Annotated in this window: 55 protein-coding genes (1 of these 55 cut by a window edge); 24 read left to right on the top strand and 31 right to left on the bottom strand. The window is 69.0% G+C overall.

Going from position 1 to position 56155, the window contains the following annotated elements; translation table 11 throughout:
* Together rlmB and WU80_RS05295 are read left to right on the top strand one after the other, a co-directional pair.
* Positions 1-846: the 3' portion of a 23S rRNA (guanosine(2251)-2'-O)-methyltransferase RlmB gene (gene rlmB, locus WU80_RS05300; RefSeq protein WP_055399773.1), read on the top strand. The gene continues 87 nt to the left of window position 1, outside the view; 846 of the gene's 933 nt are visible here — the last part of the coding sequence; the start codon falls outside the window, past its left edge; it ends in the stop codon at positions 844-846.
* A complete protein-coding gene (locus tag WU80_RS05295) occupies positions 847-1812 on the top strand; it encodes a glycerophosphodiester phosphodiesterase (RefSeq protein WP_055399771.1) in 966 nt (321 codons plus the stop codon).
* A gap of 1 nt (position 1813) precedes the next feature.
* On the opposite strand, the gene WU80_RS05290 is transcribed toward WU80_RS05295, so the two are convergent.
* Positions 1814-3211 (bottom strand): NAD(P)/FAD-dependent oxidoreductase, encoded by a 1398-nt coding sequence (locus WU80_RS05290; RefSeq protein WP_055399770.1) that lies wholly within the window; start codon positions 3209-3211, stop codon positions 1814-1816.
* A gap of 167 nt (positions 3212-3378) precedes the next feature.
* On the opposite strand from WU80_RS05290, the gene WU80_RS05285 reads away from it, so the two are divergent.
* The gene (locus WU80_RS05285; RefSeq protein WP_055399768.1) at positions 3379-6012 is read left to right on the top strand and encodes a LuxR family transcriptional regulator; all 2634 of its coding nucleotides are present in this window, start codon (positions 3379-3381) and stop codon (positions 6010-6012) included.
* A gap of 83 nt (positions 6013-6095) precedes the next feature.
* Positions 6096-6407, top strand: a complete 312-nt coding sequence (locus WU80_RS05280; RefSeq protein ID WP_055399766.1) for a DUF3303 domain-containing protein — start codon at positions 6096-6098, stop codon at positions 6405-6407.
* On the opposite strand, the gene WU80_RS05275 is transcribed toward WU80_RS05280, so the two are convergent.
* From WU80_RS05275 to WU80_RS05245, 7 genes are read right to left on the bottom strand one after another with little or no spacing between them, the layout of a single operon-like run.
* A complete protein-coding gene (locus tag WU80_RS05275; protein WP_055399764.1) occupies positions 6404-7645 on the bottom strand; it encodes an SLC13 family permease in 1242 nt (413 codons plus the stop codon). The genes WU80_RS05280 and WU80_RS05275 overlap by 4 nt on opposite strands.
* Positions 7646-7655: 10 nt before the next feature.
* A complete protein-coding gene (locus tag WU80_RS05270) occupies positions 7656-8573 on the bottom strand; it encodes an MBL fold metallo-hydrolase (protein ID WP_055399762.1) in 918 nt (305 codons plus the stop codon).
* Positions 8573-9331, bottom strand: coding sequence for a LamB/YcsF family protein (locus tag WU80_RS05265; protein WP_055399760.1), 759 nt, complete (start codon positions 9329-9331; stop codon positions 8573-8575). The genes WU80_RS05270 and WU80_RS05265 overlap by 1 nt, the downstream gene beginning before the upstream one ends.
* A 26-nt stretch (positions 9332-9357) precedes the next feature.
* On the bottom strand, positions 9358-10071 hold the full coding sequence (locus WU80_RS05260; RefSeq protein WP_055399758.1) for a sensor domain-containing protein: 714 nt from the start codon (positions 10069-10071) through the stop codon (positions 9358-9360).
* Positions 10072-10107: 36 nt separating this feature from the next.
* A complete protein-coding gene (locus WU80_RS05255) occupies positions 10108-10968 on the bottom strand; it encodes a metal ABC transporter permease (protein WP_055399756.1) in 861 nt (286 codons plus the stop codon).
* Positions 10965-11789: a metal ABC transporter ATP-binding protein gene (locus WU80_RS05250; RefSeq protein WP_055399753.1), complete on the bottom strand. Its 825-nt coding sequence runs from the start codon at positions 11787-11789 to the stop codon at positions 10965-10967. The genes WU80_RS05255 and WU80_RS05250 overlap by 4 nt, the downstream gene beginning before the upstream one ends.
* The gene (locus WU80_RS05245) at positions 11786-12685 is read right to left on the bottom strand and encodes a metal ABC transporter solute-binding protein, Zn/Mn family (protein ID WP_055399834.1); all 900 of its coding nucleotides are present in this window, start codon (positions 12683-12685) and stop codon (positions 11786-11788) included. The genes WU80_RS05250 and WU80_RS05245 overlap by 4 nt, the downstream gene beginning before the upstream one ends.
* Before the next feature lie 156 nt (positions 12686-12841).
* Here WU80_RS05245 and WU80_RS05240 point away from each other — a divergent pair, with 156 nt between their 5' ends.
* The gene (locus WU80_RS05240; RefSeq protein WP_055399751.1) at positions 12842-13921 is read left to right on the top strand and encodes a LacI family DNA-binding transcriptional regulator; all 1080 of its coding nucleotides are present in this window, start codon (positions 12842-12844) and stop codon (positions 13919-13921) included.
* Between the two features lie 10 nt (positions 13922-13931).
* On the opposite strand, the gene kstR is transcribed toward WU80_RS05240, so the two are convergent.
* On the bottom strand, positions 13932-14531 hold the full coding sequence (gene kstR, locus WU80_RS05235; protein WP_197281082.1) for a cholesterol catabolism transcriptional regulator KstR: 600 nt from the start codon (positions 14529-14531) through the stop codon (positions 13932-13934).
* Between the two features lie 323 nt (positions 14532-14854).
* Between kstR and WU80_RS05230 the strand changes: the two genes are divergently transcribed.
* Positions 14855-16978 carry an acyl-CoA dehydrogenase gene (locus WU80_RS05230; RefSeq protein WP_055399749.1) on the top strand — a complete coding sequence of 708 codons (2124 nt, stop codon included), beginning with the start codon at positions 14855-14857 and terminating at the stop codon, positions 16976-16978.
* Positions 16979-17062: 84 nt separating this feature from the next.
* Here the strand turns inward: WU80_RS05230 and WU80_RS05225 are convergent, their stop codons facing one another.
* Both WU80_RS05225 and WU80_RS05220 read right to left on the bottom strand, forming a co-directional pair.
* Entirely contained in the window at positions 17063-17596 is a 534-nt protein-coding gene (locus WU80_RS05225; RefSeq protein ID WP_055399747.1) for a hypothetical protein, read from the bottom strand.
* A gap of 50 nt (positions 17597-17646) precedes the next feature.
* Complete coding sequence (locus WU80_RS05220) at positions 17647-18729, bottom strand: ferredoxin--NADP reductase (protein ID WP_055399745.1); 1083 nt, start codon at positions 18727-18729, stop codon at positions 17647-17649.
* A gap of 156 nt (positions 18730-18885) precedes the next feature.
* On the opposite strand from WU80_RS05220, the gene hsaA reads away from it, so the two are divergent.
* The 4 genes from hsaA to hsaB are packed head-to-tail and all read left to right on the top strand — an operon-like array spanning position 18886 to position 22414.
* The gene (gene hsaA, locus WU80_RS05215) at positions 18886-20070 is read left to right on the top strand and encodes a 3-hydroxy-9,10-secoandrosta-1,3,5(10)-triene-9,17-dione monooxygenase oxygenase subunit (protein WP_055399743.1); all 1185 of its coding nucleotides are present in this window, start codon (positions 18886-18888) and stop codon (positions 20068-20070) included.
* A 3-nt stretch (positions 20071-20073) separates the two neighbouring features.
* Positions 20074-20946 (top strand): 4,5:9,10-diseco-3-hydroxy-5,9,17-trioxoandrosta-1(10),2-diene-4-oate hydrolase, encoded by an 873-nt coding sequence (gene hsaD / locus WU80_RS05210; RefSeq protein ID WP_055399741.1) that lies wholly within the window; start codon positions 20074-20076, stop codon positions 20944-20946.
* Positions 20946-21848 carry an iron-dependent extradiol dioxygenase HsaC gene (gene hsaC / locus WU80_RS05205; RefSeq protein ID WP_055399739.1) on the top strand — a complete coding sequence of 301 codons (903 nt, stop codon included), beginning with the start codon at positions 20946-20948 and terminating at the stop codon, positions 21846-21848. Before hsaD ends, hsaC begins: the two co-directional genes overlap by 1 nt.
* Complete coding sequence (hsaB, locus tag WU80_RS05200) at positions 21848-22414, top strand: 3-hydroxy-9,10-secoandrosta-1,3,5(10)-triene-9,17-dione monooxygenase reductase subunit (RefSeq protein WP_055399736.1); 567 nt, start codon at positions 21848-21850, stop codon at positions 22412-22414. Before hsaC ends, hsaB begins: the two co-directional genes overlap by 1 nt.
* Here hsaB and WU80_RS05195 read toward each other — a convergent pair.
* From WU80_RS05195 to WU80_RS05185, 3 genes are all read right to left on the bottom strand, one after another.
* Positions 22383-22871 carry a hypothetical protein gene (locus tag WU80_RS05195; RefSeq protein WP_231633746.1) on the bottom strand — a complete coding sequence of 163 codons (489 nt, stop codon included), beginning with the start codon at positions 22869-22871 and terminating at the stop codon, positions 22383-22385. The two genes, hsaB and WU80_RS05195, sit on opposite strands and share 32 nt — an antisense overlap.
* A 113-nt stretch (positions 22872-22984) precedes the next feature.
* Positions 22985-26140: a serine/threonine-protein kinase gene (locus WU80_RS05190; RefSeq protein ID WP_055399734.1), complete on the bottom strand. Its 3156-nt coding sequence runs from the start codon at positions 26138-26140 to the stop codon at positions 22985-22987.
* A gap of 126 nt (positions 26141-26266) precedes the next feature.
* Positions 26267-26869: a DsbA family protein gene (locus tag WU80_RS05185; protein WP_055399830.1), complete on the bottom strand. Its 603-nt coding sequence runs from the start codon at positions 26867-26869 to the stop codon at positions 26267-26269.
* Between the two features lie 96 nt (positions 26870-26965).
* On the opposite strand from WU80_RS05185, the gene WU80_RS05180 reads away from it, so the two are divergent.
* Positions 26966-27799, top strand: a complete 834-nt coding sequence (locus WU80_RS05180) for an arylamine N-acetyltransferase (RefSeq protein WP_055399732.1) — start codon at positions 26966-26968, stop codon at positions 27797-27799.
* Here WU80_RS05180 and WU80_RS05175 read toward each other — a convergent pair.
* Genes WU80_RS05175 through fadD3 form a run of 5 tightly spaced genes read right to left on the bottom strand, consistent with a single transcriptional unit; the run spans position 27796 to position 33530 of the window.
* A complete protein-coding gene (locus WU80_RS05175; RefSeq protein ID WP_055399730.1) occupies positions 27796-28950 on the bottom strand; it encodes a pyridoxal phosphate-dependent aminotransferase in 1155 nt (384 codons plus the stop codon). The genes WU80_RS05180 and WU80_RS05175 overlap by 4 nt on opposite strands.
* Positions 28947-29897 carry an acyl-CoA dehydrogenase family protein gene (locus WU80_RS05170; RefSeq protein WP_055399728.1) on the bottom strand — a complete coding sequence of 317 codons (951 nt, stop codon included), beginning with the start codon at positions 29895-29897 and terminating at the stop codon, positions 28947-28949. The genes WU80_RS05175 and WU80_RS05170 overlap by 4 nt, the downstream gene beginning before the upstream one ends.
* Positions 29894-30853, bottom strand: a complete 960-nt coding sequence (locus WU80_RS05165; RefSeq protein ID WP_055399725.1) for an acyl-CoA dehydrogenase family protein — start codon at positions 30851-30853, stop codon at positions 29894-29896. Before WU80_RS05165 ends, WU80_RS05170 begins: the two co-directional genes overlap by 4 nt.
* On the bottom strand, positions 30853-31986 hold the full coding sequence (locus tag WU80_RS05160; RefSeq protein ID WP_055399723.1) for an acyl-CoA dehydrogenase family protein: 1134 nt from the start codon (positions 31984-31986) through the stop codon (positions 30853-30855). The genes WU80_RS05165 and WU80_RS05160 overlap by 1 nt, the downstream gene beginning before the upstream one ends.
* Complete coding sequence (gene fadD3, locus WU80_RS05155) at positions 31986-33530, bottom strand: 3-((3aS,4S,7aS)-7a-methyl-1,5-dioxo-octahydro-1H-inden-4-yl)propanoate--CoA ligase FadD3 (RefSeq protein WP_055399721.1); 1545 nt, start codon at positions 33528-33530, stop codon at positions 31986-31988. The genes WU80_RS05160 and fadD3 overlap by 1 nt, the downstream gene beginning before the upstream one ends.
* Before the next feature lie 48 nt (positions 33531-33578).
* Between fadD3 and ipdE1 the strand changes: the two genes are divergently transcribed.
* Genes ipdE1 through fadA6 form a run of 4 tightly spaced genes read left to right on the top strand, consistent with a single transcriptional unit; the run spans position 33579 to position 37335 of the window.
* A complete protein-coding gene (gene ipdE1, locus WU80_RS05150) occupies positions 33579-34739 on the top strand; it encodes an acyl-CoA dehydrogenase IpdE1 (protein WP_055399719.1) in 1161 nt (386 codons plus the stop codon).
* On the top strand, positions 34736-35524 hold the full coding sequence (gene ipdF, locus WU80_RS05145; protein WP_055399717.1) for a (5R,7aS)-5-hydroxy-7a-methyl-1-oxo-2,3,5,6,7,7a-hexahydro-1H-indene-carboxyl-CoA reductase: 789 nt from the start codon (positions 34736-34738) through the stop codon (positions 35522-35524). Before ipdE1 ends, ipdF begins: the two co-directional genes overlap by 4 nt.
* 44 nt (positions 35525-35568) lie before the next feature.
* Entirely contained in the window at positions 35569-36171 is a 603-nt protein-coding gene (gene kstR2 / locus WU80_RS05140) for a TetR family transcriptional regulator KstR2 (RefSeq protein ID WP_156349418.1), read from the top strand.
* 3 nt (positions 36172-36174) lie between these two features.
* Positions 36175-37335, top strand: coding sequence for a steroid 3-ketoacyl-CoA thiolase FadA6 (gene fadA6, locus WU80_RS05135; protein WP_055399712.1), 1161 nt, complete (start codon positions 36175-36177; stop codon positions 37333-37335).
* A gap of 127 nt (positions 37336-37462) precedes the next feature.
* On the opposite strand, the gene WU80_RS05130 is transcribed toward fadA6, so the two are convergent.
* Genes WU80_RS05130 through echA20 form a run of 5 tightly spaced genes read right to left on the bottom strand, consistent with a single transcriptional unit; the run spans position 37463 to position 41386 of the window.
* On the bottom strand, positions 37463-37888 hold the full coding sequence (locus WU80_RS05130) for a nitroreductase/quinone reductase family protein (protein ID WP_055399710.1): 426 nt from the start codon (positions 37886-37888) through the stop codon (positions 37463-37465).
* Positions 37889-37930: 42 nt separating this feature from the next.
* Positions 37931-39007 (bottom strand): (3aS,4S,5R,7aS)-5-hydroxy-7a-methyl-1-oxo-octahydro-1H-indene-4-carboxyl-CoA dehydrogenase, encoded by a 1077-nt coding sequence (gene ipdC, locus WU80_RS05125; protein ID WP_055399708.1) that lies wholly within the window; start codon positions 39005-39007, stop codon positions 37931-37933.
* Positions 39007-39750: a cholesterol ring-cleaving hydrolase subunit IpdB gene (gene ipdB, locus WU80_RS05120; RefSeq protein ID WP_055399706.1), complete on the bottom strand. Its 744-nt coding sequence runs from the start codon at positions 39748-39750 to the stop codon at positions 39007-39009. The genes ipdC and ipdB overlap by 1 nt, the downstream gene beginning before the upstream one ends.
* On the bottom strand, positions 39747-40631 hold the full coding sequence (ipdA, locus tag WU80_RS05115; protein ID WP_055399704.1) for a cholesterol ring-cleaving hydrolase subunit IpdA: 885 nt from the start codon (positions 40629-40631) through the stop codon (positions 39747-39749). The genes ipdB and ipdA overlap by 4 nt, the downstream gene beginning before the upstream one ends.
* Positions 40628-41386 carry a (7aS)-7a-methyl-1,5-dioxo-2,3,5,6,7,7a-hexahydro-1H-indene-carboxyl-CoA hydrolase gene (echA20, locus tag WU80_RS05110; protein ID WP_055399702.1) on the bottom strand — a complete coding sequence of 253 codons (759 nt, stop codon included), beginning with the start codon at positions 41384-41386 and terminating at the stop codon, positions 40628-40630. The genes ipdA and echA20 overlap by 4 nt, the downstream gene beginning before the upstream one ends.
* 59 nt (positions 41387-41445) lie before the next feature.
* On the opposite strand from echA20, the gene WU80_RS05105 reads away from it, so the two are divergent.
* Positions 41446-42231: an SDR family oxidoreductase gene (locus WU80_RS05105; RefSeq protein WP_197281067.1), complete on the top strand. Its 786-nt coding sequence runs from the start codon at positions 41446-41448 to the stop codon at positions 42229-42231.
* A 14-nt stretch (positions 42232-42245) separates the two neighbouring features.
* The gene (locus tag WU80_RS05100; protein WP_055399700.1) at positions 42246-43151 is read left to right on the top strand and encodes an SDR family oxidoreductase; all 906 of its coding nucleotides are present in this window, start codon (positions 42246-42248) and stop codon (positions 43149-43151) included.
* A gap of 5 nt (positions 43152-43156) precedes the next feature.
* Here WU80_RS05100 and WU80_RS05095 read toward each other — a convergent pair whose 3' ends face one another.
* From WU80_RS05095 to WU80_RS05075, 5 genes are all read right to left on the bottom strand, one after another.
* Positions 43157-43720, bottom strand: coding sequence for a pyridoxamine 5'-phosphate oxidase family protein (locus WU80_RS05095; protein ID WP_082459710.1), 564 nt, complete (start codon positions 43718-43720; stop codon positions 43157-43159).
* A complete protein-coding gene (locus WU80_RS05090; RefSeq protein WP_055399698.1) occupies positions 43717-44907 on the bottom strand; it encodes a cytochrome P450 in 1191 nt (396 codons plus the stop codon). Before WU80_RS05090 ends, WU80_RS05095 begins: the two co-directional genes overlap by 4 nt.
* A 274-nt stretch (positions 44908-45181) precedes the next feature.
* Positions 45182-45634, bottom strand: coding sequence for a nitroreductase family deazaflavin-dependent oxidoreductase (locus WU80_RS05085; protein WP_055399696.1), 453 nt, complete (start codon positions 45632-45634; stop codon positions 45182-45184).
* A gap of 33 nt (positions 45635-45667) precedes the next feature.
* Complete coding sequence (locus WU80_RS05080) at positions 45668-46060, bottom strand: hypothetical protein (protein ID WP_055399694.1); 393 nt, start codon at positions 46058-46060, stop codon at positions 45668-45670.
* 8 nt (positions 46061-46068) lie between these two features.
* Entirely contained in the window at positions 46069-47232 is a 1164-nt protein-coding gene (locus WU80_RS05075; protein ID WP_055399692.1) for a steroid 3-ketoacyl-CoA thiolase, read from the bottom strand.
* A 122-nt stretch (positions 47233-47354) separates the two neighbouring features.
* Here WU80_RS05075 and WU80_RS05070 point away from each other — a divergent pair, with 122 nt between their 5' ends.
* The 7 genes from WU80_RS05070 (at position 47355) to WU80_RS05040 (ending at position 54259) form a co-directional block, all read left to right on the top strand.
* Positions 47355-48596, top strand: a complete 1242-nt coding sequence (locus WU80_RS05070) for a cytochrome P450 (RefSeq protein ID WP_055399690.1) — start codon at positions 47355-47357, stop codon at positions 48594-48596.
* A 1-nt stretch (position 48597) separates the two neighbouring features.
* Positions 48598-49611 carry an acyl-CoA dehydrogenase family protein gene (locus tag WU80_RS05065; protein ID WP_055399689.1) on the top strand — a complete coding sequence of 338 codons (1014 nt, stop codon included), beginning with the start codon at positions 48598-48600 and terminating at the stop codon, positions 49609-49611.
* On the top strand, positions 49602-50765 hold the full coding sequence (gene fadE29, locus WU80_RS05060) for an acyl-CoA dehydrogenase FadE29 (protein ID WP_055399687.1): 1164 nt from the start codon (positions 49602-49604) through the stop codon (positions 50763-50765). Before WU80_RS05065 ends, fadE29 begins: the two co-directional genes overlap by 10 nt.
* Entirely contained in the window at positions 50762-51718 is a 957-nt protein-coding gene (locus tag WU80_RS05055; protein ID WP_055399684.1) for a bifunctional MaoC family dehydratase N-terminal/OB-fold nucleic acid binding domain-containing protein, read from the top strand. Before fadE29 ends, WU80_RS05055 begins: the two co-directional genes overlap by 4 nt.
* Positions 51715-52116, top strand: a complete 402-nt coding sequence (locus WU80_RS05050; protein WP_055399682.1) for a MaoC family dehydratase — start codon at positions 51715-51717, stop codon at positions 52114-52116. The genes WU80_RS05055 and WU80_RS05050 overlap by 4 nt, the downstream gene beginning before the upstream one ends.
* Positions 52116-53285, top strand: coding sequence for a lipid-transfer protein (locus tag WU80_RS05045; RefSeq protein WP_055399680.1), 1170 nt, complete (start codon positions 52116-52118; stop codon positions 53283-53285). The genes WU80_RS05050 and WU80_RS05045 overlap by 1 nt, the downstream gene beginning before the upstream one ends.
* A 128-nt stretch (positions 53286-53413) precedes the next feature.
* The gene (locus WU80_RS05040) at positions 53414-54259 is read left to right on the top strand and encodes a hypothetical protein (RefSeq protein ID WP_055399678.1); all 846 of its coding nucleotides are present in this window, start codon (positions 53414-53416) and stop codon (positions 54257-54259) included.
* 80 nt (positions 54260-54339) lie between these two features.
* Here the strand turns inward: WU80_RS05040 and WU80_RS05035 are convergent, their stop codons facing one another.
* Positions 54340-55287, bottom strand: coding sequence for an adenylate/guanylate cyclase domain-containing protein (locus WU80_RS05035; RefSeq protein WP_055399677.1), 948 nt, complete (start codon positions 55285-55287; stop codon positions 54340-54342).
* A 149-nt stretch (positions 55288-55436) separates the two neighbouring features.
* The coding region (locus tag WU80_RS05030) for a patatin-like phospholipase family protein (RefSeq protein WP_197285983.1) at positions 55437-56155 on the bottom strand (719 nt) is incomplete at its 5' end.

Genomic DNA, 56155 nt, shown 5'->3' with positions numbered 1-56155 from the left:
CGGGGCCTGGAGGGCCGCGGACCCACCCCGCCGGCGCACCTGCGCCCCAACCACCCCGCCGCCAAGCGCGCCCAGTCCCAGTCGCGCCGGCCCGCCAAGCGGCCGACCGACGAGACGGAAACCGTGCTCGGCCGCAACCCGGTGCTGGAATGCCTGCGTGCCGGTGTCCCGGCGACCGCCCTGTACGTGGCCGTGGGCATCGACGCCGACGAACGGGTCACCGAAAGCGTTGCCCGCGCGGCGGATTCGGGCATCTCGATCCTCGAGGTGCCGCGCGCCGACCTGGACCGGATGACCAGCAACCACCTGCATCAGGGCATCGCCCTGCAGGTGCCTCCGTACAACTACGCCCACCCCGACGATCTGTTGACGGCCGCGCTCAACGCCCCGCCCGCGCTGTTGGTCGCGTTGGACAACATCTCCGATCCCCGCAACCTGGGCGCGATCGTGCGGTCGGTCGCGGCGTTCGGCGGTCACGGCGTGCTGATCCCGCAGCGGCGTTCGGCGTCGGTGACCGCGGTGGCCTGGCGCACCAGCGCCGGCGCCGCGGCCCGCGTCCCGGTGGCCCGGGCCACCAACCTCACCAGGACGCTTAAGGATTGGGCCGACCGCGGCATCCGGGTGATCGGCCTGGACGCCGACGGCGACACCATGGTCGACGACGTGGACGGCGCCGACCCGCTGGTGGTGGTCGTCGGGTCGGAAGGCAAAGGGCTGTCGCGACTGGTGCGGCAGAACTGCGACGAGGTGGTGTCCATCCCGATGGCCGGGCAGGCCGAATCGCTGAACGCCTCGGTGGCCGCCGGGGTGGTGCTCGCCGAAATCGCCCGTCAGCGCAGGCATTAATTGTTAGCACGCCTCGTCGCCGCGCTGCTGGGGCTGGGCCTGCTCTGTGCGTCGACCGCCTCGGCGCAACCCGCAGGCTTCGACCTGCAGGCCCACCGCGGCGGGCGCGGGGAGACCACCGAGGAATCGTTGCGCGCGTTTGCGAAGGCGCTCGAATTGGGCGTCGACACACTCGAACTCGACGTCAACATCACCAGGGATGGGCAACCGCTGGTGTGGCACGACCCGACGATCGACGCCGAGAAATGCGCCGACACCGGACCCGCGTTCACCGGCGACCCGCAGTACCCCTACGTCGGCAAGCTGGTCCACGAGCTGACCGTGGCCCAGATCCGCACGCTCGACTGCGGGCGGAGGCTGGCCGAGTTCCCCGGCGCCGAAGTGGTGCGGGGCAACAAGATAGCCGTCCTGCCGGAGGTGTTCGCGCTCGCCGACTCCTACCACGCCGCCGTGCGCTACGACATCGAGACCAAGGTGGCGGCCGACCGGCCCGGCACGTCGGCCGACCCCCAGCAGTTCGTCGACGTGATCCTGGCGGCGGTCAGATCGGCGGGCAAGCTCGACCGGGTGGAGATCGAAAGCTTCGACTGGCGGACGCTGCCGCTGGTTCACCGTGCCGAGCCGTCGATTCCGTTGGTCGCCTTGTACAACGAGCAGACGTGGTCCCCGGGCTCACCGTGGCTGGCCGGCGTCGACGCCGGCGCCGTCGGCGATCCGATGCTCGGCGCGCTGCTGGTGGGCGCCAACGTCGTCTCGCCCCGTTATGCGCTGGTCGCCGGGGCGGCCTATGTCGACCACGCGCACGCGTTGGGGCTCAAGGTCATTGCATGGACCGTCAACGACGCCGGCGCCATGCGCGAGCAGATCGGTTACGGCGTCGACGGCATCATCACCGACTTCCCGACCCTGCTGCGCGGCGTGCTGGGCGAACTCGGGATGCCGCTGCCGCCGGCCTACCACCGGTAGGTCAGGGCACCGCCTTCACCAGAACGTCGGCGGGCGCGTCAGGTTGCTCGACACCGTGCCGGCGCCCGCGGGCGGCGCGCCAGATCATGTTCGGGCGCAACAGTTTCGTCGCGGGGTCGACGAGCGAGGTCACCCTGATGAACTGATTGAACGCGACGGTGTCGCTTTCGGCCGCCACGAGCACGCGATCGACGTACTTGTTGAACAATCGCGCGACCAGCGGTGCGGTGCCCTCGATTTCGGGCAGGGCAAGGTCGGGGTTGGTCGACAGCTGCCACGCCTGGCGAATCGGCGCCGCCGCGGCGCGGAAGAAGCGCCGCGCCAGGTCGTCGCCGCCGGCGGAGAGGCAGTCGCGCAGCGCCAACGCCTCGAGCGCGGCCACCGTCATGCCCTGGCCATAGATCGGGTTGAAGCTGCAGATCGCGTCGCCGGTGACCAGCAGGCCCTCGGGGAAGCGCCGCATCCTGTCGTAGCGCCGCCACCGGCTGCACGGCACCCGGTGCCGCACCGGCTCCCCGATGGGTTCGGCCGCGCGCACCGCGGCCAGCAGATGGGCCGGCGCGCAGTCCGCCACGAAATCACACAACGTCGCAAGATCGAGCGTCTTCGGCTCCTCGCCGGCCACCCCCATCACCGTGAGCAGCCAGGTGTCGTTCTCGCAGTGCAACAGGCCGCAACCCCTCGGCCGGCCCGGCACGATCCCGACGAGGAACCCGAGCTCCCGCGGCGCGTCCGACGTGATCCGCAGCGCCTGGCTGGCGTACGTCAGCTGGACGACGACGCGATCCTCGCGCGGGCGCTCGTATCCCAGGCTTTCCAGCCACGTGGGGGTGCGGGCGGCGCGCCCGGTGGCGTCGACGACCAGGTCCGCGTGCAGCGTGACGGGTTCGCCGCTGTGTTGACCGACGACCCGCACCCCGGTGACGCGGTGATGGTCCGCCGTTGAGATCAGGCCCAAGATGCTGTGGTCGTCGAGCACCGTGACGTTGGGGATCTCACGCAGCCGGATGCGGACGTGGTCCTCGAGGAAGGGCCGGGTCGCGCTGTAGGCGGTCAACCCGGTGGCGCTGCCGCGCCGCGCCATCAGGTGGCCGCCCACGTTGTAGTACAGCCCGGACAGGTCCTGGCCGTCGAAGTACTGTGCGCCGTCGAGGATCATCTCGTCGAGGACGCCGGGGAACATCCCCTCGATCACCTGGGCGCCCCGGGCCAACAGCGCGTGCAGGTGCCGGCCCTGCGGCACGCCCCGGCGGGCGGTGTCGGCGTCGGGGAGCGGGTCGCGCTCCACGACGGTGACCGTGTCGAAGAAGTCGGCGAGCGACCGCGCGGCCAGCAAACCGGCCATGCTCGCTCCCAACACCACCGCGTGATTACCGATCCTGGCCTTAATGTCGGACATGACCCGCCGCCTTTCTGACCCGCAAGCTGACGAAAGCCATGCTCACAGCGCGCGCTGGGGGCCGATAGCGTAGTCCGCTACGCGACTTGGGTGAGCGGACCGGGCACGGCGCGCCGAAACGCCGACAATCGGCCACGCCGCTGCCGCCGCGCGGTTATAGTCGCCGCGTGATCAGCGGTGATCTGCTGATTGGGCGCGACAACGAGTTAGCAACCATTCGACGCGCCCTGAGCGGGGCTGACCAGCACTCCGGGGTGCTGATCGCGGGCGCCGCCGGGGTGGGCAAAACCCGGCTGGCCCGCGAAGCGCTGCGGCGCGCCGGGGCGTCGGGTGAGCGCATCACATGGATTGTCGGCACCCAGTCGGCCCGCGCGCTGCCGCTCGGAGCCTTCATCGGCCTCCTCGGCGACGCGATGTCCGATCCGCTGACCAACGTGCGACGCGTGATCGAGTCGTTCGTGGCGCGCCAGCATCGGGGCCGCGTGGTGATCGGGGTCGACGACGCGCACCTACTGGATGGGTTGTCGGCGCTGGTGATTCACCAGCTGGCACAGTCCGGCGGGGCCCGGCTGGTGGTCACGGTGCGCACCGGCGGCGAAGAGCCCGACGCGGTGACGGCGTTGTGGAAGGACGGCTTGCTGAGTCGCCTCGACCTGGAGCCGCTCTCCGCCGCGGCGACGCGCGAGGTGATCGAGCGGACGCTGGGCGGTCCGGTCGACGCACGATGCGCGGCCCGGTTCCGGCGGCTCACCGGCGGCAACACCCTGTTCCTTCGGCAGCTGCTGAGCGATCAGATGGCGGCCGGACGGGTGCGGCAGGTGGCCGGGGTGTGGATGTGGGACGGCGACGTCGCGGTTTCGGCCAGCCTGTCCGAAACGGTGGGGCGCCAGCTTGGCCGCCTGACCCCGCCGCTCGCGCTGGTCGTCGACACCCTGTCGCAGTGCGAGCCGCTGCCGGTGGACCTGTTGTGCGACTTGGTTTCTCGCGAGGACTTGGTGGCCGCCGAAGCGATGGGCCTGGTGAACGTCGAACGCACCGCCGGCGGTTTGGTGGCCAGGCTCGCGCACCCGCTGTACGGGGAGCTTCGCCGCGCCGGCGCCGGCGAGATGTATCTGTCGAAGATCCGGGGCAGGCTGGCAACGCGGCTGGCGCAGGACGGCGACGCCGACATGCAGGCCACGGTGCGCCGGGCGCTGCTGAGCCTGGAGTCGGATCTGGACCCGCAACCGGAGCTGTATCTGGAATCGGCCCGGCACGCGATGTCGTTGTTGGACCTGGAGCTGGCCGACCGGCTTGCCAACGCCGCCGCGCAGGCTGGGGCGCCTGGGGCGGCGGGGGTGCGCGCGACGAACCTGGTGCTGCTCGGTCGCGGCGAGCAGGCCGAGGAGGCGTTGCGCGCGATCACCGGCGGCCCCGGCGGCGATGCGCCGGACGCGCACTACTGGGCGACCCTGCGTGCGGCCAACCTGGTGTGGATGCTCGGCAGGCCGGCGGACGCCGCGGTGATCCTCGACGGCCTTGCCGAGGCGGCCGAGACGCCGGCCCAGGTGGCCGCGCGGCTTTCGGTGCAGGCGTGCCTGGACGCGGTGGCCGCGCGCTGTCAACTCGCGGCCGAAAGGGCCAGGGCTGCACTGGATTCGGATGGGCTGCCGGATTTCCACGCGCTGATGGCGTCGTTGGCCTTGATCATGGCGATGGGGGCTTTGGGACGGGTCGACGGCCTGGCCGCCGAGGCCGAGCAGGCGCTGCGCCGGGCGACCACATCCTTCGAGGCCTCGCACATGCGGTTCTGGTTCGGTGCCGTCTACGGGCGGGCTTGCCGGTTGACGGGCCGCATCGACGAATTCGTCAGTCTGGCAGAGACAATGGCCGACGCGGCGCGCGACGTCCCGGGTCTGGCCTACGCGAACCTGGCCCTGCTGCTGGGCAACGCCGACCTGGCCCGCGGGGCAGTCGCCGAAGCGGCCCGGCTGGTCCACGAAGCCCTCGCCGGTGCGCAAATACACGCCACCACCAGCGGTCTGCGACCGGCGAGCTATTTCGCCCTGGCCGAGGCGCACGGCAAGCTCGGGCACCCGGCCGAAGCGAACGACGCGGTCGCCGGGGCGCGGTCCTGCGTGCCGGCCGACTACTTGTTCATGCACACGGGCCTTTCGCTGGCCAACGGGTGGGCGCTCGCGGCAAGCGGTCGCCTCGGCGAGGCGGTGGTGACCGCGCAGAGCGCCGCGCGGCTCGCGCGCGAGCGCGGGCAGCCGACCCACGAACTGGCCTGCATTCAGGCCTCGGCGCAATGGGGGGACGCCTCGGGGGCGTCGCGGGCCCGGGAGCTGGCCGGGGCGTTGTCGCTGCCGCTGGCCGACGCCATCGCGTCGCACGCGGAGGCCCTGCTGGCCGGCAATGGCGAAGGCCTGCTGGCGGTTTCGGCCGCCTATCGGGCGATCGGTGACCGGGCCGCGGCCGCCGACGCGGCCGCGCAGGCATCCGCGGCGTTCATCGACGGCCAACAGCACAAGCGCGGCCTTTACGCCGCGGCGCTGGCCGGCGAATTGGCCGAGGAATGTGGCGGCCTGTGCACCCCGGCGTTGCGGACGCCCGCGGGCCTCAAGCTGTCGGGTCGCCAGCGCGACGTCATCGAACTCGCCGTGGCCGGTCTGTCCAACCGCCAGATCGCCGAGAAGTTGGTGATGTCGGTGCGCACGGTGGAGGGCCACATCTACCGGGCCTGCCAGCGGGTGGGCGCTCAGTCACGCGAGGAACTGGCGACCATCATCCGGTCGGGGCCGGGCGCCGGGTCCGGTTGACCCCGTTTCGAGTAGGCGGCTACTCATGCGCCGAACGTAATCCGGCCCTAGCGTTGCGATCCCGACGAGAAAAGGAGATCGCGATGAAATACGTGGTGGCTTGGACATATCGCCTGAACGGAACGGCGGCCGAGAACGACGAAAGCTTGCGCCGCGGCCTGGCCGCGTACTCGAAGTGGTCGCAACCACAGACCACGACGTATCACCAGTTCGTCGGCCGCATCGACGGCGGCGGTGGGTTCGCGGTGCTGGAATCCGACAATCCGGCCGATTTGGTCGAGACCACAAGCCAATTCGCCACCGTCCTGGATTACCGGATCTATCCCGTCGTCGACATCGCCGAAGCGGCGCGGGCGCTGCAGCAGGGGGTGGAATTCCGGGAGGCGATCGGCTAGGCGCCGAGCAGCCGCACCGAAGCCCACAGGGCGAGCACCGCGATCACTAGGGAGACGGGCACGGTGCACAATCCGAGGCGGCTGTATTCGCCGACGCCGGCGTCGACGTCGTGCTGGCGAAGCACGCGCCGCCACAACAGGTTCGACAGCGATCCGACGTAGGTCAGGTTGGGGCCGATGTTGACGCCGAGCAGGACGGCCAGGATGGCGACCGGTCCGCTCGGCGCGACCAATGGCAGCAACACCAGGGTGGCGGGCAGGTTGTTCACGACGTTCGCCAGCACGGCGGCCACCGCGGCGATGGCCAGCAGGGCGGGCAGCGTCGAGCCGAAGGGCAGCACCGCCGACATCGCCCTGTCCATGCCGTTGACCATGACCGCCCGCACCACCACACCGAGGGCGAGCACGAACACCAGGAACGACACGTGCACCGAACGGGCGATGTCGACCACCGAGGTGTGTCCCCTGCCCAGGCTTCGCGCGGCCAGCACGACCGCCCCGGCGAGCGCCACCCAGGCCGGCGCCACCCCGATGGACTGTGCCACCGCGAACCCTGCGAGCGTCAGCCCGACCACCACCAACACGAACACCGGCGGTCGCGGCGCCGGTCCCGGCTGCTCCGGCCGCGGCTGCACCCGCAGGTCGCGCGCGAAGAACCAGCGAAACACCGCGTACAGCGTGACCACCACGCCCACCCACGGCAACGCCATCAGCAGGGTGAACCGCGTGAACGAAAGGTGGGCGGCGTGGAACGCCAGCAGGTTGGTCAGATTCGACACCGGCAGCAGCAGGGAGGCGCCGTTGGCCAGGTGTGCGGTGGCATAGGCGTACGGCCGCACCGGGGTTCGCAGCCGGCGGACGGCCGCCAGCACCACCGGGGTCAGCAACACCACGGCGGTGTCCAGGCTAAGCACGGCGGTGATCAGGGAGGCTATGACGAACACCCGGCGCAACAGGCCGCCCGATCCGACGCGCCCGCGGGTGATCGCCGCACCCGCCGCCTCGAACAGGCCCTCGTCGTCGCACAGCTTGGCCAGCACCAGCACGGCACCGAGGAACCCGACCACCCCCGCCAGCCCGGCCACCTCCTCGACCGCCTGATGCACCGATATCGCGCCGACCGCGATCAGGATCAGGGCCGCCGGAACCGCCGCCACCGCCTCGGGCCAGCCCCGCGGGCGCACCACGGCGAAGGCCAGCACGGCAGCGAGCAGCACCAGCGCAAGGGTCAGGGTCAATGTAACCGCTTCAGGCCCAAGGATTCTCGCGTCGCCACACCGTAGGCAGGTGCAGCGAGACGCCGTCGGACGTGGCCAACTCGTCGAGGACTTCGATCGAGGTGTCCAGGTCGTCACCCGCGTACGGCAAGGCCCGCAGCGGTTTTGACAGCGGCCGGAAGAAGTCGTCCCAGTGGATGAGGATCACCCGGCGCGCGCCCACCGCGCGCACGGTCTCGTTCCAGTAGTCGGTCAGGTAGGACCGCGGTTGCAGCCCGAGCTGCCCCACGGACAGGTAGACGGCGTCGGCGCGCCGGCCGGCGAGCGCGCCCTCGACGAACCCGGCGCTGCCCTGGATCAACAGCCGGCGGCCCGAGGGCCGGTGGTGCACCAGCGTCGACCATGACTCGCCGCAACGGTAGGCCGACGCCTTGACCGGCGGCGTCAGCGGCTCGTCGATCGTGCCGGGGAACCGGTCAGGGGGGCAGTGATGGGACTCCACGAGCGTCACGTCGTAGGCCCCCAACGCGATCGGCTCTCCGCTGGCGGCGATCACGATGCGGTCCTCGGGCAGCCCGTATCCGCGCCCGACGTTGGCCGCCGACCGGCCGCCCACCAGCCGCGCGCCGGTGCGGTCGGCCACCAGCGCGGAGTCCAGCGCGTGATCGATATGGGTGTGCACCGGGATCACGGCCTGCAGCCGGGACACCTTGGCCCGGGCCAGGCAACCGTCCACGCGGGCCGGTGACGGCGCCACCTTGCCGGCGGCCACCCGCGCCAGGCCCGGCCGGGAGAAGTAGCCGTCGGTGAGCAGCGCCGACGAACCGTCGTCGACGAGCAGCGTCGCCACGCCCATCCACGTCACAGACAGGGATCCGGGTTCGGCGGCGGGCGCGTCGAACCGGTCCGCGTACCGGGCGATGTCGGGTCGACCGGGCTTGAGCCGCATCAGCGAAACGCCCCGATCTCGACGCCGGCCGCCGTGAGCCGGTCCCGCACGGCGGTCGCGATCTGGACCGCATCGGGCGAATCGCCATGCACGCAAACCGATTCCGCCGTGACCGTGACCGATGTGCCGTCGACGGCGGTGACCCGGCCGCTGGTCACCATGCCCAGCACGCGGTCGGCGATCGCGGCCGCGTCGTGCAGCACGGCGCCGGGCTCCCGGCGGGACACCAGCCGGCCGTCCGGCCGGTAGGCGCGATCGGCGAAGGCTTCGGCCACCGTGCGCAGGCCACGGGTCGAGGCCTCGTCGAAGAACACCGAACCCGCCATGCCCAGCACCGGCAACCCCGGGTCCACCATCCGCACCGCCTCCGCGACCGCGGCCGCCTGATCGCGGTTGGTGACGATCGAGTTATACAGCGCCCCATGGGGTTTGACGTAGGAAACGGCGGAGCCGGATGCGCGCGCGATCGCCTGCAGCGCGCCGATCTGATAGACGACGTCGGCGGCGAGGTCGTCGGCGGAGACGTCGATGAAGCGCCTGCCGAACCCGGCCAGGTCTCGATAGCTCACCTGCGCGCCGATGCGGACGCCACGCTCGGCGGCCGACAGGCAGACGCGCAAGAGGCCGGCCGGGTCCCCGGCATGGAATCCGCATGCGACGTTGGCGCTGGTGACGATCCGCAGCATGGCGCCGTCATCGCCCAGGCGCCAGACGCCGAAGCCCTCGCCCAGGTCGGCGTTGAGGTCGATGCGGGCCACCCGCCCAGCTTATGGGGCGGCCGTCGCTACCGGGTGACGACCGCCGCCGCGACTTGTTGGGCGATGTCCACCGCGGACCCACCCGGCAGGAACGAGCCGCAGGTGGCCACGTCGATGACGACGTTGTTGCGCGCGGTGAGCGCGCGCTGGCACCGCCAGCCGTCTTCGCTGCCTTGCTGCTCTTCGGACGTGCTGAGCGTGCCGCCGACCGCGTGGGAATCGGCCACCGCCCACGCGACCTCGGGCTGCCCCGGCGGATGGTCGACGAACCGGCGGTTGGCGCAGGCGGACCACCTGCGCGCCGATGCCTCGTAGAACGCGTTGGCTTGCCGGGCGGTGGGGTAGGCGATCACCGCCTGGTCGACGGAATAGTTGCGCACCATGGGGTTGTCGTAGCTGTCGTCCAGTCGCTCGCCGCGCACCGCGGTCCAGCCGGTGTCCGCGTACACGGCCTGCTGGGCGGGCCCGGCCATGGCCAGGCAGCTCTTGTCGCTGAACGTGGCGCTGGAGTCCCACATGTCCTGCGTGCGGTACCGGATCCGCAGTGCCCCACCCAGGATGTCGTAGATTTTCCTGTCGTCGAGCAGCAGCCCGTCCAGGGCGGTGACGGCCACTGGGGCCTGAGAGAGCGGACCGTGGTTGTCCGCGGGCGCGGCGCTGCCGCCGACGGTGGTGGTGCAGCCCGCCGTCAGGGCACACACCGCCGCGTGCAGAACGCTCGCGAATTGCCTACGCACCAGAGCCTTTCGGACGCGGGCTTGTCGGTGTCGACAAGCTTAGGCGGCGAACTCCTGCCGGCGCCCCAGCAACCAGCAGGCCAGGTAGATCAGGAACGAAATACCCGCCACGAAGACCGACACCGGGACGCCCGGCGCCAGCGACAGCACGATGCCCCCGACCGCGGAAACCTCGGCGAAGATCACCGAGGCCACCAGCGCGGCCGCCGGGGAGGCGACCACCCGGGCGGCCGCGGCCGCCGGCGTGATCAGCAGCGACATCACCAACAGCGCCCCGACCACCTGGACGGCCTGAGCGGCCACCACGCCTACCAGCGCGGCGAACACGATGCCGAGCGCGCGAACGGGCACGCCGCGGGCCGCGGCGACGTCGGGATCGACGGTCGCGAACAGCAGCGGGCGATAGCACGTCGCGATGACGACGATCACGAGCAGGCACACCAGCGCCAGCATGGCCAGCCCCGTGTAGCCGACGCCGACGATCTGTCCGGTGAGCAACGCGAAGCTGGTCGCGGTCCGGCCCGGGTAGAGGTAGAGGAACAGCACCGCCAGGCCCAGCCCGAAGGCCAGCACCACCCCGATGACCGAATCACGCTCGCGGGCCCGCCGGCCCAGGACGCCGAACAGCGCCGCGGCCAGGGCGCTGCCGACCAGGGCGCCCACCCCCACTTCGATGCCCACCAGCAACGCGAAAGCCGCTCCGGTCAAGGACAATTCGCTGGAACCGTGCACGGCGAACGACATCTGGCGCATGACGATGAACGGCCCGATCAGCCCGGCCACCAGCCCCAGCAGCGCGGCCGCGATCAGCGCCTGCTGGACGAAGTCGTGGCCGAGCAGATGGGCGGTGATGTCGAAGTCGAGCAGGTGGGCCAGGACGTCGGTGAGCCGGTGATTCACGGGTGGGCCCCGTCGGTCGTATCGCCCACCACCACGTAGCGGTCCTTGACCTTGACCACCTGGATGTCGGCCCGATACAGCATCGACAGCGTCTGGGTGGTCATCACTTCCTCCACCGTGCCGATCCGGAACCGCCCGTCGACCAGGTAGATCAGCCGGTCGACGTACGGCAGGATCGCGTTGACGTCGTGGGTGACGACGATGACGGTGGTCGCGGCGTCCCGGCGGCGCTGGTCGATCAGGGCGGACACCAGCTTCGCGTTCGCCGGGTCAAGCGCCAGTAGCGGCTCGTCGCACAGCAGCAGCATCGGGTCGCTGACCAGCGCCTGCGCGACGCGCATTCGCTGCAGCTCGCCACCCGACATCACGCCCACCCGGACATCCGCCAGGTGTTCGGCGTTGACCTGCCGCAGCGCCTCGGCCACGGCCGCCCGCCGGCGGGCCCGGTCGGCGGATCGCAGGGGCACGGCGCCCCAGCGATGTCCGTCGACACCCAGCCGCACCAGGTCGCGACCCCGGAGCATCACCTCGTGGTCCATCGGTCGGTGCTGCGGCACATAGCCGACGCGCCCGCTGCCCGAAGTCATCGGCTTCCCGTCCACCAGCGCGGTTCCCGCGGACAGCGGCAGTTGACCGAGCAGCACCTTGAGCAACGACGTTTTGCCGCTGCCGTTCGGGCCGAGGACGGCGATGAACTCTCCGCGCGACACCGTCAGGTCGAGATGGTCCCACAGCACCCGGTCACCGAAAGCCAGCCGGGCGCCGCGCAGCGAGACGGTGTCCGGGTGGCGGTCGACGGCGTGGACCGCGTCGAGCGTCACGGCTGCACTGACCGGCGTGATTGCAGCGCGGCCAGCAACTGGTTGACCGTATTGCGTTGCCACGTCAGGTAATCCGTGCCCTCGGGGAGGGTCTCGCTGACCTCGGTCACCGGCACGCCCGCGCGCCGCGCGGCGTCGCGCACGCCGTTGATCGCGGCGGTGGACGTCTGCGGGTTGACCAGAAGCGCCGCCACCTGACGGTGGTTGATCAGGTCGAGGACGAACGCCATGTCGGACGGCGAGGGATCCGTCTCGTTCTCGTTGGCCGCGGTGAAGGCGGGCGGCGTGCGGTTGATCAAGCCGGACGCCGAAAGTAGGTAGTACCCGACGGGTTCGGTCCCGATGACCGCGGTGCCCGGGTAGGCGCTGGCGATGGCGTGTTCGGAGATGGCGATCGCGTCCGCGCCGCGGCAGAACTCGGCCGCGTTGGCACGGTAGTCGGCGGCGTGCGCCGGGTCGATGGCGGCCACGCGGTCCGCGATGGCGAACGCGACCGATTTGGCGACGTCGAGGTCGTAGAAGACGTGCTCGTTGGCCGGTTGCCCCCCGGTGGCGGTTGCCTTCAGGAACGAGTAGGCGCCGATGGACTTCACGCCGGGGTGACTGGCCAGCACCTGCTCCACCCAGGGGTCGTAGCCGCCGCCGTTGTAGACGACCAGGGTGGCGTCGGTGATGGCGGCCGCGTCCGAAGGGCTGGCTTGGTAGGAGTGCGGGTCGGTGTCGCCCCCGGTCAGGATCGACCTGACCGCGATGTGACGGCCGGTGACGGCGCTGGCCACGCTGCCCCATGCGCCGGTGGAGGCGACGACGGTGGCCGCCCGCGGGTGCGTGACGCCCCCACAGCCGACGGCGGCCAGCAGGGCCAGCGCGGCGGGCAGCCAACGCAGCCCGGCCATCGCGATCCGCCCCCGCCTCAGCGCCATGCGCACGTTCGATGTCCTCTCGCCGGCCGGTCGGCCGACCCACAATACTAATGAAAATCGTTTCCATTACAAAGTGACTGGTGTACGCCGCGCACGCGCGCATGCGGATTCGCTGTAGCGTCACCGACTGTGAGTCCCGCATCGCGCCGGCGTGCGACGCTGGCGTCGTTGGCGGACGAACTGAAGGTTTCACGCACCACGATCTCGAATGCCTTCAACCGGCCCGATCAGCTCTCCGCAGATCTCCGTGAACGGGTGCTCGCGACGGCCAAGCGGTTGGGTTACCCGGGTCCCGACCCGGTGGCCCGGTCGTTGCGCACCCGCAAGGCCGGCGCGGTCGGGCTGGTGATGGCCGAGCCGCTGACCTACTTCTTCAGCGACCCGGCGGCGCGGGATTTCGTCGCCGGGGTCGCGCAGTCCTGCGAGGAGCTGGGGCAGGGCCTGCTGTTGGTGGCCGTCGGCCCCGGCCGCAGCATCGAAGACGGGACGGGCGCGGTGCTCGGCGCCGGGGTGGACGGCTTCGTGGTGTATTCGGTCTGCGAAGAGGACCCGTACCTCCAGGTCGTCTTGCAGCGCCGGTTACCGGTGGTGGTCGTCGACCAACCGAAGGGGCTCGCCGGTGTGTCCCGGGTCGCCATCGACGACCGGGCGGCGATGCGTGGGCTGGCGGAGTACGTGCTGGGGCTGGGGCATCGCGAGATCGGGCTGCTGACCATGCGGCTGGGCCGCGACCGCCGGCAGGGACTGGTGGACGCCGACCGGTTGCGATCGCCGGCCTTCGACGTGCAGCGCGAACGCATCGTCGGCGTGTGGGAGGCGATGACGGCCGCCGGCATCGACCCCGACGCGCTGACCGTGGTGGAGAGCTACGAGCACGAGCCGGACTCCGGCGGCACCGCCGCCAAGGCCGCGCTGGAGGCCAATCCGCGGATCACCGCGCTGATGTGCACGGCGGACATCCTGGCTCTGTCGGCCATGGATTACCTACGCGCACATGGCATTTACGTGCCGGGGCAGATGACCGTGACCGGTTTCGACGGCGTGCCGGACGCGATCGGCCGCGGGTTGACCACGGTGGCGCAGCCGAGCCTGCAGAAGGGCCGCCGGGCGGGCGAGTTGTTGTTGCGTCCGCCGCGGTCGGGCCTGCCGGTCGTCGAGGTGTTGGGCACCGAGCTCATCCGGGGCCGCACGGCGGGGCCGCCCGCGTAACAATCGCCGGCTAGCTGCTTTCGGTGTCCCCGATCAACAGCCGCACCGCCAGATCCAGTCGCTTGCTGACGTCGGTCGCCGAGGCGCGCCGGGTGAGCCAGGCGAGCAGGTTGGACAGCCAGACGTCGGAGATGACCCGGGCGATGTGGTACTGGTCCTCGGTCGGTTCGCCGTCGGCCATCGCGCGGGCGAACATCGAATCGATGAGCTTCTCGACCTGGTCGACCTCGCTGGCCGCCGAGGCGTCGGCGAAGACGTAGGCGCGCGTCATGGCCTCGGTGAGCAGGGGATTGCGCTGCATCGCCCGGTTCAGCTTGCCGACCATGAAGTTCAGCCGCTGGAACGGCGTGCCCCCGGTCATCGAGGAGCGGTCGGTCTTGGCGTCGATGCGGCTGAATTCCCGGCCCAGCGCCGACACCAGCAGGTGCACCTTGGACGGGAAGTACCGGTACAGCGTGCCCACCGCCACGTCGGCGCGATCGGCGACGGCGCGCATCTGCACCGCCTCGTAGCCGCCCTTCGACGCGATGGCCATGGTGGCGTCCAGGATCCGCTTGCGGCGTTCCCGCTGGGCCTCCGAGCCCAGTTCGGACTCTGCCAATACCGCCACGTTCATCACCTCGCGCGGCTGCGAGTCGGAAGCGCGGCTCGAGTTGGCACTGGCTGGCATGTGACGGGTTGCTCCTGTTCCTGGCGGCTCGCTTGCAAACGATACGCATGCTGAGTGTGAATTTCCCACCTCCGTACCGCCGGGACAGCGGCGTGTGCTGCTGTGATGGCGTTCGACTTGACGGTCGATCGCTGGCACTATTAGAACACGTTCTAGTCTGCGAAGAGGAGGGTTGCGCAGCGACCCGATGCACGCGGGAGAATCGAGAGCTAGGGGTCGTAGGCCCCACGTCACGTCACGCGAAGGACGCGGAGGTCCCAACGGTGGTAGCGACCGTCACAGACGAGCAGTTCGCCGCGCGCACCCTGGTGCGCGACTGGGCCCGCAATTCGGCGTCGGGCCCCGGCGGGACCACGGCGATCCGCGAGGTCGAGCAGGGCGATGCCGACGCGTGGCGCCCGGTGTTCGCAGGCCTGGCCGAGCTGGGCATCTTCGGCGTGGCAATCCCCGAGGAACATGGTGGCGCGGGCGGCAGCGTCGAGGACCTGTGCGCGATGGTCGAGGAGGCGGCCAAGGCGCTGGTTCCCGGGCCGGTCGCCACCACCGCGCTGGCGACGCTCGTCGTCACCGACCCCGATCTGTTGGCGCAGTTGGCGGCGGGCGAGCGCTTCGCCGGGCTGGCGCTCGAGGGTGACGCCCAGTTCGACGGCGAGACCTCGCGGGCGTCGGGGGTCCTGCCGTTGGTCCTGGGCGCCGCCGACGGCGGCGTCCTGTTGCTCCCGGCCGGCGACGAGTGGCTGCTGGTGGACACCGACAGCGACGGCGTGCAGGTCGAGGCGCTGGAGGCCACCGACTTCTCCCGGCCGTTGGCCCGGGTGGTGCTGACGTCCGCGCCGGCCGCCGCGATCACGGCGTCGCGCCGGCGCGTCGAGGAATTGACGGCGACCGTGCTCGCGGCCGAGGCGGCCGGGGTGACCCGGTGGTCGCTGGACACCGCCGTCGACTACGCGAAGGTCCGTGAGCAGTTCGGCAAGCCGATCGGCAGCTTCCAGGCCGTCAAGCACCTCTGCGCGGAGATGCTGTGCCGCGCCGAGCAGGCCGAGGTGGCCGCCGCCGACGCCGCGCGTGCCGCCGCCGACAGCGACGCCGACCAGTTTTCGATCGCGGCCGCTTTGGCGGCCAGCGCCGGCATTGCCGCCGTGAAGGCCAACGTGAAGGACTGCATCCAGGTGCTCGGCGGCATCGGCTGCACCTGGGAACACGACGCGCACCTGTACCTGCGCCGGGCGCACGCCATCGGGCGGTTCCTGGGCGGCGCCGAACGCTGGTTGCGCCGGGTCACCGAACTGACCCAGGGCGGGGTGCGGCGGCGCCTGGGGATCGACCTCACCGAGGTCGAGGGCCAGCGCGCGGAGATCGCCGCGGCCGTCGCCGAGATCGCCGCGCTGCCCGCCGAGAAGCGGCAGGCGGCGCTCGCCGAGGCGGGGTTGCAGGCGCCGCACTGGCCGGCGCCGCACGGGCGGGGCGCGTCACCGGCCGAACAGCTGCTGATCGATCAGGAGCTCGCGGCGGCCGGCGTGGCCCGTCCGGACCTGGTGATCGGCTGGTGGGCGGCGCCGACGATCCTCGAACACGGCACGCCCGAACAGATCGAGCGCTTCGTCCCGGGCACGCTGCGCGGCGAATTCCTCTGGTGCCAGCTGTTTTCCGAGCCGGGAGCCGGGTCGGACCTGGCGTCGCTGCGCACAAAAGCCGTGCGCGGTGAGGGCGGCTGGCTGCTCACCGGGCAAAAGGTGTGGACGTCGGCCGCGCACAAAGCGCGCTGGGGCGTGTGCCTGGCGCGGACCGACGCCGACGCGCCGAAGCACAAGGGCATCACCTACTTCCTGGTGGACATGCGCTCGCCGGGCATCGAGATCCGCCCGCTGCGCGAGATCACCGGTGACTCGCTGTTCAACGAGGTCTTCCTGGACAACGTGTTCGTTCCCGACGAGCTGGTGGTCGGGCACGTCAACGACGGCTGGCGGCTGGCGCGCACCACGCTGGCCAACGAGCGGGTCGCGATGGCCACCGGCACCGCGCTGGGCAACCCGATGGAGGAGCTGCTCAAGGTGCTTCAGAAGCTCGACCTCGACGCCGCGCAGCGGGACCGGCTCGGCCGGTTGATCGTCATCGCGCAAACCGGCGCGCTGCTGGACCAGCGGATCGCCCAGCTCGCCGTGGGCGGGCAGGACCCCGGGGCGCAGTCCAGCGTCCGCAAGCTCATCGGGGTGCGCTACCGGCAGGCGCTGGCCGAATACATGATGGACGTCGCCGACGGCGGCGGGCTGGTTCGCAACCACGCGGTGTACGACTTCCTGAACACCCGCTGCCTCACCATCGCCGGCGGCACCGAGCAGATCCTGCTCACCGTGGCCGCCGAGCGGCTCCTCGGCCTCCCGCGCTGACGGGATCTGCGTCGAGATTGCTGCCACGGTCGTGGATTTCGCGGAATCACAACCCCGGGTGCAATCTCGGCGCGCCACAAGGGATTACGAGAACGTCGTGACCGCGCAGGTGCTGGGCGAGGTGATGTTGACCCCGGGGTAGACCACCTGGATGTGTGTGCAGACGATGACGTTGTTGTCCGTCTTGGGCTGACCCGTCTGCCAATCGGTGGAGTCGATGCGGCCGGTCGTCTGGTACTTGTCCGGTGGCCCCTCGCCGAAGTAGACCGTGGTGATCTCGTCGGATCCCATCGACTTCATCACCCGCTCGTACTGACCGGTGGCGTGCGCGTCGAGATAGGCCAGCCGGTTCGACGACCGGATCTCGGTGGTCTGCCGGGCCCAAAGCTCGTGCGGGAAGCCGGTCACCCCGTCGGGCGTCAGCATGTCGGCCCCGGCGGTGAAGTCACAGTGCCCGTCGGCCTTGAAGCAATTGAGGACGGTGCGCGTCTCCAGCTGGTTGGGTCCGTCCAGCGGGAACAACGTGGTGGCGGTGTTGCTGGCCGCGCCGGCGGCCGGTCCGGGCAGCAACGCCAAGGCCGTTGTGGCCACCGCAAACCCGGTGATCAGCCGCTTCATGCCGCTCCCCTCTCGGTTCGCCAACCCTAAGGGTGAACCTAACCCCGCGACTACTCGTCGTAGGTGACTTCTACCGAATCAGATTCCGGGTGAGATTGACAGGCCAGGATGAGGCCGTCGTCGAGGTCTTGCTGCTCGAGCACGTCATTGACCTCCATGCTCACCTTGCCGCCCTTCAGGGTGCAGGCGCACGCACCGCAGTGGCCCTCGCGGCACGAGAACGGCGCATCCAAACCCTTCGCGAGCAACACGTCGAGCAACTTGGCGTGACGCGGCCACGACACCGTGTGGGTTTCGCCGTCCAGCTCCACCACCGCGGTGGCCGGCGGCTGGTCACCCGCGGCGGTGTCGTCGATCTTGACCGCCGCGAACGGGTCGGAGTCCAGCGACTTGAACACCTCGATATGCACTTGCGGCGCAGGCACTTTCAGCGAGTCCAGCGCTTCGCGGGCCGCATCCATGAAGGGGCCGGGCCCGCATATGTACACGGGCCGATCGGTGAAGGGGGCGGCGAGCTTCGCCAGCGCGGGCACGCTCGGCATCCCCTGCAGCGATTCCAGCCAGTGCACCACCGTCAGCCGGTCGGGATACTTGGCCGACAGCTCGCGCAGCGCTTCGGCGAAGATCACCGAGCGGTCGTCGCGGTTGGCGTACAGCAGCGTCACCTGGCCGCTGCCCTCGGCGAGCGCCGACTTGGCGATCGACATGATCGGGGTGATCCCGCTGCCCGCGGCCATCAGCAGGAAGTCGTCGTCGAGCGTCTTGGGCACGAAGTTGCCCGACGGCGCCAGCACGTGGATCCGCATGCCCGCCCGCGCGTGCTCACACAGCCAGTTCGACGCGTATCCGTCCGCGGTCCGCTTGACCGTGACCGTCAGCGCGTCGTCCGTGAACGGCGAGCTGCACAGCGAGTAGCAGCGGGCCACCGAGCCGGTGCGTTCGCTGGGAACGCGCAGCGTCAGGAATTGGCCGGGCGCGTAGCGCAGCCGTTCGGGCGGGATCTCTGGGTCGCCCGGCTCGTCGGGCACCGCGAACACCAGGGATCGCGCGTCGTCGGTTTCCGCGACTACCTCGGCGATCTGCAGCTCCAGGACGTGGTCACCGAGCGGCTCGTCGAGATTGGCCTCGGCCACGACCCATCCTCCCTCTCGTCACAACTAGAACATGTTACAGAAAAGCCGATTCCTATCGCTACCAGCCGCAGGAATACCCTGCTCGACACAAATCGGAACGTGTTCTAGTCTCTGGTGTAAGTCCACTGATTAAGTTTGGCCCAGGAGGCAAACCTAGTGACGTCCATTCAACAGCGCGACGCGCAGTCGGTTTTAGCCGGTATCGATGACCTGCTGCCGCGGATTCGCGAGCGCGCACAGGCGACGGAGGATTTGCGCCGGCTGCCCGACGAGACCGTTCAGGAGCTGCAGGACATCGGCTTCTTCACCCTGCTGCAGCCCGAACAGTGGGGTGGATTGCAATGCGATCCGACCCTGTTCTACGAGGCGGTGCGGCGGCTGGCCAGCGCGTGCGGTTCCACCGGCTGGGTCAGCTCCATCATCGGCGTGCACAACTGGCACCTGGCGTTGTTCGACCAGCAGGCCCAGGAAGAGGTCTGGGGCGACGACCCGAACGTGCGGGTGTCGTCGTCGTACGCGCCCATGGGCGCGGGCGTGGTGACCGACGGCGGGTATCTGGTCAACGGTTCCTGGAACTGGTCGTCGGGGTGTGACCACGCCACGTGGGCCTTCCTCGGCGGTCCGGTGATCAAGGACGGCCGCCCGGTCGACTTCGGCAGCTTCCTGATCCCGCGCAGCGAATACCGCATCGACGACGTGTGGCACGTCGTCGGCCTGCGCGGCACCGGCAGTAACACCGTGGTCGTCAAGGACGTTTTCGTGCCCCGGCACCGCTTCCTGTCCTACAAGGCGATGAACGACGGCACCGCCGGCGGGTACGAGACCAACACCGCGCCGGTCTACAAGATGCCTTGGGGCACAATGCACCCCACCACCATCTCCGCCCCGATCGTCGGCATGGCCTACGGCGCATACGACGCGCACGTGGAGCACCAGGGCAAGCGGGTGCGCGCGGCGTTCGCCGGGGAGAAGGCCAAGGACGACCCGTTCGCCAAGGTGCGCATCGCCGAGGCGGCCAGCGACATCGACGCGGCGTGGCGCCAGCTGAGCGGCAACGTCGCCGACGAATACGCGTTGTTGAGTGCCGGCAAGGAGATCCCGTTCGAGCTGCGCGCCCGCGCCCGCCGCGACCAGGTGCGCGCCACCGGCCGCGCGATCGCCTCCATCGACCGGCTGTTCGAGGCCTCCGGCGCCACCGCGTTGGGCAACGACCAACCGGTGCAACGTTTTTGGCGCGATGCGCACGCCGGCCGGGTGCACGCGGCCAACGACCCCGAGCGGGCCTACCAGATCTTCGGGAACAACGAATTTGGGTTGCCGCCCGGCGACACCATGGTCTAGTAGATGACCGCTACCGAAGAGCTGACTTTCGAGTCCACCTCGCGGTTCGCGGAGGTCGACGTCGACGGACCGCTGAAGCTGCACTACCACGAGGCCGGGCTCGGCAACGACCAGACCGTGGTGCTGCTGCACGGTGGCGGTCCGGGCGCGGCCAGCTGGACGAACTTCTCGCGCAACATTCCCGTGCTGGCGCAGCGGTTTCACGTGTTGGCCGTCGACCAGCCCGGCTACGGGCTTTCCGACAAGCGCGCCCAGCACGGGCAGTTCAACCACTACGCCGCGCGGGCGCTCAAGGGTCTGTTCGATCAGCTGGGGCTGGGACGCGTTCCGCTGGTGGGCAATTCGTTGGGCGGCGGCACCGCGGTCCGGTTGGCCCTGGACTACCCCGACCGGGCCGGCCGGCTGGTCTTGATGGGCCCCGGCGGGCTGAGCATCAACCTGTTCGCCCCCGACCCCACCGAGGGCGTCAAGCGGCTGGGCAAGTTCTCCGTCGAACCCACTCGGGAAAACCTCGAGGCGTTCCTGCGGGTCATGGTCTACGACCAGAAGCTGATCACGCCCGAGCTGACCGACGAGCGGTTCGCGCTGGCCAGCACGCCGGAATCCCTGACCGCGACCCGGGCGATGGGAATGTCGTTCGCGGGGGCCGATTTCGAGCTGGGCATGATGTGGCGCGAGGTGCACCGGCTGCGCCAGCCCGTGCTGCTGATCTGGGGTCGCGAGGACCGGGTCAACCCGCTGGACGGCGCGCTGGTCGCGCTGAAGACCATCCCGCGTGCGCAGCTTCACGTTTTCGGGCAATGTGGACACTGGGCGCAGGTGGAGAAGTTCGACGAGTTCAACAAGTTGACCGTTGATTTCCTGGGAGGTGCGTGATGAGCATCCGGTCGCTGGGCTACCTGCGCATCGAGGCCACCGACATGGCGGCCTGGCGCGAGTACGGCCTCAAGGTGCTCGGCATGGTCGAGGGTAAGGGCAGCACCGAAGGGGCCCTGTATCTGCGGATGGACGATTTCCCGGCCCGGCTGGTGATCGTTCCCGGCGAGCAGGACCGGCTCATCGAAGCCGGCTGGGAATGCGCGAATGCCGCTGGCCTGCAAGAGATCCGGAACCGTCTCGACGTCGAGGGCACGCCTTACAAGGAAGCCACCGCGGCCGAACTGGCGGATCGACGGGTCGACGAGATGATCCGGTTCTCCGACCCGTCCGGCAACTGCCTGGAGGTCTTTCACGGCGCGGCCCTCGAACACCGTCGGGTGGTCAGCCCGTACGGGCACAAGTTCGTCACGGAGGAGCAGGGCCTGGGGCACGTGGTGCTGACCACCCGCGACGACGAAGAGACCCTGCACTTCTACCGGGACGTGCTGGGCTTCAAGCTGCGCGACTCGATGCGGCTGCCGCCCCAGGTGGTCGGCCGTCCCGCCGACGGGCCGCCGGCCTGGCTGCGGTTCCTGGGCTGCAACCCGCGCCACCACAGCCTGGCCTTCATGCCCGGGCAGACCCCCAGCGGCATCGTCCACCTGATGGTCGAGGTCGAGAATGCCGACGACGTCGGGCTGTGCCTGGACCGGGCGCTGCGCAAGAAGGTGCCGATGTCGGCGACCCTGGGCCGCCACGTCAACGACCTGATGCTGTCCTTCTACATGAAGACACCGAGTGGATTCGACGTCGAATTCGGTTGCGAGGGAAGGCAAGTCGAAGACGACGACTGGATCGCCCGGGAGAGCACCGCGATCAGCCTGTGGGGCCACGACTTCAGCGTCGGCTTCAAGGGCTGATGACTGCCGCGCCGATCGATCCGCGCGCCTTTCGACAGGTGCTGGGCCAGTTCTGCACCGGCATCACGATCATCACCACCGTGCACGACGAGGTCCCGATCGGCTTCGCCTGCCAGTCATTCGCGGCGCTGTCGCTGGACCCGCCGTTGGTGTTGTTCTGCCCGACCAAGGTCTCGCGGTCCTGGCAGGCCATCGAGGCCAGCGGCCGGTTCTGCGTCAACGTGCTGACCGAGAAGCAGAAGCACGTGTCCGCGCGATTCGGATCGAAGGAACCCGATAAGTTCGCCGGAATCGACTGGCACGCCTCCGAACTCGGCTCGCCGATCATCGACGGGTCGCTGGCCTACATCGACTGCACGGTCGCGTCCGTCCACGACGGCGGCGACCACTTCGTGGTGTTCGGCGCGGTCCAATCGTTGTCGGAGGCACCGAAGATCAAGCCGCGACCGCTGTTGTTCTATCGCGGCGAGTACACCGGGATCGAACCGGACAAGACCACCCCGGCGCAGTGGCGTGATGACCTGGAAGCGTTTCTCACCGCCACCACCCAGGACACCTGGCTCTAGCGCGTCCCGCGGGACGTCTCGTGCCGGACGCCCTCGCCCTCCGTCGTGGGATCGTGCGACTCCGCTGAACGCGCCACATCGGCATCGTCGTGCTCGTCCGCCGGCTTTGCGGCCGTTTGCGGGTGCATTCGTCGGCGCGCTTGAGCTGCTCCTCGAGCTGTTCGCGCGACGCCGAGACCTCGCTCTGGTGGTTGGCCGCCCGCTCCTGCAGCCGCGCGGCTTCGGCCGCTTTGGCCTCCGCCTCGGCCTGGGCGGCGCGGGCCTTAGCGGCGGTTTCCTGGGCGAGGGCCTCGCGCCGTTCGACCTTGGCGGTCTCCAGCTTGGCCTGCTCCCGAATCTCCTCCGCCTGGCGTTGCCGCTGCCGGCTTCTCGTCTTGTTGACTGCCAGCAGCAGCAGGGCGATCACCAGAACTGCCGCGATGACGGCGACCACGATCCAGATCGTGTTGGTGCTCATATCAGGCTCCCGTCTCAGTGGTGCATGGTGCTGCAGCCGTGTCTGGATCGGGTCCCCATATTTGACAGGGATAAAACAAAGTCGTGCTTTGGCCGTGGCTGGGGCCCACGGGCCTACATGAAGTCCAGCGCCTCGACCGTCGCGATCGGGCCCTCGTGGGTCGGCCGGTTCGCACCGCCGATGCAGTAGACGGTGTTGCCGACCGTCGCCACCACTTCGGCGTGGCGCGCGGTGGGCATCGGCGCCAACGTGCTCCACTTCGCGTCGGCGATGTCGTACATCTCGACCACGTTCAGCACCATCGTCGGTTCCTCGCCGCCGACCACCACGATGCGGCCGTCGATGTAGGTCGCCCCGTAAGACCCGCGCGGGGTGGGCATGCCGACCAGCTTGGTCCAGGCGCCCGATTGCGGGTCGAAGCGTTCGTTCGCGGCGGAGTTCTTGTCGGCGGAAAGGAACCGACCGCCGATCGCGTACACGTAGGTCCCGTCCGACACCGCGGCCAGATGCTCGCGCGGGGTGGGCATGTCGGCTGCGTCGGTCCACGAATTGCCGTCGAAGACCTCGGTCTGCGGAACGAGCTGTTTGGCGTTCTGCCCCCCCACCACGACGAGCTTGTCACCCACCACGGCCGCGGCCGGCGCCGCACGGGCGTGCGTGAGATGCGGCAGCTCAACCCAATTCCCGCCACGCAGCGCGAACACCTTGTCCGACGCGTCGGCAAGTTGATCGCTCGCACCGCCGAGCACCACCACTTCGTCGCGGTAGGTCGCCGCCGCGGCGTGATGCAGCGGGATGGGCAACGGCGGACCGGTCTGCCAGACGCCGGTGTGCGGGTCGTAGCTCTCGACGGTCTGCAGCGCGACCCCGTTGCGCAGGCCGCCCAGAACCCAGATCTTGTCGCCCTGGACGGCCCACGCCATCATCAGCCGGGGGGTCGGTGCGTCCGGGAGCGAGCGCCACTGCGACGCCGGCTGGATCCGGCGGGCCGGCAGCTTCAGCGCTTCGGCCGACGAGGTGAGCTGGCCGTCGCCGGGGGCGGTCGACCCGCCGATCGCATACACGGACTTCTCCACCGCGTCGACGGCCATGCCGTGCCGTGGGGTCGCCATGTCGGGCAGGGCGGACCAGACCTTCGTCATCAGGTCGAACGCGGCGACGCTCTTGAGCGGTTGGCCCGCGGACATGCCCCCGACCGCGACCAGCCGCCCGTCGACGATCGCCACGCCGAGGTCGCTGCGCGGCTGGCTCAGCGCGGGCAGCGGCGTCCAGGTCTTCGCGGCCGGGTCGTAGGCCTCGACCGCCGCCAGGTCCGCGTTGCCGTTGGTGCCGCCCACCGCGTACACCAGCTTGCCGTCCGACGCCGCGCCCAGCAGCTGGCGCGGGGTCGGAATGGGCGCGCCGAGGGTCCAGGTGTTGCCGTCGAACACCTCGGTGGTGTTCAGCAGCGCGCCGCTGGCGTCGACGCCGCCGGTGACGATAAGGCGGTCGCCCACCACGGCGGCCGCCGCGGCGGCCCGGGGCTGCAGCAGGTGCGGCAGCTCCACCCAGCGACTGTTGACGACGCGCCAAACCTGGTCGGTGGCAACGTTTTTGCCGCCTTCGGATTTCCAGCCACCGAGCACGACGGGGTTTCCCTGCCAGGTGACCGCCATCGCGTGGGAGACGGCGACCGGTAGATCGTCGCCGCCCTTCCAGCTGTCGATGACGGGGTCGTAGCCCTCCTGCAGTCCGGTGTGGGCGCCGTCGCTGCGGATTCCGCCGAAGATCCAGATGGTCCCGTCGGCCTGCGTGGTGGCCGCGGCGTCGCGGGAGATGCGCGCGTTCGTGATCGGCTTCCACTGCATGGGGGGCTGCGCCGTCGGCTGCCCGGACCCGCCCTTCGAACCGCGCTTGTTGTCGGGCGAAAGCGCGAAGAAGACGCCGCCGATGACCAACAGCAGGACCGCGGCGAGGGCACCGGCCACCAACGCGATGCGGTTCCGCTTCTTGCCCGGCTCGGCGAACCATGCGGCCGCCCGGGCCCGGGGACCCTGCGGCGGGCCCTGGGCGCCGCCCCGGCCCGGCGGCGCGGCGGCTTGCGGAGGCCGCGCCGTGGGCTGCGTCGACGACGCTTGTGCGGCGCGCAGCAGGCTGGCCGCGTCCGGCACCTCGGCGGGCCCGGCATGCGGAAATGGCGCGGTCTCCCGCGCGTGTTGCTGGTCGATCTGGGCGCTGATCGCCGACGTCGGGTCGTCGTGCCCGGTCGGCAACCGCGGTGGGGGCGGCATGCTCGACGTGTTGAGGCCCGTTGGACGCGCCACCTCGCTGTGCGGCCCGGGCGGGACCGGGGCGGCGTGCGGTACCTCGGTCGCCACGGCAGAGGCGCGCCCCGTGATGGCCATCGCGTCGGGTTTCAGACCGTTGCGGCGCTGGGCGGCCTGCAACTCGCGGCCGAACTCCTCGGCCGAGGCGGGCCGCTCGGCCGGGTCGATCGACATCGCCTTCTCGATCGCCGAGCACACCGCGTCCGGGATGCCGTCGGGACGCATATCCGGGATCCCGGCGGTACTGATCCGCAGGTATTGCGCGATCAGGTCCTCGCCCTTCTTGCGCTCGTGCGCGGCATTGCCCGCGATGAGGGCGTAGAGCGTGGCGCCCAGCGAGTACATGTCGGAGGCCACCGTGGCGGGATTGCCCGTCATCACCTCGGGCGCGGTGAAGTCGATGGTGCCGGAGAAGAATCCGGTCGCCGTCTCGTACCCGCCTTCGATGTGGGCGATTCCGAAATCACTCAATTGCGGCTCGCCGTAATCGTTGACGAGTATGTTCGCGGGCTTGATGTCGCGGTGCAAGGTCCCGGTCCGGTGCGCGGTTTCCAGTGCGCCGCAAAGCTTTACGCCGATGTGCAAGGCTTCGGGCCAGGGCACCGGCCCCTCCCGGCGCAGCCGGACCGCCAGCGAATCCGCCGAGTGGTAGGGCATCACGATGTACGGCTTGCCGCTCCCGGTGACGCCCACCCGCAGGATGTTGACGATGTTCGGATGCCCGGAGAGCCCGCCCATCGCGTAGCCCTCGCGCAGGAAGCGTTCGCGGCTGTCGTCGTCGATGTGCGACGGCAGCACCTTCACCGCGACGTTTCGCCCGAGGGCGGTCTCGTAGCAGCAGTAGATGACGCCCGCCCCGCCCCGAGCTACCTGTCGCGCGTCTTCGAACCCGGCGGCCGCCAGCTCCGCGGCGATGCCAGCCGGTACCGGTGCGACACTGTCGGGCCGTGGCTCTTCAGGCATTTGCTGGCGCTCAACCCTCCGCGAAGTGTGTGATTGGCGAGGTCAAGAGTAGCGCCCAGAACCTCACGGATGTGCTTTTCCGGCAACCTTCGTTCGCCCGGTCGGGATCCGAGTAGGCGGCCGCGCTCAGGCGTCGATGGTCGGCGGACCCTGATACGGCCGTTGCAGCGCGGCGAATTCGGGAGCGCCGGCCATCGTCAGCACGGCCTCCAGCAACCGAACCCCGTCCTGCGCCTTCGGTGTTCGGGTCAGCACCGGTCCGGAGAACGCCCGGCCGTCGACCGCGATGATCGGGCTGCCGGCCTCGTCGCCCAGCGCGTCCTGGCTGGCTTGGTGCGCCTGCTTGACCGGTTGGTCGTAGCCGCTGTCGTCGAGCGCTTCGGCAAGGCGTTCCCCGAGGCCGTGTTCGGCCAGGGCTGCGCGGATCGTGGCCGCGGTCAAGTCTTCCTGTCGCACATGGATGCGGCGGCCGATGGAGTCATACAGGCCGGCGAACGCGTCGGGTCCGCGCTCGCCGACGGCCGCGGCGAACAACCTGCCCAGCCGCGTCGACCGCTCCATCATCCGCTGGTGTTTCTCGTCGGTGTCCTCGCCCTCGTTGAGGATGGCCAGGTTCATTTGCCGCAGGGTGACCCGGGTGTGCGTCGATGGCGCGGCGTCGAGCAGCCAGCGCGCCGTCACCCAGGAGAAAGGACAGACGGGGTCGAGGTAGAGGTCGACGTCGGCCACGGGATCCTCCTTCGCGTCGGGAACCGAACTATTGCGACGCATACCCGCTACCGGCCGGCGCACGCCTGCCGATGGCCTTGGCAGCAGAATGGCGTCATGACGCTGAACCTGGGCGAGTACTTCGATCGGATCGGCTATGGCGGCGCGACGGCGCCCAACCTCGAGGTCCTGCGCGCGTTGGTGAGCGCCCACACCAGGGCGATTCCCTTCGAGAACCTCGATCCGGTGATGGGCGTGCCGGTCGACGACCTGAGCCCGGAGGCGCTCGCCGGCAAGCTAGTTCGTCGGCGCCGCGGGGGCTATTGCTACGAGAACAACGGCTTGATGGGCTACGTGCTGGCCGATCTCGGCTTTCGGGTGCGCCGCCTGGCCGGCCGGGTGGTGTGGATGCGCCCGCCCGACGCCCCCTCGCCGCCGCCGCAGACGCACACCGTGCTGGCGGTGACGTTTCCCGGCTCGCACGGTTCCTACCTCGTCGATGTGGGCTTCGGCGGGCAGACCCCGACGTCGCCCCTGCGCATCGAGACCGGCACCGTGCAGCAGACGACGCACGAGCCGTACCGGCTCGACGACCGCGGCGACGGCCTGATCCTGCAGGCGCAGGTGCGCGGCGAGTGGCAACCCCTCTACGAATTCGGCACCCGGACCGCACCGGACATCGACTTGGTGGTGGGCAGCTGGTTCGTTTCGACGCACCCGTCGTCGCACTTCGTGACCGGGCTGATGGCCGCGTGCGTCACCGACGACGCCCGGCTGAACCTGGCCGGGCGGAACCTGTCCATCCACCGCGCCGACGCCAGCGAGAAGATCCGCCTCGACGACGCGGCGGCGGTGGTCGACACGCTCAGAGACCGGTTCGGCATCGACGTGTCCGACGTCGGCGACCGCGGCGCGCTCGAGGCGCGCCTGGACAAGGTCCTGGACGCCTAGAGCCAGGCGCCGATCCGTCGCAGGGCCTCTTCGATGTCGCCCGTCGGTCCGGCGAACGACAGCCGGACGAACGAATTGCCGTGCGTGGTGTCGAAGTCGATTCCGGGTGCGATCGCAACGCCGGTGTCGTTCAACAGCTTTGAACAGAACGCCATCGAGTCGTTGGTGTGCTGCGACACGTCCGCGTAGACGTAGAACGCGCCGTCGGTGGGGGCCAGCCGGTCGATGCCGATGCCGCGCAGGCCGTCCAGCAGCAGCGTGCGGTTGGTGGCGTAGTGGTGCAGGTTGCCCTCGGCTTCGGCGGTCGCCTCCGGGGTAAAGGCCGCAACCCCGGCGAGCTGCGAGAGCACCGGTGGACAGATGGTGAAGTTGCCGGTCAGGCGGTCCACCGCCCGCAGCAGCACGGGCGGCACCAGCATCCAGCCCAGCCGCCAGCCCGTCATCGCGTAATACTTCGAAAAGCTGTTGACCACCACGGCATCTCGTGATGTCTGCCAGGCACAGCTGGTCCGCGGCGCCCCCTCGTACACCAGGCCGTGGTAGACCTCGTCGCTGATCAGCCGGACCCCGGAGGTCTCGCACCACGACGCGATCGCCGCCAATTCGGCCGGAGCGATCACGGTTCCGGTGGGGTTGGCCGGGCTGGCGACGATCACGCCGTGGGGCGGCGGGTCGAGTTCGGCGAGCATCTGCACGGTGGGCTGGAAGCGGGTGTCCGGCCCGCACGGCAGCTCAACCACCTCACATCCCAACGCGGACAATATGTTTCGGTAGCACGGATATCCGGGACTGGCCAGCGCCACCCGGTCGCCGGCGTCGAAGCACGCCAGGAACGCGAGCAGGAACCCGCCCGAGGAGCCAGTGGTGATCACCACGTCGTCGAGTTCGACGCGCAGCCCTTGGCGTTGGTAATCGGCCGCGATCGCCGCGCGCAGCTCGGGGGTGCCGAGGGTCACGGTGTAACCCAGCTCGTTGTGGTGCAGGGCGGCGGCCGCGGCGGCGCGCACCGGCTCGGGCGCCCCGACGCTGGGCTGGCCGGCGGACAGGTTCACCAGGTCGCCGTGGCTGCGCTGGCGCTCGGCGGCCGCCAGCCACACGTCCATCACATGGAACGGCGGGATGGCGCCACGCAGCGCGACATGGTCGTTCACGACGTCTCGAGCACCTCGGATTCCAGGCGGCCAAGCAGCTCTCGCGGCGGGCTGAGCAGGTGCGCGCTGCCGTGGGCGCGCTTGAAATACAGATGCATGTCGTGTTCCCAGGTGATCGCGATCCCGCCGTGCAATTGGATGCCCTCGGCGGCCGCGGCGCACAGCGCCTCGGTGGCCACCAGCCGTGCGGTGGCCGCGTTGGTCGGGGTGGGCTCGCCGCAGGCCTCGGCCACGACGGCCTTCGCGGCGGCGATCGCCACGTACAGGTCGGCCATTCGGTGTTTGAGTGCCTGGAAGCTGCCGATGGGCCGGCCGAATTGCACTCTGTTCTTGGCGTATTCGACCGTCAGTTCCAGGCAGCGTTCGGCCGCGCCGATCTGCTCGGCGGCCAGCAGGATGGCCGCGGCGTCGGCCATGCCGGGGTCGGCGCCGATCGTCTCGGTCTCCTCGGGCGCGACCGCGGCGAGCCGCCGGGTCGGGTCCATGGTCACGACGGGTTGAGCGCTGAAGCGCGTCCAGCGTGCGAGCTGGCCGTCGGTGGCGGCGACGACGACGTCGGCGGTGTCGCCGTTGACCACGTAGTCGGCGTCGAAGACCAGCGCGCCGATCGAGGCGCCCTCCGCGAGCGCTGCGAGCGTCTCGGCGTCGGGCTCGGCGGCGGCCAGCAGGGCCAGCTCCGCCAGGGTGGTGCCGAGCAGCGGGGAGGGGACCAGGCCCCGCCCTAGCTCCTGTAAAACCGTTGCGGCGTCGGCCAATTCGCCGCCGGCCCCGCCCAGCTCCTCGGGGACGACCAGCGCGGCGGCGCCCACCTGCTCGCACAGCAGCTGCCACAGCGACTCGTCGTAGCCGCGCTCGGACTCGATCGCCGCGCGCACCGCCGCCGGGTTCGCGTGCTTGGCCACCAGGGCCGCGACGGTATCCCGCAGCATCTCCCGTTCTTCGGTCATGAGCACAGCGCCTCCAGCACCCGCCGCCGATGCGCCTCGGGGGTACCCCAGGCCGAACGCAATGCTTGCACCCGCAGCAGCCACAGCGACAGGTCGTGTTCCTGGGTGTACCCGATCGCCCCGTGGGTCTGCAGCGCCGACCGCGCCGCCAGCAGGCCCGCCTCGGACGCGGCCGCCTTGGCGGCGCTGACATCCCGCGCGCTGTCGCTCGGGCGATCGGCTAGCGCCAGGGCCGCGCCGTAAAGCAGCGGGCGGGCCAGCTCGATAGCGATGTGCACGTCGGCGAGCTTGTGCTTGATCGCCTGATACGAACCGATCACCCGGCCGAACTGCGACCGCTGCTTGGCGTAGTCGACGGTGTCCCGCAGCAGCGCCTCGGCCGCGCCGACCAGCTGCGCCGCGGTGGCCAGCGCCCCGAACTCGTAGGCGCGCTGCAGGTCCGCGCGCCAGGCTTGTCCGGTGGGGGTTACGTCGTAGAGCGGCCGGCTCGGATCCACCGACTCGTGCCTCTCACCGACTTCCGCTTGGCTAACGCCGTCGTCGGCGGCCACTAGCACCAGCCCGGCGGTGTCGGCGTCGACCGCGCGCGGGGCGTGCGGCGGCAGTGCGATGGTGGCCATCAGCTCGCCGGAGGCCAGGGCGGCGCAGCGCTCATCGTCGGCGAGCAAAACCGGTGCCACGGCAATGGATTCGGCCACCGGGCCGGGAACACACCAGCGTCCGAGGCGTTCCAGCGCCACCACCAGGTCGACCGGGTGCGCCTCGATGCCGTCGAACTTCTCCGGGACTGCCAGCGCGGTGACGCCGAGGTCGGCCAGCTGCCCCCACACCTTGCGGCCGGGTGCGGTGTCGCCCGCGGACCACGCCCGGACGACGCCGGGCAGGTCGGCCGCGCCGAGCGCGGCGTCGATGCTGGCCGCAAAGTCCCGCTGCTGTTCGTCTAGTGCGAAGTCCATTACCGCTTCTCCCGGGGAAGGCCCAACAGCCGTTCGGAGATGATGTTGCGTTGAATCTCGTTGGTGCCGGCGTAGATCGGCCCGCCCAGCGCGAAGAGCAGACCATCGGTCCAGCCGCCCGCGAGCTCGCCGTCGGCGGCGAGGATGTCGAGCGCGGTCTGGTGCAGGTCCACGTCGAGGTCGGACCAGAACACCTTGGTCACCGACGATTCGGCGCCCAACTCACCGCCGGCGGCCAGCCTGGTCACCGTGCCGAAGGTCTGCAGCCGGTAGGCCTGCGCCTTGATCCAGCCGTCCGCGACCCGGTCGGCGAACGCCGGCGGCGAGCCGTTTTCCTTCCACAGCCGCACCAGTCGTTCGGCGGTGGCCAGGAAGCGGGCCGGGCTGCGCAGCGACATGCCGCGCTCGTTGCTCGACGTGCTCATGGCCGCGCGCCAGCCCTCGTTCGGGGTGCCGATCACGTCGTGGTCTGGAACGAACACGTCGTCGAGGAAGATCTCGCCGAAGCCGGTGTCGCCGCCCAGCTGGACGATGGGCCGCACGGTGACGCCCTTGGCCTTGAGATCGAACATGAAGTACGTCAGGCCGTGGTGCCGCTCGGCTTCCGGGTCGGACCGGAAGAGCCCGAAACCCATTTCGGCGAACGGTGCGCGCGAGCTCCAGATCTTCTGCCCGTTGAGCAGCCAGCCACCGTCGGTCTTGGTCGCGGTGGATCGCAGCGAGGCCAGGTCGCTGCCGGATTCCGGCTCGGACCACGCTTGCGCCCAGATCTGTTCGCCGCTGGCCATTTTCGGCAGGATGCGGTCGAGCTGCTCGGAGGTGCCGTGCGCGAACAGCGTCGGCGCCAGCATCGAGGTGCCGTTGGCGCTGGCCCGGCCCGGCGCGCCGGCGCGGAAGTACTCCTCCTCGAACACCACCCAGTGCAGCAGCGGCGCGTCGCGGCCCCCGTACTTCTTCGGCCAGGTGATCACCGACAGCCCGGCGTCGTACAGCACGCGGTCCCAATGTCGGTGCTGCGCGAAACCTTCGGCATTGTCGTAAGACTGCGTCGGGATCGCATCGGCGTTGGCCGCCAGGAAGTCTCGCACCTCACCCTGGAAGGCCAGGGTCTCGTCGTCTAGGTCCAGATCCATCAGGCCAGCTCCCGCAGTTGTGGTTTGACCACCTTGCCGCCCGGGTTGCGCGGCAACGCGTCGACGAACCGCACCGACCGCGGTGCCTTGAAGTTCGCCAGATGTTCACGGGTGTAAGCGATCACGGATTGCTCGTCGAGCTCGGCGCCCGGTCGCGGCACCACGAACGCCCGGCCCACCTCGCCGAGCCGTTCGTCGGGGACGCCGATCACCGCGGCGTCGGCCACCCCGTCCATGCGGGCCAGCACCTGTTCGACCTCGGCGGGGTACACGTTGAATCCGCCGCAGATGTACATGTCCTTGAGGCGGTCGGTGATGCGCAGGTTGCCGGCCGCGTCGACGGCGCCGATGTCGCCGGTGTGCAGCCAGCCGTCGGCGTCGATCGCCGCGGCCGTCGCGTCCGGGTCGTCGAGGTAACCCAGCATCACGTTCGGACCGCGCAGCAACACCTCGCCGGCCTCGCCGGGAGTGCTTGCGTCGATGCTCAATTCGAAGTCGGCGAAGGGGCGCCCGCAGGTGGTCGCGACGGTGACCGCGTCGTCCTCGGCGCGGCACATGGTGCCCATCCCGTTGGCCTCAGTGAGCCCGTAGGCGGTCAGCACGATGTCGATGTCGAGCTCGGATTGCATGCGTTCCACCAACACGACCGGCACGGTGGCCGCCCCGGTCACCGCGAACCGCAGCGAGCTCAGGTCGTAGTCCCCGCGCGCCGGGTGGTCCAGCAGCGTCTGGTAAATCGTTGGCGGCCCGGGCAATACGGTGATGCGGTGTTGCTCGATCGCCTGCAGCGCGCGCAGGGGATCGAAGGTCAGGTGCGGGATCAGGGTCGCGCCGGTCTGCAGGCAGGCCAGGATGCCGGCCTTGTAGCCGAAGTTGTGGAAGAACGGGTTGATGCACAGGTAACGGTCGTCGCCGGTGATCTTGCCGTTCGCGGCCCACGACGCCGAGGCCGACAACGACTGCCGGTGTGCGCACAGCACGCCTTTGCTGCGACCGGTGGTGCCCGAGGTGAACAGGATGTCGCTGACGTCGTCGGGCGTCACGCCGGCGGCGCGGGCGGCGACGGCCGCTGTGTCGGTCCCGTTGGCGATGAACTCGTCCCAGCTACCGTCATCGTCATCGACCGGGATGCGGACGACGTGCCGCAGGGCGGGCAGGGCACCAGGGCCCAAGCGATCCAAGTCGGCGACGCGGTCGTTGCCCAGGAACTTGCCCATCGCGAACAGCACGGGCGCGCCGGTGCGGGCCAGGATGTCGCCCGCCTCGTCGGCGGTATAGCGGGTGTTCAGGGGCACCATCGCCGCGCCGGCGTGGTGGATCGCCAGGCACGCGACCACCCAGTGCCAGGTGTTCGGCGACCAGATCGCCACGCGGTCGCCAGGCTGCACGCCCAGCGCGATCAGCGCGGCGGCCGCGCGGTGAACTTCGTAGCGCAGCTCGGCGGCGGTGAACGAACGCTCGTCGGTGACCAACGCGGGCTGGTCGGGCGACTGGTGCACGAAACGATCCAGCGCCGCGGGCACGGTGCGCCGGTCGCCAGTCATCGGGATGCTCCTAACAAAGCAAGTGCTTGGTAGGTTAGCCTACAGGGCATGCAGGACGTCGAGGAGTTCCGGGCGGAGGTCCGCGGTTGGCTCGCCGACAATCTGGTCGGCGAATTCGCCGCCCTCAAGGGGCTCGGCGGGCCGGGGCGCGAGCACGAGGCCTTCGAAGAGCGCCGGGCCTGGAACCAGCATCTCGCCAAGGCCGGGCTGACCTGCCTGGGCTGGCCGGTCGAGCACGGCGGTCGCGGGCTGTCGACCGCGCACCGGGTGGCCTTCTACGAGGAGTACGCCAAGGCCGACGCGCCCGACAAGGTCAACCACTTCGGCGAGGAGCTGCTGGGCCCGACGCTGATCGCCTTCGGGACTCCCGAGCAGCAGCAGCGTTTCCTGCCCAAGATCCTCGACGTCACCGAGCTGTGGTGCCAGGGGTATTCGGAGCCCGGCGCCGGCAGCGACCTGGCCAACGTGGCGACCACCGCCGAACTCGACGGCGACGAGTGGGTGATCAACGGCCAGAAGGTGTGGACGTCGCTGGCGCACTGGGCGCAGTGGTGCTTCGTGGTCGCCCGCACCGAGAAGGGCTCCAAGCGGCACGCCGGGCTGTCGTATCTGCTGGTGCCGCTGGACCAGCCGGGCGTGCAGATCCGCCCCATCATCCAGCTGACCGGCGACTCGGAATTCAACGAGGTCTTCTTCGACGACGCCCGCACCGAGGCCGCACTGGTGGTCGGCGAACCCGGCGACGGCTGGCGCGTCGCGATGGGCACGCTGACCTTCGAGCGCGGAGTCTCGACCCTGGGTCAGCAGATCCGCTACGCCCGTGAGCTTTCCAACCTCGCCGAGCTCGCGCAGCGCAACGGCGCCGCCGACGACCCGTTCATCCGGGAGCGGCTGACCCGGGCGTGGACCGGGCTGCGGGCCATGCGTTCGTACGCGCTGGCCACCATGGACGTTGAAGGAGGCGGCCAGGCCGCCGGGAAAGATAACGTGTCGAAGCTGTTGTGGGCCAACTGGCATCGCGCCCTGGGCGAGCTGGCGATGGACGTGATCGGCAAGCCGGGGCTGACCCTGTCCGATGGCGAGTTCGACGAATGGCAGCGGCTGTTCCTGTTCACCCGCGCGGACACCATCTACGGCGGATCCAACGAGATCCAGCGCAACATCATCGCCGAGCGGGTGCTCGGCCTGCCGCGGGAGGTAAAGGGATGAGCCTGTCCGAAGCTCCGAAAGAGGTTGCCGGGCACGGGCTTTTGCAAGGCAAGGTGGTCGTCGTGACGGCGGCGGCGGGCACCGGCATCGGTTCGGCGACCGCGAGGCGGGCCCTGGCCGAGGGCGCCGATGTGGTGGTGTCCGATCACCACGAGCGACGGCTGGGGGAGACCGCCGACGAGCTGTCCGCGCTGGGGTTGGGGCGGGTCGAAAGCGTGCTGTGCGACGTGACCTCCACCGCGCAGGTGGAGGCGCTGATCGCCTCGACCACCGCGCGGATGGGCCGGCTCGACGTGTTGGTGAACAACGCCGGGCTGGGCGGTCAGACGCCGGTGGTGGACATGACCGACGACGAGTGGGACCGCGTGCTGAACGTGACGCTGTCCTCGGTGTTCCGGGCGACCCGGGCGGCGCTGGGATACTTCCGCGAAGCGGACCACGGCGGGGTGATCGTCAACAACGCGAGCGTCCTGGGCTGGCGGGCGCAGCACTCCCAGGCGCACTATGCGGCCGCCAAGGCCGGGGTGATGGCGTTGACCCGTTGCAGCGCAATCGAAGCCGTCGAGTATGGGGTGCGCATCAATGCCGTGTCCCCGAGCATCGCGCGGCACAAGTTCCTCGACAAGACCACCTCGGCCGACCTGCTTGACCGGCTCTCCGCGGGCGAAGCGTTCGGCCGCGCCGCCGAGCCCTGGGAGATCGCGGCCACCATCGCGTTCCTGGCCAGTGACTACTCCAGCTACCTCACCGGCGAGGTCATCTCGGTGTCCAGCCAGCATCCCTGACCGGCGAGCTGGCCAAGCAAGCGCTTGGTTGATATGGTGGCCGGGTGGACCGAGTGGCCGGTCAGGCGAACAGCCGACGCGACGAGTTGTTGGAACTCGCCGCGACCATGTTCGCCGAGCGCGGCCTACGCGCCACCACCGTGCGCGACATCGCGGACAGCGCCGGGATTCTGTCCGGCAGCCTGTATCACCACTTCTCCTCCAAGGAGGAGATGGTCGACGAGGTGCTGCGCAGCTTCCTGGACTGGTTGTTCGCCCGCTACCGCGAGATCGTCGACAGCGAGGCCAACCCGCTGGAGCGGCTCAAGGGGCTGTTCATGGCGTCGTTCGAGGCGATCGAGCATCGGCACGCCCAGGTCGTGATCTATCAGGACGAAGCCCAACGGTTGTTGTCGCAGCCCCGGTTCTCCTACATCGAGGACATGAACCGGCAGCAACGTAAGATGTGGGTCGAGGTCATCAACCAGGGCATCGACGAGGGGTACTTCCGGCCCGACCTCAACGTCGACCTCGTCTACCGTTTCATTCGTGACACCACTTGGGTGTCGGTGCGCTGGTATCAACCCGGCGGTCCGCTGACCGCGAACCAGGTTGGCGAGCAATACCTCGCCATCGTTCTTGGCGGAATTACCAAGGAAGGGAACTGAACTATGGCTGAGGCGTACGTCATCGACGCTGTGCGCACCGCGGTCGGCAAGCGCGGTGGATCGCTCGCCGGGGTACATCCCGTCGACCTGGGCGCTTATGCGTGGCGCGGCCTGCTCGACCGGGTCGACGTCGATCCCGCCGCCGTCGACGACGTGATCGCCGGCTGCGTCGACGCCATCGGTGCCCAGGCGGGCAACATCGCGCGGCTTTCGTGGCTGGCCGCGGGTTACCCCGAAGAGGTGCCCGGCGTCACGGTGGACCGCCAGTGCGGTTCCAGCCAGCAGGCGATTTCCTTTGGCGCACAGGCGATCATGGCCGGCACGGCCGACCTCATCGTAGCCGGCGGGGTGCAGAACATGAGCCAGATCCCGATCTCCTCGGCCATGACCGTCGGCGAGCAATTCGGTTTCACCTCGCCGACCAACGAGTCCAAGCAGTGGCTGCACCGCTACGGCGACCAGGAGATCTCGCAGTTCCGCGGCTCGGAGCTGATCGCAGAGAAGTGGAACCTGTCGCGCGAGGAGATGGAGCGCTTCGCCCTGGCCAGCCACGAGCGCGCGTTCGCCGCGATCCGCAGCGGTCACTTCGACAACGAAATCATCACCGTGGAAACGGAATCCGGGCCGTTCCGGGTGGACGAGGGTCCCAGGGAGTCGTCGCTGGAAAAGATGGCCGGCCTCAAGACGCTGGTCGAGGGTGGCAAGCTGACGGCCGCGATGGCGAGCCAGATCTCCGACGGGGCGAGCGCGGTGCTGCTGGCCTCGGAGCAGGCCGTCAAGGACCACAAGCTCACGCCGCGGGCCCGCATCCACCACATCAGCGCCCGCGCGGCCGACCCGGTGTTCATGCTGACCGGCCCGATCCCGGCCACCCGCTACGCGCTGGAGAAGACGGGGCTGTCGATCGACGACATCGACACCGTCGAGATCAACGAGGCGTTCGCGCCGGTGGTGCTGGCCTGGCTCAAGGAGATCAAGGCCGACCCCGAGAAGGTCAACCCCAACGGCGGCGCGATCGCGCTCGGGCATCCGCTGGGCGCCACCGGCGCCAAGCTGTTCGCCACCATGCTCAACGAACTCGAGCGCGTCGGCGGTCGCTACGGCCTGCAGACGATGTGCGAGGGCGGCGGCACGGCGAACGTCACCATCATCGAGCGACTGTAAGTCCCTGCGCGTCTCGTGTTTCGGCGCGCGGCTTCCCCTCAAGGCGCGACACTGAAACCACGCACGCGACACGCCGTAGAACGTGTGCGTGGTTTCAGTCTCGCGGTGGTCGAGAGTCAAGACGCGCTCAACTCGGCGGTGCGGCGTCCCGGACTTTGAGGTAGTGCTGGATGCCGACGCGGGCGAACGTGCGTCGGCGCTCGGCCGACAGCATGGGCATGGCGGCCGCCGCGTCGAGGACCTCGGGCCGCGTCACCTGGTAGCTCTCGCCGTCCGAGGAAATGCTTGCGCCCCCGGCCGCAAGGACGTTCTGCAACCAGTCGACCCGGGTGCCGTAGGGCAGCGGTACGACGAACCCGTCGTCCGTCCGGTCCGCGACGATCGGGGTGGTGTACTGCTTGCCCGACCGTCGCCCGGTGTGGTGGATGGCCGATGCGTACCAGTGTTTGCGGCCGGCCAGGCGCAACATCAGCGGGTTGAGCAGGTATCTGTTGGAAACACGGACCGCGCCCAGTAATGGCTTGGGCCACGCCTCGGGTGTCAGCGCACTCATGACCCCACGATGGACCCGGGGTCGCAACGCAAGCCAGGGTCTTTAGTCGTCGCCTTCGACCAGTGCCGACGCCGCCCGCAGGTGCGTGATCGCGTCCCGCACGATGGACTCGATCAGCTCGGCGCACGACGGCAGGTCTTCGAGGATCCCGGCCACCTGCCCGGAGGCCAGCACCCCGGCCTCGGTGTTGCCGTCGACCAGCCCGGCCTTCAGCAGCATCGGGGTGTTGGCCGCCATCACCACCTGGGACCAGGTCAGCTCCTTGCCGTGCCGCATGGCCAGGCCGTCGCGGACCATCGAGGCCCAGGTCATCTGCGACATGTGCTTGAACTTCGCGGCGTTGCGCACCGCCGCGGTGAGACCCCTTACCGGCGAACCGCTTTCCAGCCTTTCGACCAGGCCGGTGCGCAGTACCCGGTGCGGCATGCCGTCGACGCGCTTGGTGACCACCGTGCCGTCCAGCGCGGCGTCCAGGTAGCGCCGCTTGACCGCGTCGGGCACGGTCGAGTCGGAGGTCAGCAGAAAGCGCGTGCCCATCGCCACGCCGGCGGCGCCGTAACTCAACGCGGCAGCCAGCCCGCGCCCGTCGAAGAATCCACCCGCCGCTATCACCGGAATCCCGGTGCCCGCCACGGCGTCCAGCACCGACGGCAGCAGCAGCGTCGTGGCCACGGGCCCGGTGTGCCCGCCACCCTCGCCGCCCTGCACGATCATGGCGTCGGCGCCCCAGGCCGCCACCTTTTTGGCGTGCTTGGCGGCGCCGATCGACGGGATCACCACCGCGCCAGCCTCTTTCAGCCGGGCGATGAGCTCCTGCTTGGGCGCCAGGGCGAACGACGCCACCTTCACGCCCTCGCGGATCATCAAATCGACGCGGTCGCCGGCGTCGGCGGCGTCGGCGCGGATGTTCACCCCGAACGGCTTGTCGGTGGCGGCCTTGACCTTGCCGATGGCCGTCGCCAACTCGTCCAGCGTCATGGTGGCCGACGCCAGGATGCCCAGGCCGCCGGCGTTGGCCGTTGCGGCCACCAGCCGGGCACCGGCCACCCAGCCCATCCCGGTCTGGACGACGGGGTGCTCGACACCGACCAGCTCGGTCAGCGGCGTGCGCAGCTTCATTATCGGATCTCCCTGTCGCGCAGGGACTTCGGGTCGATCACCTCGCGGATCAGCCGCAGCTCCTCGTCGGTCGGGAGCCTGGTCTCGCCGGCCTCGTCGAGGCCGTGCACCTCGAACGAGGTGGCCTCGCAGACGTCGTCCGGCGACACCCCGGGGTGCAGTGTCAGCGCGCGCATCGTCCGGTCCGGGCCGCCGAAGTCGAACACCCCGAGGTTGGACACCACCCGGTAGGTGTTGGCGAAGCGGAAAGCCGGGTTGTCGGGGTCCACCTTGTCCCAGCCGATGCCGCAGACCACGTCGACGGCCTCGCAGAACACCCGCTTGGAGTGGTTGCCCACCCAGTAACTGGTCGCGTGGTTGATCGCGTTGCCGGGCGCGCCGCGCAGGCCGAACATCTGCCGGGTCGGGTGCTGCAGCGGGCCGAACGCCGAAATGTTCTGATTGCCAAAGCGGTCAACCTGATTCGCGCCCATCACCACGTGCCGCCGGCCCCAGGCCAGCGTCTCGAACACCCGGCCGAACGGCATCCAGCCTTCGACGGGCCCGGTCTTGCCCAAAGCCGGGGTGTCGGCCAGCAGCTGCGCCTCGCCGTCGGTGAGCAGGATGTCGGGGGAAAACGTCAACCGCGCCAGCCGCGCGCCGACCGAGGCCATGTTGGTCATGGGGCTGACCATGATTTCGCCGGCTCCTTCGAACAGGTCGGCACAGGCGACTGCGCACACCTCGGCGCGGGTGCTGCTCACTTGGCCGCTTCCTCTGCGAACGCGCGAACCGCCGCCTGGTAGTCGTCCTCGTCACCCGACAGGTAGGTCTGGACGAACTGCTGCCAGCCTTCATCGGTCGAGGCGGCCTCGGCATAGTGCCGCTGGAATTTCTCGTCACGGCCGTAATCCGGTGCGGCGGTGGTGAAGTGGGCCCCACCCGGCGCCTCAACCACCGAGTCGACCATCATCCGGTTCACCAGCAGCGCCTGCGGGGGAACGGCCTTGACCAGCTCCTCGGTGGAGACGACGCGCTCTACCGACAGGAAGCGCTTTTCGGCGGCCATCAGGAACAGGTCGTCGAAGTAGGGATCGATCCCGGTGTAGGCCGCATTGCCTTGGCAGTCACCGAGATTCAGGTGCGCGAAGGCGGCATCCAGGCGCAACGCCGGCATGGCGATCAGCGTCTCGTGGCCGCCCTCGGGCGCGGGGTACGGACTGGCCACCGTCTTCAGCTCACCCTCCCAGAAGTCGGGGACCGAGCTGCCCAGCCCGGCCCGAATCGGCAGGAACGGCAGGCGTTGGGCGGCGGCCTGCAGGCCGCAGCGCAACATGCCCTCGTCCATTTCGCGGGCCTCGATGGCGCCGCTCGTGCGGGCCTTGGCGAACCAGGGGTCGTAGAAGGGCGGGGAGTCCAGCGAGACGAAGCCGTAGTAGACGCGCTTGACCTTGCCCGCCGAGCAGAGCAGCCCGAGGTCGGGCCCGCCGTAGGTGACAACGGTCAGGTCCTTCAGGTCCGTGCGCAGCATCGCCCGCACGAACGCCATCGGCTTGCGGCGCGAGCCCCAGCCGCCGATGCCGATCGTCATGCCGCTGCGCAATTGCGCGACGGCGTCGTCCAACGTGGTTCTCTTGTCGCTCATGCTTTCTTGCCCTTAGCCGTCCCGGCGAACGCGTCGCGGTGCTCGTCGGCCACCCCGGCCAGGTTGAGCTCGAACGTAAAGCCTTGTTCCATGCGGTAACTCGAGTTGACCCGCTGCACGTCGATCAGGTTGAGCGCCTCCTTGGCGGCCCGGATGACGCGGGTGTCCTTGGCGGCGATGTCGCGGGCGACCCGTAGCGCGGCCTCGTCCAGCTCGTCGCGCGGCACCACCTCGTGCACCGAGCCGAAATGGTGCAGGGTGGCGGCGTCGACGGTCGCGGCGGTGAAGAACAGCCGCCGCATCAGGTGCTGGGGCACCAGCCGCGACAGGTGGGTGGCCGCCCCGAGCGCGCCGCGTTCCACCTCGGGCAACCCGAAGGTGGCGTCCTCGGAGGCCACGATGACGTCGGAGTTGCCGACCAGGCCGATGCCGCCGCCGACGCAGAATCCGTTCACCGCGGCGACGACCGGCACCGCGCACTCGTAGACCGCGCGGAAGGCGGCGAAGCAGCCGCGGTTGGCGTCAATCAGCGCGGTGAATCCCTCGGTGCGCTGCATCTCCTTGATGTCGACCCCGGCGTTGAAGCCGCGGCCCTCCGCCCGCAGGATCACGACATGGGTCTGCGGATCCTGGCCGGCGGCCGTGATGACGTCGGCCAGTTCAAACCAGCCGCGCGACGGGATGGCGTTGACCGGGGGAAAGTCGACGGTGACCGCGACGATGCCCGGTTCGGTGGTTTCGGATGTGATGGGCAAGGTGCCACTTCCTTGTGGGGTAACTACCTAAGCAAGCACTTGCTTGGTACGCTAGCACAGTGACTCGCGCCGAAGCACCCGACGCCATCAACTTGGGGCTGGCCGGGCGGGTGGTTCTGGTCACCGGCGGGGTTCGCGGGGTGGGCGCCGGCATCAGCTCGGTTTTCGCCGGGCAGGGCGCCACCGTCATCACCTGCGCGCGGCGGGCCGTCGAGGGCCTGCCCTATGAGTTCCACTCCTGCGACGTCCGTGACGACGACGCCGTCAAGGCGCTGATCGATTCCATCGTCGACACCCATGGCCGGCTCGACGTCGTGGTCAACAACGCCGGCGGTTCGCCGTACGTGCTGACCGCGGAGTCCAGCGCGAAGTTCAACCGCAAGATCATCGAGTTGAACCTGATTGGCGCGCTGTCGGTTTCGCAGCATGCCAACGCCCACATGCAAGGCCAGGAACGCGGCGGGTCGATCGTCAACATCTGCAGTCTGTCCGGTCGACGGCCGTCACCGGGCACCGGCGCCTACGGCGCGGCCAAGGCCGGACTCGAAAGCCTCACGCAGACGCTTGCGGTGGAGTGGGGGCCGAAGGTGCGGGTGAACGCCTGCGTGGTGGGCATGGTGGAAACCGAGCAATCCGAACTGTTTTACGGCGACGCCGAGTCCATCGCCGCGATCTCCAAGAACGTGCCGCTGGGCCGGCTGGCCCAGCCCGAGGACATCGGTTGGGCCGCAGCATTTCTGGCGTCGGACACGGCGTCCTACATCAGCGGCGCCTCGCTGGAGGTGCACGGTGGCGGCGAACCGCCGCACTACCTGGCCACCACGAATGCCAAAGCGATCAAGTAGAGGAGACACGAACAATGGGAGTGGTTGACGGCCGCGTCGTCATCGTCACCGGGGCGGGCGGCGGTATCGGTCGCGCGCATGCGCTGGCCTTCGCGGCCGAGGGCGCGCGCGTGGTGGTCAACGACATCGGCGTGGGACTGGATGGCTCCCCGGCGGGCGGCGGCAGCGCGGCGCAGGGCGTGGTCGACGAAATCACCGCGGCCGGTGGGGAAGCCGTAGCCAATGGATCCAACGTCGCCGACTGGGACGAAGCGGCCGGCCTGATCCAGACCGCCGTCGACACATTCGGCGGGCTGGACGTTCTGGTGAACAACGCCGGCATCGTGCGCGACAGGATGATGGCCAACACCAGCGAGGAGGAGTTCGACGCCGTCATCGCCGTGCACCTCAAAGGCCACTTCGCCACGATGCGGCACGCGGCGTCGTACTGGCGCGGGCTGTCCAAGGAGGGCAAGACGGTCGACGCGCGGATCATCAACACCAGTTCGGGTGCCGGCCTGCAGGGCAGCGTCGGGCAGGGCAACTACAGCGCGGCCAAGGCCGGCATCGCGGCGATTACGCTCGTCGGTGCGGCGGAGATGGGCCGCTACGGCGTCACGGTCAACGCCATCGCGCCGTCGGCCCGGACCCGCATGACCGAGACCGTCTTCGCCGAGATGATGGCCACGCAGGACCAGGATTTCGACGCCATGGCGCCGGAGAACGTCTCGCCGCTGGTGGTCTGGCTGGGCAGCGCCGAGTCGCGGGACGTCACCGGCAAGGTGTTCGAGGTCGAGGGCGGCAAGATCCGGGTCGCCGAGGGCTGGGCCCACGGGCCGCAGATCGACAAGGGTGCGCGGTGGGATCCCGCCGAATTGGGGCCCGTCGTCGCGGACCTGCTCGCCAAGGCCCGGCCGCCGGTTCCCGTATACGGGGCCTGATTTACCTATCGCGCAACGGGATCCGGGGCGTCCCACGGGAGCGACGATGATCCCCAGTGCGTCAGCTCGGTCGCTTCCTCGTTCGCATATAGATGACGCGGCGGCGTGGCGAACGTCGCGTAGGGACGGCAGCGGATCACCAGCCTGTCTTCGCGCTCGGCCATTTCCCTGACGAAGGGCCGTGCGTCCGCGCCTGCCAGCTGCCCGGACATCCGCCAGCCGACGGCCATCATGACGTCGACGACGAGGTCGGGGTCTCGATCGATGACGGCGTCGGCATACACCTGCAAGAAGGAGAACGGCCAGCGCTCGTCCAGCACGCAAATGCTCACTTTCGGGTCCCGCGCCACGGCGTTCGCCTTCGCGCGGCCGGCCATGGTGGACACCAGCAGCTCGTCGTCATCGGTCGGGACGTAATACACGATCGACATGGCCGGGCCGTCATGGCGGCGGCGGTACCCGAAGACACACGTACGGTGCGTGCGGACGAATTCGCGGCGCTCCGACGGGAGCATGTCGCGGTCGACCGAAGGGGTGAACGGCTCGGCGGCCAAGGGTAAGAGTCTCATGCGGCAACCAGCTTTAGCGGCAGCGCTTCGTGACGGCGGATGATGTTGTTAATAGCCCATTTTGGTGCGCCGGTGACCTCGATGCGTTCGACGCGTTCAAGCAGCGCGCGCAGCATGGCCGCCGTTTCCAAACGCGCCAGGCCCTGGCCGGCACAGGCATGCGCACCCTGTCCGAATCCGATTTGACGGCTGGCGTCACGGCGGATGTCGAAGAGGTCGGGTTCCTCCCACTCGCGTTCGTCGCGGTTGGCTGAGGCGTATATCACGAGGACTCGGGCACCGGATGGTATTGGGGTGCCGGCTATTTCGGTTTGCCTTGGCACCCAGCGCGCGAATGCACGCAGCGGGGGCTCATACCGGACCACCTCGTTGACGGCGTTGGTCATCAGGGCCGGGTCCTCTTTCAGGACTCGCCATTGGTCGGGGTGGCTCGCGAACAAATGCAACGCGTTGGAGATGGCGCTCATCGTGGTGTCGATCGACGGCGCAAGATAGTCGACCATCAGCGGCGAACACTCGCGGTGCGGCAGCTTGCCTTCGTCGGCGGCGATCAGAAGCTCGTGTGCCATGCTGCCCTCGAGAACGGCCCGCTGGCGCACCACGCGGCGCGCGAACCGCAGCATTTGCAACGCGCGAGGCGTCGATTTGATCGCCTGCCAATTCAGCGGACCGAGGACATCGAAAGTGGCGCCGCCCCAGTCGATGAGGTGATCGCGTTGATCGCGCGGCCAACCGATGAGGTCAGGCACCACGGCCAGCGGCAGGGCGGCCGCCAGGTCATTCACCCCGTCGACCGCACCCTGCCTGAGCGCGGCATCGACCACCGCCGCGGCGGTGGCGTCCACGCTGTCGCTGATCGCACGCAGCACACGCGGCAACAGGCGGTGCGCCACCAGCTTTCGCCGTTGGTCGTGCTCGTCGCCGTCGCTGTTCAGCGTCGTGCCTCGCGATAAGCGGTTGGTGATCGGGTTCAGGGAGACGCCCCTGCCCGAGAGGAATGTCTTGTCGTCACGCAAGACGGCCTTGCACTCGGCGTAGCGGGGGAGCGCATACGCCTTCTGTTTGGCCAACCAGACCACCCGGCCGAGGTCGCGCAGGCGCCGGTAATGCGGGTAGGGATTGACGATGGCCTCGGTGGAGTAGAGGTCTGGCTCGTATACCGGGACACCGGCCGGTGTGCGACGCATCGTTCTCCTAACAGCGCGCTGCCGGGCGCAATGGCGGCGCTTTCTGACGAAATCGTCACACACGGCGATATGCTCAGTCAAGCGCTGACGGAGGGGCCGTCAGAATTGAGGGTCGTTTCCGAACGGGGCCGGCGGCCCTGGCGCGGCTCGCGCACCACGAGCGGAATCACTCGGTCGGTGGCGTCGCGGTACTTGCGGTTGGGCGGGCACATCCGCATCAGCGGCGGCCAATTGCGTTCCCGCTCAGCGTCTGTGGCGTCGCGGGGCAGAAACGTCAGGGGTCGCAGATGACGATGGGAATGACCCGGTCGGTCCATGACCGGTAGTCGCCGAATGAGGGGTACATGGCATCCAGCTTCGGCCAGTACTCCGCACGCTCGGCCTCGGTCGCATCACGGGCCTGCAGCTGCAGCACCTCGTCCTTGATCTGCACGGAGACTTTCGGATTGGCCTTGAGGTTGAGGTACCACAGCGGGTTCTTGTCGCTACCGCCCTTCGATGCGACCAGCACCACCCGGTTCCCTTCGCGCAGGTACAGCAGCGGGCTGACCCGCGGTTCACCGCTCTTGCGGCCCGTCGTGGTGAGCAGCGCGACGGGAGCATTGCCGAAGGTGCCCCCCAATTTTCCGTTGCTGCGTCGATAGATCCACGTGTTGCCCTTGGCCATCCATTTGATGATGAAGCCGACCCAGGGCGCGTTCAGTGACTTTGGCTTGGGTTTGGGCATCGTGCTCCTCTGTATCTGGGCGGCGCCGCGGCGTTACCGCCGCCGCTGGACGAACGGTTGGAAGCGAACCTTGATGTGGTGGATCTCGGCTCGTCCGCTTGAGGTTTCGGCGGGTATCACGAAGGTCTCGTCGACCCGTGCGCCCAGCCGCCGGCCGCCGAACGCCGCCTTGGTGAGCACGTCGTATGAGGCGTGCACCCGGTCGCCGTCGATCCGGTAGGCCGGCGGCGTCGTGTCCGCGAGCAACCGGTACTGAGCTCCGCGATTCAGGCTGCGGCGCAGGTGGTTTCCGGAGAACCCGTTCTTGATCCCTTGCTCGATGCGGGTGCAGTCGGCGGCGAACGGAACGGAGTCGCCGTCATGGTTGACGAGCGCGTCGATGTAGGACTGCGCCGCGGCGATGCGGCTCTCCTCGGAGACGATCAAGTGCCGGGCTAGATGCGCTCGATGATGGTGCCCGTCGACAGGGCGCCGCCCGCGCACATGGTGATCAGCGCGGTGCTCTGGTCGGTGCGCTCCAGCTCGTGCAGCGCGGTGGTGATCAACCGGCTGCCGGTGCTGCCCACCGGGTGGCCCAGCGCGATGGCCCCGCCATTGACGTTGACCCTGGCCATGTCGGGCTCGTGGACGCGCGCCCAGGACAGCACCACCGACGCGAACGCCTCGTTGATCTCGACCAGGTCGATGTCGCCCATCTTCATGCCGGCCTTTTCGAGCACCTTGGCCGTCGACTGCACGGGGCCGTCCAGGTGGTAGTACGGCTCGGCGCCGACTAGCGCCTGGCTGACGATGCGGGCCCGCGGCCGCAACCCGAGCCCCTTGGCCTTATCTTCGTCCATCCACAGCACGGCCGCGGCCCCATCGGAAATCTGCGACGACGTCCCGGCCGTGTGGATCCCACCCTCGATGACCGGCTTAAGGGCGGACAGGCCCGACAGGGTGGTGTCGCGCAGGCCCTGGTCGCGCGAGATGGTGACCCGCTCCGACGTCGGTTGCTTGTTCTCGTCCAGCGCGGGCGCGTCGATCGGGGAGATCTCGCGGTCGAAGCGGCCCTCCTCCCACGCCTGCTTGGCCTTGGCCTGCGATCCGAAGCCGAACTCGTCGATGTCCTCGCGGGTGATGCCGCGCCGCTTGGCGATCCGCTCGGCCGCGGTGAACTGGTCGGGCAGGTCGATGTCCCACGACGCCGGCCGCAGGATGCTGCGGTCGGGGCCGGCGTTGGCGCCGAGTCCGACGCGGCTCATGGCCTCGATTCCGCACGCGATGCCGATGTCGATGGCGCCCGCCGCGATCAGGCCGGCGATCAGACCGTTGGCCTGCTGACCGCTGCCGCACTGGCAGTCCACGGTCATGGCGCCGACGTGCTCCGGCAGCCCGGCGACCAGCCAGCTAACCCGGGTGATGTTGTTGGACTGCTCGCCGAACTGCGTCACGCAGCCGCCGATGACCTGTTCGACGTCGCCGGCGTCGATGCCGGCCTTCTCCACGACTGCCTTCTGCACCGCACCGAGCAGCTCGGTGGCGTGCAATCCTGAGAGCCATCCGTTGCGCTTGCCGATCGGGCTGCGGGTGGCTTCGACGATTACCGGGTTACCCATTCCGTCAGGCTAGAACACGTTTCATTAGTCTGACAAGCGAGGATGATGACCTGCCTTTTATCTGCGCAGGAGCCGTGTTTTACTGGCACTAGAACACGTTGCAATTGAGGAGCGCACACATCATGGCACCCCCCAACATTCCCGCTGACTTCGACTTCCTTGACCCTGACGTCAACCTCGCAGGGCTGCCCGTCGAGGAACTCGCCTGGCTCCGCAAGGCGGAGCCGATCCACTGGGTCGACATCCCCAACGGCGCGGGCGGCTTCGAGGACCACGGATATTGGCTCGTCACCAAGCACGCCGACGTCAAGGAGGTGTCCAAGCGCAGCGACATCTTCTCGAGCTGGATGAACGGCGCCATCCCGACGTGGCCGCCGGAGATGAAGCGCGAGCAGGTCGAACTACAGCGCAGCGTCATGCTCAACATGGACGCGCCCCACCACACCCGGCTGCGCAAGATCATCTCCCGCGGGTTCACGCCCCGGGCCATCGGACGGCTGGAGGCCGAACTGGCACAGCGCGCCCAGAACATCGCCAAGACCGCGGCGACCGAGGGTCACGGCGACTTCGTCGAGCAGGTCTCGTGCGAGCTGCCGCTGCAGGCCATCGCGGGCCTGCTCGGTGTCCCCCAGGAGGACCGCGACAAGCTGTTCCGCTGGTCCAACGAGATGACCGGTGGCACCGACCCCGAGTACGCCCACGTCGACCCCGCGCAGTCGTCGATGGAGCTGATCACCTACGCGATGGCGATGGCCGAGGAGCGGGGCAAGAACCCCACCGACGACATCGTCACCACGCTCATCCAGGCCGACATCGACGGCGAGAAGCTCTCCGACGACGAGTTCGGGTTCTTCGTGGTCATGCTCGCGGTGGCGGGCAACGAGACCACCCGCAACTCGATCACCCACGGCATGATCGCCATGGCGAACAACCCCGACCAGTGGGAATTGTTCAAGTCCGAGCGCCCGTCGACCACCGCCGACGAGATCATCCGGTGGGCCACCCCGGTCTCGGCCTTCCAGCGCACCGCCAGCGAGGACACCGAGTTGTCCGGCGTGCAGATCAAGAAGGGGCAGCGGGTGGTGATGTCCTACCGGTCGGCCAACTTCGACGAAGAGGTCTTCGACGACCCGCACACCTTCAACATCCTGCGCGACCCGAACCCGCACGTCGGCTTCGGCGGCACCGGCGCCCACTACTGCATCGGCGCTAACTTGGCCCGTATGACCATCAACCTGATCTTCAACGCGGTGGCCGACCACATGCCGGACCTCAAGCCCATCGGCGAGCCCGAGCGGTTGCGGTCGGGCTGGCTCAACGGGATCAAGCACTGGCAGGTCGACTACAGCGGCAAATCCAACTGACATGGACTTCGATCTCACCGCGACGCAACAGGCCGTCGCCGACGTCGTCACGTCGGTGCTCGACCGCGAATTGAGCTGGGAGGCTTTGGTCGGCGGGGGCGTGACGGCGCTCCCGGTGCCCGAGCGTCTCGGCGGTGACGGCGTGGGGCTGCCCGAGGTGGCCACCGTCCTCACCGAGGTGGGTCGCCACGGCGCCATCACGCCGGCGCTGGCCACGCTCGGCTTCGGCGTGCTGCCGCTGCTTGACCTGGCGTCCGACGAACAGCAGGACCGGTTCCTGGCCGGCGTCGCGAAGGGCGGCGTGCTGACCGCCGCGCTCAACGAGCCCGGCACCGCGTTGCCCGACCGGCCGTCGACCACCTTCGCCAACGGCCGGTTGTCGGGCACGAAAGTGGCTGTGCCGTATGCCGAATCCGCCGACTGGATGGTCGTGACCGCCGACAACGCGGTGGTCGTGGTGTCGCCGAAGGCCGATGGGGTGCAGGTGATTCAGACCCCGACATCCAACGGCTCCGACGAGTACACGGTCACCTTCGCCGACGTTGCGGTCGAAGACGCCGACGTTTTGTCGGGCGCCGGGGCGCCGCGGGTCAACCAGCTGGCGCTGGCGGCCATCGGCGCCTACACCGACGGCCTGGTCGCGGGCGCGCTGCGGCTCACCGCGGACTACGTGGCCAACCGCAAGCAATTCGGCAAGCCGCTGTCGACGTTCCAGACCGTGGCCGCGCAGCTCGCCGAGGTCTACATCGCTTCGCGCACCATCGATTTGGCGGCGAAGTCGGTCGTGTGGCGGCTGTCCGAAGGACGGGACGCTGACGACGATCTCGACGTGCTCGGCTATTGGATCACGTCGCAGGCCCCGCCGGTGATGCAGCTCTGCCACCACCTGCACGGCGGCATGGGCATGGACATCACCTATCCGATGCACCGGTACTACTCCACGATCAAGGACCTGACCCGGCTGCTGGGCGGGCCTTCTCATCGTCTCGATCTGGTGGGAGCGCAATGTTCATAGACCTGACTCCGGAGCAGCGTCAGCTGCAAGCGGAACTGCGGGAATACTTTTCGAACCTGATCTCGTCCGACGAGATGAAGGCGATGGAGGAGGACCGTCACAACGAGGCCTATCGCGCGGTGATCCGGCGGATGGGCCGGGACGGCAAGCTTGGCGTCGGTTGGCCAAAGGAGTTCGGCGGCTTGGGCTTCGGCCCCATCGAGCAGTCGATCTTCGTCAACGAGGCGCATCGGGCCGACGTCCCGCTGCCCGCGGTGACGCTGCAGACGGTCGGTCCGGTGCTGCAGCAATTCGGCAGCGAGGCACAGAAGAAGAAGTTCCTGCCGGCCATTCTCGCCGGCGAAGTGCACTTCGCGATCGGCTACACCGAGCCCGACGCGGGAACCGACCTGGCTTCGCTGCGGACCACCGCCGTGCGCCAGGGCGACGAGTACATCGTCAACGGGCAGAAGATCTTCACCACCGGTGCGCATGACGCGGACTACATCTGGTTGGCCTGCCGCACCGACCCGGAAGCCGTGAAGCACAAGGGGATTTCGATCCTGATCGTCGACACCAAGGATCCCGGCTACTCGTGGACGCCGATCATCTTGTCCGACGGTGCCCACCACACCAACGCCACCTACTACAACGACGTGCGGGTGCCCGCCGACATGCTGGTCGGCGAGGAGAACGGCGGATGGCGGCTGATCACGACCCAGCTCAACAACGAACGCGTCATGCTGGGCCCGGCGGGCCGCACCGCGGGCATCTACGACCGGGTGCACGCGTGGGCGTCCAAGCCGGGCGGCGACGGCGTCACGCCGATCGACCACGCCGACGTCAAACGGGCGCTCGGTGAGATCCACGCGATGTGGCGGATCAACGAGCTGCTGAACTGGCAGGTGGCCGCCGCCGGCGAGGACATCAACGTCGCCGACGCCGCCTCGACCAAAGTCTTTGGCACCGAGAAGATTCAGTACATCGGCCGGCTGGCCGAAGAGATCGTCGGCAAGTACGGCAACCCCGCGGAACCGGAGACCGCCGAGCTGCTGCGTTGGCTGGATTCGCAAACCAAGCGCAACCTGGTGATCACCTTCGGTGGCGGCGTGAACGAAGTGATGCGAGAGATGATCGCGGCGGCCGGCCTCAAGGTGCCGAGGGTGCCTCGATGACGGATATCGCCGAAGCGGTCGCGGAAATCACCGCCACCGTCGTGGCAGCGCCGCGCGCGGGCCGGGATCCGGTGAACCAGCCGATCATCAACAACTGGGTGGAGGCCCTCGGCGACCGCAACCCGATCTATGTGGACGAGGATGCCGCCAAGGCAGCCGGTCACCCGGGGATTGTCGCGCCGCCGGCCATGATTCAGGTGTGGACGATGTTCGGGCAGGGCGGTGAACGCCCCACCGACGATCCAATGGGCCCGATCATGAAGCTGTTCGACGACGCCGGCTACATCGGCGTGGTCGCCACCAACTGTGAGCAGACCTATCACCGGTATCTGCGTCCCGGCGAGCAGGTCACCATCCATTCCGAGATGCGTGACGTGGTGGGCCCCAAGCAGACCGGCCTCGGTGAGGGCTACTTCATCAACCAGCACATCACCTGGCGTGTCGGGGAGGAAGCCGTCGCCGAGATGGCTTGGCGGATCTTGAAGTTCAAGCCCCGCGAATCCGCGCCGTCCTCGGTGCCCGAGGACCTCGATCCCGACACCATGATGCGCCCGGCGTCGTCGCGGGACACCGCCTTCTTCTGGGAGGGCGTCAAGGCGCACGAGTTACGGATTCAGCGCCGGCCCGACGGCAGCCTGCAGCATCCGCCGGTGCCGGCGGTGTGGCAGGACAAGGCCCAACCCATCGACTACGTCGTGGCCAGCGGCCGCGGCACGCTGTACAGCTACGTCGTGCACCACGCGCCGAAGGTGCCCGGACGCACGCTGCCGTTTGTGATCGCGCTCGTCGAGCTGGAAGAGGGTGTTCGTATGCTCGGCGAGCTGCGCGGCGTCGACCACGCCGAGATCAAGATCGGAATGCCGGTTCGCGCAACCTATATCGACTTCCCGGCCGGCGACTCCGGCCCGGAGTGGAGCCTTTACGCGTGGGAACCCTTGGGAGATCAAGCATGAGCGCGCCTACTGTCGAGGTGGGTACCACCCTGCCCGAATTGAAGATTTACGGCGACCCGACGTTCATCATCTCGACCGCCCTGGCCACCAGGGACTTTCAGGACGTGCACCACGATCGGGACCTGGCGCAGGCCAAGGGTTCCAAGGACATCTTCGTCAACATCCTGACCGACACGGGGTTGGTGCAGCGTTACGTCACCGACTGGGCCGGTCCGGCCGCACGGATCAAATCGATCGGGCTGCGGCTCGGCGTGCCGTGGTATGCCTACGACACCGTCACCTTCTCCGGCGAGGTGACCGGTATCGACGACGGCCTGATCGCGTTGAAGGTCTTCGGCCGCAACAGCCTTGGCGATCATGTGATCGCGACGGTGACGCTGACGATGGGGGATGCTTGATGCTCTCGGGTAAGGCGGCCATCGTCGGGATCGGCGCCACCGACTTCTCCAAGGACTCCGGCCGCAGCGAGCTGCGGCTGGCCGCCGAGGCGGTCCTGGACGCCCTGGACGACGCCGGCCTTTCGCCGTCTGACGTCGACGGGCTGACCACGTTCACGATGGACACCAACAACGAGACCGCGGTGGCGCGCGCCGTCGGCATCGGTGACCTGAAGTTCTTCTCGCAGATCGGCTACGGCGGCGGCGCCGCGTGCGCGACCGTTCAGCAGGCGGCGATGGCCGTCGCCACCGGGGTGGCCGACGTCGTCGTGGCGTACCGGGCGTTCAACGAGCGGTCGGGCATGCGGTTCGGTCAGGTCCAGACCCGGCTGGTGGGAAATGCGGGCGTGCAGGCCGATTCGACGGCGGCCGACAACTCCTTCTCGTATCCGCACGGGCTGTCGACGCCCGCCGCGCAGGTCGCGATGATCGCGCAGCGGTACATGCACTGGTCCGGCGCGACCAGCCGGGATTTCGGGGTGATCTCGGTGGCCGACCGCAAGCACGCGGCCAAGAACCCAAAGGCGTACTTCTACGAGAAGCCGATAACCATTGAGGACCACCAGAATTCGCGGTGGATCGCCGAGCCGCTGCGGCTGCTGGACTGCTGCCAGGAGACCGACGGCGCGGTGGCGATCGTGGTGACCTCCCCGGAGCGCGCGAAGGATCTCAAGCAGCGGCCGGCGGTCATCGAGGCCGCGGCGCAAGGCTCCAGCCCCGACCAGTACACGATGGTCAGCTACTACCGCGACGAGCTCGGCCTGCCCGAGATGGGGCTGGTCGGTCAGCAGATGTGGCAGCAGTCCGGTCTGCAGCCGTCCGACATCCAGACCGCCGTGTTGTACGACCACTTCACGCCCTTCACGCTGATTCAGTTGGAGGAGTTGGGATTCTGCGGTAAGGGCGAGGCCAAGGACTTCATCGCCGACGGTGCGATCGAGGTCGGTGGCCGGCTTCCGATCAACACGCATGGCGGTCAACTCGGTGAGGCCTACATCCACGGCATGAACGGCATTGCCGAGGGTGTGCGGCAGCTACGGGGAACGTCGGTGAACCCGGTCCCCGACGTCGAGCACGTGCTCGTCACCGCGGGAACCGGCGTGCCCACGTCGGGCCTGATCCTCGGCTAGCTTTGCCGTTCGCCTCGAACGTGCGGCTTGCCGCACGTTCGCGTTCGAGCGTGCGGCTAGCCGCACGCTCGCGACTTGTGGATAGCTGACGTGACGGCCACGGCGGCCTCATGCCACGCTGCGGGGCCATGATGGAGCCGATTATTGGCAGCGAGGCCATCTCTGCAGGGGTGCTGTCCAAGTCGCAACTGGCTACTCGCTTTCGCCCATTGTTCCCGGACGTCTACGTGGAGCGTGATGTCGGCATCACCGCCGAACTACGCGCCAAAGCCGGCTGGCTATGGAGCGGCCGCCGAGGTGTTGTCGCAGGGTTCGCCGCATCCGCTCTGCATGGCAGCAAGTGGGTCGATGATGCGCACGTCGTGGAGTTGATCCACGACAATCGGCGCAGTCCGCCTGGTATTCACGCGCACGGGGACCGGATCGAGGAGGACGAGATCGAGCTGGTGGCCGGCATGCGGGTCACCTCGCCGGTCAGGACGGCACTGGACTTCGGCTGTTGGTACCCGACCATGACCGCTGTGGCGGGGATCGACGCTCTCGCCAGAGCAACGGAAATCAAAGCGGCTGATGTCGAGCTGCTGGCCCGGAGATACGTCGGACGCAGAGGCATCGCGCGAGCACGGCGAGCCGCGGATCTGTTCGATGCCGGGGCGCAGTCGCCAAAAGAGTCCTGGCTTCGCCTCGTGCTGATCGGGGCCGGCCTACCGCGGCCCCAAACACAGATTCCGGTGCGCGACGAGGTCGGCAATGTCTTCGCTTACCTCGACATGGGGTGGGAGGACGTCAAGGTCGCCGTCGAATACGACGGCGACCAGCACCGCAGCGATCGCCGGCAATACACCTGGGACGTAAGGCGATTGGAAAGGCTACAGCGTGGTGGCTGGCTGGTCATCCGAGTGGTGTCGGGCGACCGGCCCGCCGAGATCGTCGGCCGCGTTCGTGCGGCATTCGCGCGGCGAGCGTGCGGCTAGCCGCACGCTCGGCGTCGACTGTGCGGCTAGCCGCACGCTCGCCGCAGAGGGGCGTCGCAGACTCGGCGCAGAGGGTCCGGCTACGCGCGTGCGACAACACCGAAGACGGTCTCCATTCCGCGCCGGCCCTTGATCTCTACCTGCTCGGAGTGGCCCCAAATGTATTGCGCCTCGACGGCGGCGTGAACGCCGCTGCTGACCATCACGATCGGGCGCCCGCCCCGTCCGGCAATGCCGGCCAACCGGAACGCCACGTTGGTCGCGTCGCCGATTACGGCCGTGACCGTTCGTGTCATGGCGGCGATCGCGGCCCGGCCCTGCACCACCCCCCAACCCATGCGGATCGGCGACCCGTCCGGGCTACGCAGCGGGAGCGTGGGCCCGAGCTCCTCGACCCTCCGGTTCGCGGCGAGCGCGAAGTCGATCGCGAGCTCGTTAGCCCTCGGAATGGTCCGCGGTTCCCAGACCGCATACAGCGCATCGCCGGCGTAATGGTTGAGCGTCCCGCGATGGGCGCGCAGCACGAGGTTGAGCTCGTGCCAGAGATAGTTCAGGCTCTGGGCGATCACCCTGTTGTCGGTCACTTCGGAGATCGTCGAGTAGTTGGTAATGTCCCCGACCACCATGACCATGGTCTCCTCGACGATGCGGGTCAGGGTCGGGCTTGTGTTGGTTACCCCGGCGGCAGTGAACCGGTCCGATCGGAAGACGAGCACCACGTCGCCTATCGAGATCCGGTCCTCGGGCTTGATGGGGACCTGGACGGCGCGCTCCAGGGGCATGCCATTGAGCAACGTCCCGTTGGTGCTGGTGTCGATGAGGTATGCCCGGTCGGTACTGACGTCCAAGCGAATCTCGAGGTGGTTGCGGGAGATGTTCGGATCGGGAATGACCAGTCGGCGCTGTTCGTCGATGCCCGCGCACTGACGCCCGACGAATAACTGATCGAAGATCGGCACGATCTTCTCGCCGCCATTCAAGTGCACGACCAGATTGGCCAGCGGCTTGTCCCACCAATCGGAGCCCATGGGTTAACAGCCTCGCCGCACTCGAACGGCCGCGTGCGCGAGCGAGACTCGTCGTTGTCTGCCCCGCTCGCCCTGACCACCCTGTGCACACACTAAGCGTCTGCCACCTGAAGATGCTGAGCCGTTGGCTGCAGCGTAATCGTACAGGCTCAGCGAACGAGCGACGGCTGCGCTTCGAGGATTCTGCGGGCTGCGATCCGCCCGGCCTTCAGGGCCGCATCGATGTTTTTGAAGTCCAGCGGACCGATCGCCGAGACGTCCGGCTCGATGATCGCCGCGACTCGGGGGAGCTCGCGCAGGTTCCACTTGGGGGCCGCGAGTTCGACGCTGCGAAGCAACGTGTCTTGCAGCGGCGGCAGGGCTACATCCGTGCCGGTCAAGAGCCGCCGGACGAACGCGGGCGGCTGAAGCTTCACCGGCAGCGGGCCAAATCCCTTCGATGGCACCCACGTCGTGCGCAGATCGACGCATATCACCTCGCCGTCCGGGTCGGCGCACATCACGTCGGCGGGCAGGATGTTCATCAGTCCGCCGTCGACGAGCAGCCGTTCCCCATGCTGCACCGGCGGCAGGAGGCCGGGTATCGAGATCGATGCGCGCACCGCGACCCACAGCAATCCACGGCGATGGATGATCTGATCGCCCGTGATGATGTCGGTGGAGACGGAAAAGAACTCCCTCGGCAGGCGCTCGATCAGGGTGGTGCCACCGAAGAATCCCTCTATCAGGCGGTCGACACGGCGGCCTCGCGTGAGGGCTATCGCGGGGATCGTGTAGTCGCTGACCGGCCTGGTCTCCGCAACGTACTTCCGCGCCGCCGCGGTGCAATCCCGCGCGTCCAGCCCCAGCGCCTGTCTCTTATACACAT

The organism is Mycobacterium sp. UM_11, from assembly GCF_001414075.1.
GTDB lineage: Bacteria > Actinomycetota > Actinomycetes > Mycobacteriales > Mycobacteriaceae > Mycobacterium.
Note: the sequence above shows the minus strand (reverse complement) of the source record. Positions and strands in the feature narration are given on the sequence as shown.

Bases quoted from the DNA above. Each gene is read 5' to 3' on its own strand.
- WU80_RS05180 (WP_055399732.1), top strand. From the start codon at position 26,966: ATGACGCTGAACCTGGGCGAGTACTTCGATCGGATCGGCTATGGCGGC.
- hsaC (WP_055399739.1), top strand. From the start codon at position 20,946: ATGAGCATCCGGTCGCTGGGCTACCTGCGCATCGAGGCCACCGACATG.
- WU80_RS05070 (WP_055399690.1), top strand. From the start codon at position 47,355: ATGGCACCCCCCAACATTCCCGCTGACTTCGACTTCCTTGACCCTGAC.
- fadA6 (WP_055399712.1), top strand. From the start codon at position 36,175: ATGGCTGAGGCGTACGTCATCGACGCTGTGCGCACCGCGGTCGGCAAG.
- WU80_RS05170 (WP_055399728.1), bottom strand. From the start codon at position 29,897: ATGACCGAAGAACGGGAGATGCTGCGGGATACCGTCGCGGCCCTGGTG.
- WU80_RS05100 (WP_055399700.1), top strand. From the start codon at position 42,246: ATGGGAGTGGTTGACGGCCGCGTCGTCATCGTCACCGGGGCGGGCGGC.
- WU80_RS05085 (WP_055399696.1), bottom strand. From the start codon at position 45,634: ATGCCCAAACCCAAGCCAAAGTCACTGAACGCGCCCTGGGTCGGCTTC.
- WU80_RS05270 (WP_055399762.1), bottom strand. From the start codon at position 8,573: ATGCGGCTCAAGCCCGGTCGACCCGACATCGCCCGGTACGCGGACCGG.
- WU80_RS05190 (WP_055399734.1), bottom strand. From the start codon at position 26,140: ATGCCTGAAGAGCCACGGCCCGACAGTGTCGCACCGGTACCGGCTGGC.
- ipdF (WP_055399717.1), top strand. From the start codon at position 34,736: ATGAGCCTGTCCGAAGCTCCGAAAGAGGTTGCCGGGCACGGGCTTTTG.
- WU80_RS05160 (WP_055399723.1), bottom strand. From the start codon at position 31,986: ATGGATCTGGACCTAGACGACGAGACCCTGGCCTTCCAGGGTGAGGTG.
- WU80_RS05090 (WP_055399698.1), bottom strand. From the start codon at position 44,907: ATGCGTCGCACACCGGCCGGTGTCCCGGTATACGAGCCAGACCTCTAC.
- WU80_RS05130 (WP_055399710.1), bottom strand. From the start codon at position 37,888: ATGAGTGCGCTGACACCCGAGGCGTGGCCCAAGCCATTACTGGGCGCG.
- WU80_RS05040 (WP_055399678.1), top strand. From the start codon at position 53,414: ATGATGGAGCCGATTATTGGCAGCGAGGCCATCTCTGCAGGGGTGCTG.
- WU80_RS05280 (WP_055399766.1), top strand. From the start codon at position 6,096: ATGAAATACGTGGTGGCTTGGACATATCGCCTGAACGGAACGGCGGCC.
- ipdA (WP_055399704.1), bottom strand. From the start codon at position 40,631: ATGAGCGACAAGAGAACCACGTTGGACGACGCCGTCGCGCAATTGCGC.
- WU80_RS05095 (WP_082459710.1), bottom strand. From the start codon at position 43,720: ATGAGACTCTTACCCTTGGCCGCCGAGCCGTTCACCCCTTCGGTCGAC.
- WU80_RS05045 (WP_055399680.1), top strand. From the start codon at position 52,116: ATGCTCTCGGGTAAGGCGGCCATCGTCGGGATCGGCGCCACCGACTTC.
- WU80_RS05165 (WP_055399725.1), bottom strand. From the start codon at position 30,853: ATGGACTTCGCACTAGACGAACAGCAGCGGGACTTTGCGGCCAGCATC.
- WU80_RS05050 (WP_055399682.1), top strand. From the start codon at position 51,715: ATGAGCGCGCCTACTGTCGAGGTGGGTACCACCCTGCCCGAATTGAAG.
- WU80_RS05195 (WP_231633746.1), bottom strand. From the start codon at position 22,871: ATGAGCACCAACACGATCTGGATCGTGGTCGCCGTCATCGCGGCAGTT.
- hsaB (WP_055399736.1), top strand. From the start codon at position 21,848: ATGACTGCCGCGCCGATCGATCCGCGCGCCTTTCGACAGGTGCTGGGC.
- WU80_RS05055 (WP_055399684.1), top strand. From the start codon at position 50,762: ATGACGGATATCGCCGAAGCGGTCGCGGAAATCACCGCCACCGTCGTG.
- fadD3 (WP_055399721.1), bottom strand. From the start codon at position 33,530: ATGACTGGCGACCGGCGCACCGTGCCCGCGGCGCTGGATCGTTTCGTG.
- hsaD (WP_055399741.1), top strand. From the start codon at position 20,074: ATGACCGCTACCGAAGAGCTGACTTTCGAGTCCACCTCGCGGTTCGCG.
- WU80_RS05290 (WP_055399770.1), bottom strand. From the start codon at position 3,211: ATGTCCGACATTAAGGCCAGGATCGGTAATCACGCGGTGGTGTTGGGA.
- fadE29 (WP_055399687.1), top strand. From the start codon at position 49,602: ATGTTCATAGACCTGACTCCGGAGCAGCGTCAGCTGCAAGCGGAACTG.
- WU80_RS05035 (WP_055399677.1), bottom strand. From the start codon at position 55,287: ATGGGCTCCGATTGGTGGGACAAGCCGCTGGCCAATCTGGTCGTGCAC.
- ipdC (WP_055399708.1), bottom strand. From the start codon at position 39,007: ATGAAGCTGCGCACGCCGCTGACCGAGCTGGTCGGTGTCGAGCACCCC.
- WU80_RS05225 (WP_055399747.1), bottom strand. From the start codon at position 17,596: ATGAAGCGGCTGATCACCGGGTTTGCGGTGGCCACAACGGCCTTGGCG.
- WU80_RS05065 (WP_055399689.1), top strand. From the start codon at position 48,598: ATGGACTTCGATCTCACCGCGACGCAACAGGCCGTCGCCGACGTCGTC.
- WU80_RS05245 (WP_055399834.1), bottom strand. From the start codon at position 12,685: ATGGCCGGGCTGCGTTGGCTGCCCGCCGCGCTGGCCCTGCTGGCCGCC.
- ipdE1 (WP_055399719.1), top strand. From the start codon at position 33,579: ATGCAGGACGTCGAGGAGTTCCGGGCGGAGGTCCGCGGTTGGCTCGCC.
- WU80_RS05075 (WP_055399692.1), bottom strand. From the start codon at position 47,232: ATGGGTAACCCGGTAATCGTCGAAGCCACCCGCAGCCCGATCGGCAAG.